Consider the following 57,671-nt stretch of genomic DNA (forward strand, 5'->3'; position numbering starts at 1 on the left):
GCCGGGCCGCCTCCAATTTTAATTCCAAGGAGTACCGTTGGTAAGTTTGTCCTTTTTTAGCCATGAAAAAATCCCCTTCGTTAGGCAAGATTAAGTCCATCTTAACAGATGTCTTTTTTCTCTTGTCTACTAAAAGGGGATAATACCATAATCGCGGCTTTTTTTTATGGAGGATCGCTATTTATTATCTAAATGGATAGAAAATATTCGAAAGCGGGAGCTTGGAATGGTAAACAAACAGAACTTCGTTGAATTTGGTTGCAATAACCAACTAAATTCAATTAAAATGTATATAGTTGGTTAATAATACTATTGGGGTTGAATATGATGATAAGGATTGAATTCCAGAACGAATCGTACGGAAAAGAAATAACCGCAATCAATCGACATTTGCATATGCTGCTTACTCCGCGTCTAGCCCCGCTTCGCTTGGGATTTGGGCAACACATGTTTTTGCTAATGCTTTCAATGAAAGAGGAGGTGAATCAGAAAACACTAAGCGAGCAATTGATGGTCGACAAGACAACGACGGCAAAGGCGATCCGAAAGCTTGAATCTGAGGGTTATATTCGCAAAGAAATTGACCCCATCGATCTACGGAACCAAAAGATATATCTAACCGATTCCGGAAGGGCTGTCGTTCCGAAGATTGAGGAAGCGCTAGCAGAAGTAATGGAGATTGGAACAGAAGGGATCTCAGCAGAAGAGTACCTGGAATTAATGAGGTTGTTAAAAATCATATTAAACAATTTGAACAAACATGTACAAACTTCAACTCGTCAGTGATTCTAATGAGCAGGGGAGATGGATATGAGAATAACCGTCATAGGTTCAACGAGTCCGACAGGACTGGAGGTTCTAAAGTACGGTAAGACGCGTGGGCACGAGCTTATTGCGTTTACAAGACGCCCGCAGTTGTTAAGTATGGATCAGAGCTTTGACAAGATCGTAACTGGAGATGGACTTCATAAATCTGACGTTCTTCAAGCGATTGACGGAAGTGATGCTGTAATTGCGATTATCGGCGGCAAAACCGATATAGCCGGCGTTACGGAAACAATTATTAGATCGATGCAGGAAAGAAAAACCCGGCGTCTCATTTTTGTCAGCTCTTATTTACTCGAAGCCAAACGCCCCAGAATCTTCGCTTCATTCGCAAGATGGATCTTTCGTCACGAATTGACGGAACTTGATAAAGCCGAGAAAATCATCCAGGAGTGTGACCTTGATTGGAGTATCTACCGACCAGCTCAATTAAATAATAACCCTTCAACCGGAAAGATAAGAGTTCAGGAACAACGTCATGGTTTCGCTTCCGGTCCATATCAAATTTCTAGAGCAGACTTGGCCAAGGTATTAGTTGATGCGCTTGATAACAATGCGAACTTCAGGAAAATATATTGTGTTACTTGGAGCAAGGAATAGAGAGGGGATGAGGAGATGTATTACCTGTATACTTCACTGTTAGTGTTCCATATTCTATCCGCAATTTTTGGAGTTGGACCGGTGTTTCTGTTCAATATGATTTTGAAGCGGGCGAAGTCGGCGGAACAGTTGAAATATGCTCATCATATCGTTGAAAAATTGAACCGAAATGCCAATGTTTCCTTTGGTGTCATCCTCATCTCAGGATTACTGATGGGCTGGATGAACCCTTACTTGTTTCAAGCGGAATGGTACATTGCTTCGCTAGTTTTGTTTTTTATCTCAGGCATGTATGCGATCTTTGCGGTTGAACCCATCCTGAAACAAATGCAAGGGATCGCGTCCAATTCGTCAGGGCCTAACGAGATTTCCTCAGAATATAAGACGTTATTTCAAAGAAAGCAATCCCGAGATACGGTGGCAAACCTAATAGCAGTCATGATTATTCTCCTTATGGTAATTAAGCCCGCATTTTAAGGTATGAGTATAATACCTGGGAGAGCCTGCCGATCCAATAGGCATACTAAGTCACAGAAATCGCGCCAATATAAATAAGCGGTACATTATGAAATAAGGATTGATCTAGAGTTAACTCTAGGTGATAGACTTAAATGTGAGGAGGGATTTTCATGGAATATGTGAAACTAGGGAATACCGGGCTCGACGTATCCCGCATCTGTCTTGGATGCATGGGATTTGGCGCAGCAGAGCGGTGGGTGCATCAATGGGTGCTTAATGAGGAGAACAGTCGTCCTATTATTAAAAAGTCATTGGAGCTCGGCATCAACTTCTTCGATACGGCGAATGTGTACTCAGACGGTACAAGTGAGGAGATTGTGGGCCGCGCATTGAAGGATTATGCCAATCGGGATGAAATCGTCCTCGCGACCAAAGTTCATTTCCGTATGCACGAAGGTCCTAACGGTATGGGTCTGTCCCGGAAAGCGATCATGAGTGAAATCGATAAAAGCCTCAAGCGCTTGGGTACCGATTATGTCGATCTGTACCAGATCCATCGTTGGGATTATAATACGCCTATCGAAGAAACGATGGAGGCTCTGCATGATGTAGTGAAAGCCGGAAAGGCCCGCTATATCGGAGCTTCAGCCATGTATGCATGGCAGTTTCTAAAAGCGCAGCATGTTGCCGAGATGAATGGCTGGACTCGGTTCGTCTCGATGCAGAACCATTATAACCTCATTTACCGCGAAGAAGAGCGCGAAATGATGCCGCTGTGCAAATCCGAAAAAATCGGCGTTATCCCCTATAGCCCATTAGCATCGGGACGTTTGACACGCGATTGGTCGGAAACGACGCACCGTTCCGAAACAGACATAGTTCAAAAATCCAAGTATGATGCTACTGCCGATGCCGATCGGGTAATTGTGGAGCGGGTTGCAGAGATTGCGGCAGAGCGAGCCATTCCCCGTGTACAGGTTGCTCTTGCCTGGTTGCTGCATAAACAACCGGTTACAGCACCTATCATTGGTGCGACCAAAATTTCGCATCTCGAAGACGCAACAGGTGCTCTTTCAATCAATCTCACACCGGAGGAGATTGCCTCCCTTGAAGAGCCGTATGTACCTCACCGGGTTGTGGGCGCGTTATAACCTGTCACGACCAAACCATCATAAAGAAAAACACGTAAACGCCAGCGGACTAACATTGGAAAAACCGGGTTGCGGGACCTCTTCCTACAACGCGGTTTTTTGATTTTACGGGAAAATAAAAAAAGCTTGGCAGATGCGCCAAGGAGTACAAAAAACAATTGAACACAAAAAAGCGCTATGCTATAATCAGTAGCGCAATTGAAAATCATGATAAAACCGATATTATAATTTCTTATCCTAATCTAATTGTACATCGGTGACCCTGATTTGTCAATGCACTTTTTTCGGACCAGATTGAGAAGGAGTGTGTTCAGAAAAACATGGAAGCGAAGGAATGGCAGTTAGAACAAGAACGGCTGGATCAGGTAAGGGGAAAGATGAAGGCGAGGATCGACCAGTTGGAACCAATCGTTACCGGAATGCGCGATCAAGCTGCCGAGATTCGCAGGCGATTCTGGGAAGAGGTTACGGTCAACACGAGCTCGGATGAAGAGTTTGAAGAAACATTTTATACGATTAAACAACAGGCTGCGGTGTTATCCGAAAGGGAGCGTCGTCACCGGCTTCTGACGCAGCAATGGAGGAGCTTACATCGATTGCTGCCGTCTCCTTATTTTGGGCGTGTTGATTTTCTAGAGGACGGCATGAACGTGAGCGAGCAGATTTATATCGGCGTATCCTCCTTTGTCGATGAAGATGAATTGAGCTTCCTGGTATATGATTGGCGCAGTCCCATCGCGAGTCTTTACTACGACCATTCCCCCGGTGCGGCCTCTTACGTTACGCCGGTCGGGCAGATCACGGGTATGATGGAGTTGAAACGGCAGTATCAGATTCACGATGGACAAATCCGTCATATGTTTGATGCGAACGTAACAATCGGCGACGAGCTGCTCCAGCAAATGCTGGCCAAAGGCGCGGACTCCCAAATGAAGAGTATCGTATCAACCATCCAGAAGGAACAAAACGCCATCATCCGAAACGATCATAGCCGGCTGCTTATCGTGCAGGGGGCGGCTGGCAGTGGGAAGACCTCCGCAGCCTTGCAACGTGTGGCGTATTTGCTATACAAAAACCGCGATTCGCTTAAGGCAGACCAGATCGTCCTTTTCTCGCCAAATCAAATGTTCAACAGCTATGTATCCACTGTCCTTCCCGAGCTCGGCGAGGAGAACATGCAGCAGACGACTTTTCAGGAATATCTCGAATATTGGCTGGGTTCATCCTTCCATGTCGAGGATCCCTTCAATCAGATCGAATATGTGCTGACCGCACAATCAACTCCGAATTACGAGGCTCGTCTCCAAGGGATGAAGTACAAGGCATCCGAAGCTTTCATGAGGGCCCTGCATAACTATGCGAAGTGGTTGGGGCGGGAAGGCATGCTGTTCAAAGGCATTCGGTTTCGGGATCGTGTTCTGATAACGTCTGAGCAAATGAGAACCCAATTTTACAGCTACGACCCTTCCTTGAGCTTAGCCAATCGTGTTGATCTCTTACAAAAGTGGCTTCTGAAGGAACTTTCATTATTAGAGCGCAAAGAGCGGAGGGCGTCCTGGGTTGAGGAAGAGCTTCAATACCTCGACAACGAGCAATATGCGGAAGTATTCAGCGAGCTGCATAAGGATAGGGAAGTGTTTGATATCGCCGAGCGATATGCCGTTGTTTACGAGAAAATAAGCAATAAGCGCAGAGAAGATGAAGGTGACTTTGACTTCGCAGAGCGGGAGGAAGACATACTCAGCCAAAGGATTGTGAAGATGAGCTTCAAACCGCTAAGGCAAGGCGTGAGAAGATTTTCGTTTATCGATGTCCAAAACTTATACGTCCAATTGTTTGATGATGAAGCTGCTTATCGAGAGAAGACAAATGAGACCGAGATCCCTGTTCTATGGCCTGAAATTTGTAGGCAAACCAAAGAAAAGCTGGACCGGCTCGAATTATTCTATGAGGATGCGACTCCGTATTTGTATTTAAAAGAACTGATCGAAGGCGTTCGAACGAACACGGAGATTCGGCATGTGTTCGTCGATGAGGGGCAGGATTATTCGGCGTTTCAATATGAGTATCTCAAAAAACTATTTCCGCGTGCCCGCATGACGGTACTCGGTGATTTTGGGCAGGCGATCTTTACGCAGTCTACCAAGCTGCATGAGTCCGATTCGTCGCTTACTCGACTTTATGGTGAAGCTGAAACCTGTTTGATCCGCCTTGTGCGCAGCTATCGTTCAACACGGGAGATTGTGGAATTTACGAAAACGCTGCTCTCTGCTGAGTTGGAAATCGTCCCCTTTGACAGGAGCGGACATAAGCCGCTTCTTGTGAAGTTAGATGACGAAGAAATGCGAGATGCACGAATACTGAAAGACATCGCAGCACTTAGAGCCGAGGGCTTAGACTCTATTGCCATCATTACGAAGACTGCGGCTGAAAGCCGCGCAGCCTTTGAATCTTTAAGGGAGCAAGGAAGCGAAGGATTGCAGCTCATTACGAGGGAGACGGTCACCTTTGAAAAAGGAGTAATGGTTATTCCCGTATATCTCGCCAAGGGTGTTGAGTTTGATGCCGTTCTGATTTATGAGGCATCACCTCAAGCTTACAGCCGGGATAACGATCGCAAACTTCTGTATACAGCATGCACACGGGCCATGCACCGACTTCATGTATACACAACGGACGATTGGTCACCGTTCGTGCAGGCATTGCCTGCTGATTTATATGAGTAAGCAGCATACTGAAGGATCGCTGATGAGGCCCTCCGCCATAAGCTGCTGCTCATGATTCAGCCAATCTTCGAGAACAGATCAGTTTGTCCTCGAGGTGATTTTTATCCATTCACAGCTCGAGGAGAAAAAAAGCAGGGATCATGTCAGCTCCTATGCAAACAAAGGCGCTGATTCGCTCGTATGAAAACATGCAAACAGCCTTAGCCGTTAGTTGGCCAAGGCTGTTTTTTTGCGCTTATAAATCTGAACCGTACGTCATTCATTACAAGGGTAGGGAACTTTGCCTTGCCGGCTCAGAATTGTGGAGCTTGTCGATAGACATGACCTTTTATCGTCCTAGCCGAAGTTAAACGCTGACTGTAGGTTCAACCGTAGTTATTCTATTATTGACGGAATCGAGTTGCACTGTTGCGCCAATTGGCAAGGCGGCTTTATACATCCCATGTCCTGTAGCAAGATTCGTTATAAGCGGCTTACCGAGAGGTACAACAAATTCGTTGATTAAATCTTCATAGGATATGCCATAAGCTGCCTGGCAGCCTGAGCATTCTCCCATAATAATGCCGATGCAGTCATTAAATTTACCGGCAAGCTTTAAATCGTTCAAGTATCTGTAGACGGTATTGGTGGGTTCATGCGTTTCTTCAAGAACGAGAATTTTACCCCGTGTATCGATTTCGAATGGCGTGCCCAGCGTATCGACAAACGATGTGAGATTACCGCCCACAAGTTGCCCCGTCACGTTGCCCGGAATACGGCTTATCAACGGCATCCCCGGCGGATTCAAGATTGGCCGGGTTAATGAATACACGGATGTCGCGGAAAAAAACTGATCGAAATTATAAGCGGGCGTTTCGGGTTTGAAGTCAATAAGCATCAGACTATGGAATGTTATTAAATCTACATATTGATGCAGAACATTTAATAGTACCGTGATGTCGCTGTACCCCGTGACGATTTTTGGGTTACTTCGTATCTCATCGTAATCCAGGTATGGAAGAATTCCGGCCACGCCTGTACCGCCTCTGGTAGGCAGTATCATTTTTACCTGCTCATCTCGAAACATCCTCATTAAATCGGAGGCTCGCTGCTCGTCTGTGCCGGCAAGAAACCCGTTTTGCGCATATACATATTGACCCAATACAACATTAAGCTCCATTGCTCTCAAATATTCGATTCGTGCATTAATGATGCCTGCAGCGAGCGGGCTGCCCAAGGTAACGATTCCAACGGTATCGCCCCTCTGCAAGATTGGCGGAGGTATCGGCATATCCTTTTTTCCCTTCCTGAGAATAGAAGAAGCCATCGTGATCATGTCTTTAGAATATATTGGCTAGATTCGCAATGCAGTACTAAAAAAGATTTTGAAATATGCGTATTCTCAGTTGAGATAGTGGAAGGGAGAAGGCTTGACCCGGTTTGTTACTGGTGGTGCTACCTTCTACGAAGACTTCGATTGACGGATAGCTGTGTCGATGTAGGCTCTCAAGGTCTTGATAAACGTGCGCATGGCGTATCCGACATACCTGTCGCTGCGGTAGATCAGACAAATGTCCTGAGAAGGCGTAGGGTTCCTGAGGTGCACGACCTTGATGTCCGGATTGTGAAGATTCTCCAATAGAAGTCGCGGCAGAACACAAGCGCCGACTCCGCTCTGTACCATCTGAAGGAGGGAAGATAACGTTGTCGTCACCAAATTCGACTGAAGTGTAAACCCGTTGTCCATGCAAAAGCGGTCAATCAGCTTGCGGCATTGGTGGTCTCCTGGGAACATGACCATCTTTAAGCCTTGCAGCCTGTTCAAGGGGATGAAATTCTCCGTGGCAAGGGGATCATTCCTACTTACAGCCAATGAGAACTCCTCATGAAACAGGGGAATTGTCGTGAGACGTTCATCGATAACAGGTCCAATGGTTACGCCCACATCGATGCTTCGGTCCAGGACTTGTTCGGTTACTTTCGTGGTTTCCAAAAGGGACAGTGAGAGGGTGGGGTAGGTCTGATGGAAGTTTAATAGCATGGCATTGAACATGAGATCCGCGTCACCGGGCAAGACCCCGATGGAAAGGGACCCGCCTTGCATTTGCTTCAGATCTGCAATGGCGTCGCCCGCTTGCTGCAGATGCCTGAAAACGGCAGCACCGTGTTCGCGAAGAATGGCTCCAGCGTCTGTAAGGACAATGGTTTTTCCCACACGATCGAACAGCAGAACTCCGAGTTCTTCTTCCAATCTTCTTATCTGCTGGCTAATGTTGGGTGCGCTGACTCCCATTTTTTCGGCAGCTCTCGTGAAATGAAGCTCTTCACAAATGGCCATGAAATATTGCAGTTGTTTTAACTCCAATGCTCGCACCTGCTTTCTAATGCATCGTGTATCATGCTCAATCCTTATTGTTGCTCCGACTTCTTCTTCTGTCAACGAATAATCGTTAACTGATACTTAACGTTCCGGTAACGCCCACTGCATTGATGGTTAGTTCCGTAAGACATAAAATGGGAACATATCAAGCGGTTCTCACGATAAAGGAGGAATTAGCATGTCTGAAATGATTATCAATACGGCAACAACCGCACGTCAAGTGCTGCAGCAGCAGGTGCAGGCGATCCCGGAGGAACTGTTCGATATCCAACCGGCTGGTTTCAACAATACGGTCCGTTGGAATGTCGGCCATATGATTTATTGGATGGATAAGTATTCTCCCTTGATCTTCGACTCCACGCCTATCGTACCGGGCTCATATGAAACGCTGTTTAACTCTGGCACAAAGCCCTTGGATTGGACGGTTGCTCCACCATCGAAGGAAGCGATGGTCGAGATGTTAACGGCGCAGCTTTCCCGTATCACTGAGTTGAAGCCTGAAATGCTGGGCGAGGAGCTTTCGGCTCCGTTTGACTTGGGACCGTTCCATTTCAACACCTCTGGTGAGCTGTTAAACTTTATCCTGATTCATGAAGCTTTTCACCTTGGAACGATTTCGAGCCAGTTAAAGGTTCTTTCGTCGAGTTAACCAATGTTAAGCAAGATTCCTATTTCAAGACGTCTCACCATTCAAAACGACTCAATGAAAACTCAATTATATTTGAAGCAAACAATAAACCGTAATGAGGAGGAATTTTCTATGGAGAAATCTCTAGACTCAGTCCAATCCCGAACATGCGAAGGGTTTGATGCCTTTAGGCATGCGTTGGAAACGGGGGATACAGCTGATTTTCTTAATAAGGTTACGGAAGACTTTCATTTCTCTGTTCCGCTCCCGCTAGAGGGGTGGAATCATGAACAGCAAGGCAAAGAGCGGTTTGAGGAATTGATCAGGTTCGAGCGCTCCGTATTTCAGATGCAGCTGACTCCGCTCATCGTTCTTGAGAATGAGGACAACGGGATGGTGGTATTTCGCTCGGAAGGCTTGTTGAATGGGCGGCCTTTTCGTAATGAGCTTGCAATCGTCTTTGAATTTGAGGCAGGGCGGATCCGCTCCTTCCGCGAATATGTAGGTATGCCGTTAAAAAACTACGAGAACCCATAATAGATATAAAAGCTGCAGTGTATATTGGAAGCCAGACTCCATTCGGATCAGGCTTCCAATACATGTTCCAGACGTACACGCTCAATTTAACGCTTTCGGCCTTGTTCAGTATGCTTTACGAGCTGCAATTCTACTTATCCTTCAGATTAATTCTAAAAACATCCCCCGCATTACCACCAAAAACCATCATGCCGCTTCAGGCAGTACTGCCGAGTAATTGTGGCTTGCCTTTGAAAAGCTCATAACATTTCCCTTTCCGTCATAAACGGTAAATTCTCCACTTAACGGAGCCTCAACAATCATGTCGACAGCCTTATAGCTTGATTCTCATCCACAATTTTAGTGCCGTTATCGTATCCATGATCCATATCAACGGATATATACTTAGTTTAAGATTAGTTTAAATATCGATGAAAAATGATCGAGGCATGGCCGATCCCACACCCTCTCCAAGGAGCTCGTTGTCTCATTCATAACCGAAGTGTATCTATGCGTGTTAAGAATATATTATATTTATGGGCCGTCTTCGAATACAATGTACGTATAGCCAAGCACGAGATCAAGCCTGAAGCAGCGATCCGTCCCCAATGCCTTAGAGCGCGACTAGGGGCCGGTGTTCATGCGTGAATCAAACCAAATACGAGTTTATCGGAGGGGATTCGATTGGGAAAACAGTTTCCGGCCATGCTCCCCGAGCATATGGCCTTCATCCGAAAGCAGCAGCTGTTCTTTGTCGGAACGGCGCCCATGTCGAGGGATGGGCATGTCAATCTGTCGCCGAATGAGACCAGCTCCCATCTCGAAGAGAATGGTCGTATCACGATGATGTTCTGCGCATTCCAGGGGCCGCCGAACATCCTGCGCCTATATGGAACCGGAACGGTGATTCTCCCGGAGGACAATGAGTGGGAGCAGCTGTACGGAATGTTCGAGTCGCTGCCTGGAGTCCGCCAGATCATAATGGTCGATATACACAAAGTCCAGACGTCCTGCGGCTATGCGGTTCCATTCATGTCGTACGAGAAAGAGCGAGAGACGCTCCAGCGGTGGGCGGAGCAAAAAGGCGAAGAAGGCTTGCACAGTTACTGGCGGGAAAAGAATTTGAGCAGCCTCGACGGATTGCCGACGTCTCTTGGGAAACGTATAAGGACATAGCGGTTGGTATCTCGCGGCTGGACGATGGGATAAGAGTGACTTTGAGGAGGTTGAAGATGGAACATGGAACATTCCCAAATCGTACATACAATCCTTGCAAAATTAGGAAATGAACGTTTGATTACGGAACTGACAACAAAATTGTCGCAATCGGAGATGACTACGCTTCTTCTCGCGCTTTCACAAGAAATGACGGCTCAAAGTTCTCCCGTCGACTTGTTAAACAAATATGCCACGAATCGTTTTGTGAAGCCTTCCGAGCTCAGTCCAATTAAGCTGAAGAAAATAGAGCTTGATATGCTCGAATTGGCTGAAAATAGTGGATTTACCTCATTGGAGCTTTCTCCAGCTAGTCCGTTGGGAAGCTGTTCAGTGATTGCAAAGGTTGATCAAAACAAGGTGATATCAGCAACAAGAGGCGTTGAATTGATGTCGGACAGCACCAATATGCTTGCGATTTATCTGGCGAATGGCATAAAGAACAAATCAATAAACAACAGCATCAACGCTGTGCATGTTTGCGCAGCCAGCAGAGTCACTCGAGGGCAATGGTATAAACAGGCCAACGTCCTGCCTCATTTCGGTTTATTCACCTTGGTTAGTTCAGGAAAAGATACCGGTTCATATCGCTTCGAGAAAGATACACTGACCCGGCACATCGCATTCTATCTCAATTATTATGGTGGGAAGCTAGGTCAGGAGACAAAGGTATTTCTTCATATGCGCAAGGGCTATACCGATTCAGAAGGTTTCCTGGACAGAATGGTCGATCATTTGAATGTAGAGTTCCCCTCCTGCTTATTTATCGAAGACAGGGTAGAGAGCAGCAACCAGTATTATAAAGGCCTGAACTTCGAAGTGAATGTGAATGGAGTGAATATAGTAGATGGCGGTTTCGTGGATTGGACCCAGCAATTGCTCGGGAACAAGAAGGAACGATTGTTGATTAGCGGGACGGGCATGGATTTACAGTTGATCACAGGAATGATTCAATGAACGAGTCAGTTTCAATCAAAACAGTTTCAATTCGATTGAACTGCTGCTAAACTGAACTGAATCTGCGATCGGCAGCAAAAACTTCATCTACGCATACGCGGGTCGTGGAATCCGTTGACATGACACCAAACAGTGTCCTATACTTAATTGCAACCGCTCTGGAGCTCGAGAATGGATTGGAATTGCTGCATAAAAAACTTGAGGGGGGACCTCGATGGTAAACGGTGAAAGGAATTCAAAGATTGATCCCTATTTTAACAAACTTAAGAAGTGGAAGGAAGAATTTAAGCTGCTGAGAGAAATCGCTCTTGACTGCGGGCTGACCGAGGATTTTAAGTGGATGCATCCATGTTACACGCTTGACGATAAAAACATCGTTTTGATTCATGGCTTTAAGGATTACTGTGCGCTTCTGTTTCACAAAGGTGCGTTGTTAAAAGATCCCCATGGGATTCTAATCCAACAAACCGCGAATGTTCAGGCGGCGCGTCAGATTCGGTTCACCAATGTTCAAGAGATCGATGAAATGCAACTTATCTTGAAAACATATATTGATGAAGCCATCGAAGTTGAGAAAGCCGGTTTGCAAGTGAACTATAAAAAGAATACTGAATACACCATACCGGAAGAATTAGAAAGCAAATTTGTGGACATGCCCGATTTAAAAGCGGCTTTTGAAGCATTGACACCGGGACGACAAAGAGCATATATTCTACATTTTTCTACACCCAAGCAATCCAAAACCCGAGAGTCCAGAGTTGAAAAATATATCGCGCATATCCTGGATGGGAAGGGATTAAATGATTAACATATGTTATCTTTGTGGGAGGAAGAGAACATACATAGATTAAACTCCGCGCTAAACGCGGAGTTTTTTGTTTGCAATTCCAAACAAATTTCAACAAAAAAATAAATTTCGGTTGCACCTAACGTAACGTCATCTTTTATACTTAAACTACCGGTACATAGTTAGCGCTAACTAAAGGAGCTCTTATGAAACGAAATTGGAAGGTAGGGGAGCTTGCCAAACAAACGGGGCTCACCGTGCGGACTTTGCGGTTTTACGATCAAATCGGTTTGTTCTCTCCATCGGGCAAGACGGAGTCCGGTCATAGGCTGTACGACGAATCCGACCTGTCACGCCTGCAGCAGATTATATCGCTTAAAGAATTAGGCTTATCTTTGGAGGATGTAAAGCTCATCCTGAAGGACGAGCAGATCAGCCCACTAGAGATCGTCAAGCTGCAAATAGCCCGAATCAAGGAACAAATCAAGGTGCAGCAGCAGCTCCTTGAACAGCTTCATCATTTATCCAAGTCGATGCAGGGGATGGCGCCATTAGCGGTTGAAGACTTCACTGACCTCATGCAAGCGATTAAAAAAAGCCATGAGAAGTTAGTCTTCGAGCGGAAAACGAGCTGGGAGCACCATCTGGATGTATTGGGTAATTTTATTGCCGAGGAAGAGAAAAAATCGAAATCTAGGGAGGATTAATGATGAACGAACGATTTGTTAAACATGCTACCTTCGTCGTCGAGCGGACTTATGCAGCTTCGCCTGCGAAGGTCTATCAAGCTTGGGCCGATCCGGCTGCCAAAGCAAAGTGGTTCTCAAAACCCGATATTTTCGATTTTCATGTCGGGGGACGCGAATATAGCAGCGGTGGCCCGCCAGAGGGGCCCGTCTTTACGTTTGACGCATGCTACCAAGAGATTGTGCCGGAAGAGCGCATCGTCTACAGCTATACCCTGGATTCGGATGACAAACGTATCTCCGTTTCACTCACAACGGTCGAACTCATCCCGACCGAGGATGGCACAAAGCTGGTCTTCACGGAGCAGGGGGCATTCTTCGACGGATATGATACGCCTGAAGTGCGTGAGCATGGGACGAATGAGATGCTTCATGCACTTGGAAAGACACTCGAATAGCGGCTTCCAGCATGTTAAACCCCACTGATCGAACGATGAATCAGTGGGGTTTAATCATCAAACTGGAAAATAGTCGCGTGAGTGAGAAAGGTTCACAGGTATCTATTACTCTTTTTGACTTATAAACTCATTCGGAACATCTTCACCTTCCGGGTTATTATTTTTAATTTGGCTAAGACGTCCATTGCGATACTCACCACCATGAACTTTGTTCTGCCGCTGACCATTATTATCCGTACGGTCATGCTTATTATGATTATAGTTCTTGTTATTTGCCATTTCGCATTCACCCTTTGTTCTAAGATGTACAACATAGAATGTGTATTGAGATCAGTTTTATGCAGATTGGCGGCTGCGAGGACTTTAATTTAGTTGCCTGGTTGGTTCCGCCGTGAAGTAAATCTCGTTATATACCATGCACTTTGTAAACTTCTTAAGTACCTCACATCGGTATTGCCCGTTTTGGAACAAATTTAGGTAGCTATTTTCGCTGCGGATATACTTTCCATCATCGTACCAGTTCATAAATCGATTGTTAAATCTTCTTTTCATACAAAAATACGGATCCATGACGATAACCTTACCATCTGGTTTCAAAATGCGTTCAAACTCGACCAAATATGAACGAATCTGCTCATCTGATATATGGTGAAGAACAGCAACGACAAAGATATAATCAATGGAGTTGTTTTCTATAGGGATCTGGCGTTCATCAAATATTTCAAATGTATGGTTGGGGTACAGTCTTTTGGCCAGACGAACCCGATCCATATTGGGTTCAATACCAAGATACCGATCTGAATGACAAATAGAGCAGTTGGCTCCAGTACCCGACAATCAAGGATGAATTTATTCTCCAATTGGAAGTGCTTCTGAATATAGTCATGGATATATTTTTTGGTAATCCATTGGGGACGGACAAACCAGTGATACAGACGCGGAGATAGAGGCATTTCTAACAAGTCACCACCCTTTTTATATAGCACAAAGGTTAATCTGACTCATCGCCCCATTCCTTATACGTAGAAAAATTAACCCATTCCCATCGATAAGGACAAATAAATTATTTTTATAAATAAGCAGCCGGAGTTTGTCATCCGACTGCTTTATTAAGTTCACTCTTCAGGGAAAATTATCGAATAGACCTGAGCATACGACTCCATGCATTTCCATTGAGCCTGCGTCTATATGCCATTCCAATCAGTGTAGCACCCATCCCAACAGCCAATAAAGATATGACGGTTTTCTGATTATTGATTTTGAAAGGGATCATCCGCTGCATTTCATTCACTCCTTTATCTGAAATATTTGTTCGAGCTCCGAACCATCGTATTATGGGTACGTTATGAACTCTTCATTCAGAAAAAGGATGGGTATCATGATGCTCTGCAATTTGTTTCCTTGTATGATTAAACGTTCCCCTTACATTCGTTTACGAAACATGCGATTTCGTTTGATATCCGCTTGACCTTTATGCTTTAGGATTTTAGAGGATAAAAGCATAAAGGAGGAGCATATGAAGCGAAAATGGATCGCCGGTTTATTATCCGGCATACTGATCGGCAGCAGCTTATTAGAGCTTGCACTTGCAAGCACCCCGGCCCACGCTGCGCCATCGGGAGTGATGCCCGTATTTATCTCGGAAGTTTATCCCGATGACCGGTCGAATCAGCAAACAATCGAGGGCGCGGGTGGGGCCGATCTGTTCGAATATGTTGAGCTTTACAATCATTCGGGAGCACCGATCTCGTTTAATGACGAGTTCAACATTCGTTACGACTATAATACGGGTGTGAAGACGTTGACAGTGACGGACACGGTCTACGGCAATCCGGATGGGGTGGTCATCCCGTCAGACAGCCCGGCTGTGCTCTGGGTGGAACGGACAAGCTCCTCCATAACCGGGGCGGCCGCCGCATTGACCGAATCCGATTTTCGTCAGTATCACTCGGTTCCCGGCCATGTGCCGGTATTCAAGCTTCGGGGACAGGACGGCCTTAACAACACGGACCGCGGCTTATACATAACCCGAAAAGGCGATGACGCTGCCGTGATCAGCGGCTTCTATTATACCGCCGAGGATGTCGGCGACGGCAAGAGCGTGCATCTTCAGCTGCCTGCCGGCGGTACAGGAATGATTCCTTACGCCCGGGAAGCTGCGCCTTCCGCCGGAATTATCGATCCGGGGCAGCTATCGTCGCCTGACAATCGCGTGCCTGATATCAGTCACACGCCGGTTGCTTCGGCCGATCGGACGCAGCCGCTGACCGTAAGCGCAAGTGTCTATGACGCAGATGGAGATGCGCTAAAGGTAAAGCTGTATTACAAAACGGCCGTCAGCAGCCCCTACAGCATGATCGACATGGTCGGTCGCGGCAGTGATCAATTTGATGCGGTCATTCCGGCCGATCAGTTGATCGGGGAGAAGCTGCAGTATTATATCGAGGCAGCGGATGGAATTCAGCAGGCGAGATCTGTCGATTATGAAACGGCTTTAACCGGAGGAGCTGCCGGCGGGACCGTTCCGCGCATCCTGATTACTGAACTTCTGCCGAATCCGGCCGGGGATTACCGGTGGGGAAGCGGCAACCAGTACGAATACGTTGAAATCTACAATAATTCGGATCAGGTATTGGACCTTAAGGATTACACGCTCTGGTATCTGTACCCGAGTCAGACGGCGCCTAAGAGTTGGATAATCCCGGATCATACCGAAATCGAGCCTTACAGCTCGGCCGTCATCTGGTTTGCGAAGGAAGCCGTGGCCAACGGCAAAGGATACACAACGACGGCCGACTTCAACCTGCACTTTAACAGCACGCTGAACGATAACGACGTTATTTTCTACGATAATTCGAAAGCTTCGGATTTCAATCTTCCGAATTCCCTGCATCGCGGGCTTGCTCTGTCCGCGCCGGGACAAGCCCATTCGTACATCGTGAAGGTCTGGTATGATCCCAGCACGCCGGACAGCCCGGACAGACTGGTCAACGACGTACGTAATGCGGTCGTTCGATATGCCTATCCGGATGCAGGGACGACGATGAGAAGATTGGATAACCGGATGTACGCCAATCCTGGCAGCATTGATCCGGGGCAGGTGCCGCCGGTAACAGGCGTCGACATGATAGCCCCGACGCTCGAGCATGAGCAGACCGCCTATAATTTGGGCAAGGGTCAGGCATATGCAGTTACCGTCACTAGCGACGAGCCACTTGCTTCCGCCGAGGTGTTGATTGGAGCAGCCTCCGAGGAGCCAACTGCTTTTACGGATAAACACGCGCTGACGCTTGCGTCCCAGGAAAATGGACGTTATGTGTACCAAGGCTCGATCACGCTGAGTGAAATCGGAGCCTATCGTTATATCATCGATGCAGTTGACGGAAACGGCAACCGCACGCGGGTCCCATATAACTCCAGAGGCGGGCTTTTGACAGTTAACGAAGAAAGCACGGGGACGGAGCTGCCGGATCCGGGGTTATCCTTAGCCAAAGGCAGCATGCTGAACGGGAAGGCATCTTTCTACGCTTACGGCTCCCGTGCCGAGGACGATATCGAAGTTCGCTTCGACGGCAACCCGCTGCCGCTTCGCAAGGCGCTGCCGGGCAAGGTAAACCTGGGCATGCAGACCCGGGGGATAGATCAGATTTATCAAGCGTCGGCAAGCGCACTCAATGCAAGCGGAGAGTTGGAATTTTTCGGACGCATACTGCCCAAATATATCGACGGCGCATGGTCGATGTTCGATATGGCTCCCGACCTCTTCGTGACCGGAACGACTGTTTCCGTCCATACCGGAAATGAGAATGCGCCGTATCAACTCAAAGATCACGACAAGGTATTCGGCAAGAACAATCATGACGATTTCGAAGTGATGAATCTCCATCTCGTGCTCCCGGACGGTTCGGTAGTCAAACCGGATAAGGTGCTGAACTACCTGGGCAATCTCGGACAGTCGACCGTGAATTACCGGGAGGATACGTATTACGGTTTCGGAGACGCGGATTACGGCAGCAACCCGAACAAGCCGATGATCAGCGATTTCCATTTTCCGATTCCGCAGGACAAGTTCACGGCAAGATATGCAGAGCTCGACACCGCTTCCGTAAAGGATGGGGTGTATCCTCTAAGCATGTCAATGAACGGACAAGTCTTTCAGTCCATCGACGTGACTGTGGACAATACCGCTCCCGAGATTGAAGGAATATCGTATGGGGAAGGGCAGTTGTTGACCGACGCCATGCAGCTCAAAGGGGCGTTCACGCTGGATGTGGTCGCATCGGACCATCTAAGCGGCGTGACCGACATTACGGCGGAGCTTGATGGCGAGCCAATCTCACTTCCTTACGAAACGTCTTCCGCGCTGCTTGCACCGGGCGAGCATATTCTAAAAGTGACCGTACTCGACGGAGCAGGCAATTCGGCGGACCTCTCCCGTACCTTCATAATTGAAGACGAGATACCTCTTCTTCCTGGCGAAGTTTCTCCAGCCGATTTCGCGGAGCACACAGGATTGAATCCGAGCCTGAGAGCTCGACTCAGTGATCCGAGCGGGGACTCGATGGACGTTCGCTTCTTGGAAGGGGATAAATACGATTTTGCCCGTGAAGACGGGATCAAAGGCCATATCAACGTTGCAGACCGGGAGCCGCCGCTTGTGCTGGCGCCGGACGGCGAAAAGGGATTCGGCAAGGAGGAGGCCGACAAAGTTGCTTACCCTGACGGGGAGTATCTTGTTACGGATACGGATTCCGGCTTCCCTTATCATCGATTCGAAGTCCAGCTGGACGAAGCATGGTCGGAACAGGATACGGTAGAGCTGCACTGGCAAGGCCGTACGCTTCCTGGACGCATCGTGACGCTGTATGCATGGGATTATGAGACAAGCAAGTGGACCGCGCTGAAGTCGGCCACCGGTGACGAAGCCGAAACCGACATCGCCCTGACTGCGGAAGTGGATCCTAAGCGTTACGTACGAAATGGCAAAATTCAGGTCATGGTGCAGGATGAAGTGAAAAGCGCGAACGCGCCGTTCAACATTTTGTGGTTTACGGACACGCAGTATTACGCGGAATCGTACCCGGACATTTTCGATAAATTGGGCGATTGGATCGCGGAAGAATATAAGAAGGGCTTGTTCAGTTACGTGATCCATACCGGCGACATTGTGAACGTGGCTGACGACGAGAAGCAGTGGGTGGTAGCCGACCGCAACTTGAAGAAGCTGGATGAAGCGGGCGTACCGTATGGTGTACTCGCGGGCAATCACGACGTCATCATTGACGGTGTGGACTACTCCTACTACGGTAAGTATGTCGGGGCTGACCGGTATAAGAACAATCCTTGGTATGGCGGGGAAATGGATAACAACCGCAACCATTACGACCTCGTGTCGTTTGGAGGCCATGACTTTATTTTCCTGTATATCGGCTTTGGATTAGAGGACACGCCAGAGACGATCGCTTGGGCCAACGAGGCGCTGAAGAAGCATGCGGACCGCATTGCGATCGTCGGCATGCACGCTTATCTGGAGAGCAACGGCACCTTGTCCAATATGGCGCAGAGCGTTTATGACCAGGTCATCGCGCCGAACAAAAACGTACAGCTGGTGCTAAGCGGACATTATCATGCTGCGAACCGGGTCGTGAAGACGGTGACGCATCCGGATGGATCGACAAGGCAGGTCATCGAAATGCTGGCGGACTATCAGGGAGGACCGAACGGAGGCAACGGGTATCTGCGCCTGCTGAAATTCGATCCATCCTCCGGTACGCTGGACGTGGATACGTATTCCCCTTACTTAGACGATTACAATTTCTTTGACGACGCCATCGAGGATTTTACCGAGCCGTTTGCGTTCAGAGACATTCAAAAACGGGTGGCAACCGATTATTTTGCGGTTAACGTGTACAAAGATACACTGATTGGCGAGCAAAAAGACGTGAAGTCCGGAGAAATCGCCTCTACCGTATGGAATGGACGAGAAGCCGGTAAGACGTATTACTGGTATATGGATATTACCGATGAATTCGGCGCCAAGCAGCTTAGCCCAATCTATCGATTTACGACCTCGAAGAAAACGTCTCCTCCGGGCGGCGGGAATGACGGAGGCGGAAACAATGGGGGCGGCGGCAACAACGGAAATAACGGCAACAATGGCAACAACGGAAGCAACGGCAATAACGGAGGCGGCAGTAATCATCCGGGTCAAAGCAAGCCAGGAGGAACGCCGCCGACCACCGGACCTTCCAGACCGGGAACGATTACGGCGGAGGTCGCCATAAACGGTCAGAGGGCTCAGGCAGTCATCGGCGAATCGGAGCTCAGTGGTGCCTTCGAAAGCGTCGCTGCAAACGCGCGCGGAATCAAGTCCGTGACAATTCAACTGGATGATAGCGCCCGGTCGTTCAACGGCGAAATCGTCATTCAGGTTCCGTCAGCTTACTTGAACCGCAATCACGCGCGGGAACGGATCGAGATCGTAACTCCGCAGGCAACCGTGAAGCTGCAATCCAATATACTGAACCGTCTGCCGGAAGCAGGGCAGTTGACGAGCCTCGTAATTCGGCCGGGTAATCGAAGCGGGCTTTCCGCGGAGCGACGTGCCGGGATTGGGAACAGACCGGTCGTCGAGTTGCTGCTGCAAATCGATGGCAAGACGGTGGAATGGCCGGGAAGCGGCACCCCTGTAACGGTATCGCTCCATYATGAAGCCAAGGCTGACGAACGAGCGGATCAGCTGCTCGCGTGGGAAGTCGATGCCATGGGATCCGCATCTGCTGTGCTGAATGGATATTACAATGCCGAGCTTCGCACCTTGACTTTCGAGACGGACAAGCTTGGCACGTATGCAGTCGCATATAAGCAAGTATCCTATCGGGATGTAGACCCTGGCAGCTGGTATGCAGATGCTATACATTTCCTCTCTGCCCGGGACATTGTTAAGGGCACAGGGGGAGGTCAGTATCTCCCGCAGAAGGAGATCAGCCGGGCGGATTTTCTGGTCATGGCCATGAACGCCTTCGGCATCAAACCGGAGAATACGGATGATGACAGTAATTTTGCCGACGCGGGCAGCCGGTACTATACGCCGTATTTATCCGCAGCGAAGAAGCTGGGACTGGTCCATGGAACGGGAGATAACCGGTTCAGACCGGAGGACTCGATCACGCGTCAGGATATGGTCGTCATGCTCCATGCGATCATGGAATCGGCCGGTAGCGAGTTGCCGGGCGGCGATGATAACATCGAACGCTATACCGATGCGAAAGACGTATCCGGTTATGCGAAGGAAGCGATGGACTTCATGCTGGATGCCGAATTGATTCAAGGCACAGGTGGAGGCAAGCTGTCACCGAAGTCCGTTACCGATCGGGCAATGGCAGCAGAGCTGATGTACAACTACCTGGTCAAAAGCCGGGAAGCTTCTTAAGAATTAGATTAAAGACGAGTTAGTATCATGTTCATGGATTATCGTAGTTAGAGCGGGAGGAGCCTCCCGCTCTTTTTGTTGCCGTTCGGTTGCGGCTGTGATTTCAGGCTGTTGTTTAATTAACCGTCAATTAGTTCAATTAAGGTACTATACGTTAGGCACATCAACCATAAGATTTGGTATAAAGTATAATGAGTCGAGGGGGGCGAAATGATGAAAAGGGTCAAAGTTGCTTTTGTATTTGTACTGTTGTTTGCTGGATGTAGTCCAAGTGACTCAAGTGAAATTATCTCCGATTCCATAACCACGCCAGCGATTCATACAGTAACCAATAATGAGTTGAATTCCCGGCACATCATTTATAATCACAACTATGACAATATGGATCGTGGAAATCATGATTTAGAAGGAGAGGTTGTGATTGATTTGCAGTATTATAATGAGCATGCGATTAGCCGAGGTGATATCGTATATTTCAAAAATCCTGAAACTAAAAAGAATCTTGGTGAATACAGTATTTCTAGAGTAATCGGGTTACCTGGCGAGAAAGTAAAGATTGAAAAGGGACAAATCTTTATTAACGGAAAATTGCTTGATACTTTTTACGGAAGAGCACATCGACTGGGTTCTGATCTCGAAAGTTTGAAAAAGGCTTTAGAGCGTAATGACTTAGACGAGAACATCCGAAAAAACATTGAAAATAATGTGGATTATTTTCAACAATATAGTATGAAGGAAATCGAGATCCCCGATAGCAGTGTTTATCTTGTAGGTGATGATTGGTTCCGCAGTAATGATAGCCGATTGTTCGGTCCATTACCCACAGATAACATTGAGGGGAAACTGGTGAGTGTGCTTGGTGATTGAGGCATGTAGCCTTGCGCGCTTATAATCCGAATATCTCGATGTAATTTGAGCGGCAAATAAGGTTGAGTTCCCTTTAAAAAAATATCTTCCTTGACACGTTCTGGTTATATTTTGTAATCTGTTTTTGGAGATGAAGGAAAGGGGACTCGTATTCCAATGTGGACTTCCTTGTAATGGTTTGATTGTAGGTGATCGCGTGATTCGACCTTGGCTAATTGCCATAGGTTTGGTGAATCATGCCATCCTCAACCATTTCAAGGGATGCGAGAGACTGTTTATTTCACCCGCTGCGCGAATACTTGATGTATCCGCTTTTTTTGGTTAAGGCAGCGGAAGCAATTCATCTCCCATGATGAACGATTCTCTTGTCTTCTCTTAACCGTAGGAGGTATTTCTAATCATGAAGAGACTGCAAGGGAAAATTACTATCGTCACTGGCGTAAGCCGTCCGGGGGGAATCGGAGCCGCGATATGCCGGACATTGGCTCGTGAAGGTGCCGATCTATTCTACACTCATCTATATGATTATGATAAAACAATATATCCGAATGACGCAGACAAGAGTTGGCCAAATTTATTTGCCGACGAACTTCGCCAGTTGGGCGTTCAAGCCGCACATATGAATTTGGACTTAGCCGATTCCGGTTCGGCTGTCAAACTGCTGCAAGAAGTCCGAACTACGATCGGGCTTCCGACAATCCTTGTCAATAATGCTACGTATAGCGTCGATGCCGATTTTCGTCAATTAAATGAAGCTCTAATCGATGCCCATTGTGCTGTAAACATTAGAGGGACTTTCATGCTATGTGCCGAATTCGCTCGTATGCTTGAGTCAGAGCAACGTGCACATAACAACGGGTTACCCGGCGGAAGAATCATTAATCTTACCTCCGGACAAGGAAAAGGCCCAATGCCCGGTAATCTCATCTATGCTGCAACGAAAGGAGCCATCTCCGTTTTTACCGAATCATTGGCTGCAGAGCTGGCTCCGCTTCATATCACTGTGAACGCTATCGATCCCGGTCCTACCGATTCGGGCTGGATGTCCGAAGAGGTGAAAAAAGCCCTGCTTCCGAGATTTCCGATGGGGAGGATTGGTCTTCCCGAAGATGCGTCCCGTCTGATCGCTTTTCTAGCAAGTGAAGATTCACAATGGATTACCGGACAAATTATTCATTCCAGAGGCGGTTTCTAAAGTGGATTTCTTTTACCGTCTAGCATTGTAACGTACGAGTTACGAGTTCTCATTGTATTATGGGAGAACGATAGTTTAATCAGACAGAAGAAGGCAGCCGATCATTATCATCGGCTGTCTTTTTTAAGCTAACGGGCAGATAAAATACATTTATGATATAAGACATAAGATGACATAATTATAATTTACAATGAGTGATATACCCCGAAAGGAGCTACAAATCGTGAATCGTAAAATTATTTTAGATTTAGCCGTTACGTTGGATGGTTTTATTGAAGGGAAGAATGGGGAAGTAGATTGGTGCATTATGGACCCTGAGATGGGGTTTGCGGATTTTTTAAATCAAATCGATACGATTATGTATGGAAGAAAAAGTTATGATTTATGGGGGCGGTTCACGCCAGATATGGATCTGTCGGATGCTGAGCAAGAATTATGGTCAAACGTTCACAGTAAAGAAAAATATGTGTTCTCCAGGACGCAAACAGGGAGCGATCATAAAGCGACATACATCAATGATCATATCCTTGAAGAAGTACATGCATTAAAGATTAAGCCGGGTAAAGACATCTGGTTATATGGGGGAGCAAGCCTAATTACAACCTTTATTCAGTTAGGGCTGGTTGATGAATTTAGATTATCGGTTCACCCTGTCATCTTGGGAGAAGGAAAACCGTTGTTTATGGATATCAAGCAAAGGTTGAATTTAAAGATGGTGAATACAAAAACGTTCTCCTCCGGGGTGGTGCAGCTCATTTATCATTTGGATAGGAATGCAGTTAACCATGTTAACTTCGAGAAGACGCCTTAGTTAAAACATAGCTCTGTTTGATCATTTCACGGATTTCTTCTTCAGGTACGGTGCCGTCAAGAATAATCGAATTCCAATGGTCTTTATTAAGATGAAAGGCCGGGACTACTGCAGTGTATGCCTGCCGTAAGAACTCCAGCATGCCGGATTCACACTTTACATTGATCCAAATATGGTCCTCTTTTTCAAAAATCCACGCAAAAACTTTATTTGTATCTTTATGTCGAATCACGGTCCAATTTTTATCACGAAATGGTCGATCCTCATACGAATGGTCCAAGCTCAAGCAGTAATCGATGGCTTCCTGTCTACTTCTCATCCCTAACTCTCCCAACCTATAACATATAAAAATGCCGTGAGTTTAACGGCATTTTTGTGTTCTCCTAATCAACATCAAGCGTAGGACTACGTATACCATAACAAATAGGATTGTCGGAGGACAAGCCATAACTGAGGTGAAATTCATGGGCATCAAACAAATTCAACGCCCACAAGACTTAGCAACAAACATTAAAGTACTAGCTAAGCTATTATAAATTGAAATGGGAAGGATCAAGGGTGTGCCGACTTTAACTTAGCACTTGCATCCAAGTTGTACAATCCAACTAGATACGTAAAGGAGGAGGTCTTTTTGGGAATGGATCATCTTGCTTCCACGCCGTCCCGAAGCGCAAAGCCTGGCGGCTTCATTACCTTCGGTACTTACCCGCAGTCTACTGACGGTGCAGACAGATCCCCGATCCTGTGGAGGGTTCTGCAAAATTCAGGAAGAGAGCTGCGAACACAAGGGAACAAGCCTTCGCGTGCGTTTTTTGTCGGTCCAAGCTGCAGTATTCGCAGCTATGCGAATGTCAGTCTCTCCCGTGACGGCGTGCGTCCCGCTTTAAAACTTACTCTGAAATAGAACGGGGCTTTCCCAGATTGGGGAGGCTCTAACCCGGATCTTAAAGAACCGCGACGGAACGTATGGTTGTATAAAACTAACAGAAGGACTTGCCCAACAACCTGAACCAGTGATCATTTAAGAACAACGCCCCGCAAGGTTTCTCGTCTACAAGATTATCCAATCTAATTGGCCACTTTACGTTCCCGATCTCTTAACCATCTAATATTGTTGCAATTACAACATTATTACATTATAATAATGTTTGTTTTTATTGCATTTACAACATAAATGAAAACGAGGGAGTCAATGTATGAAAGGAATTCTTCGTGAAATTGGAATGATCGCAAGGGCATTAGATTCGATTAGCAATATAGAATTTAAAGAATATGACCTGACGAAAGGACAGTATCTGTACCTTGTGCGAGTATGTGAAAACCCAGGAATCATACAAGAGAAGTTAGCTGAAATGATAAAAGTAGATCGAACAACTGCAGCCCGTGCTATCAAAAAGCTTGAACTTCATGGCTTTATTGTGAAGAAAGAAGATCAACATAATAGAAAAATCAAAAAACTCTTTCCAACGGAGAAAGGGAAACATGTGTATCCTTTTATACAAAGAGAACATGATTACTCCAATACGGTTGCATTAGGGGGATTTTCCGAAAGTGAAGCAGAAGCCATGTTTGATCTGCTACAAAGAGTCAGAAAGAACGTTGAGAAAGACTGGGAGTTTGTAAAAAAGGGCAACAAGAGATTGTATTGAATGACTAAATGGAGGAGAAACCCATTGAATTTAAAAATAAGAAAATGCACGTTAGAGGACCTAGGCTTACTTCAAGACATCAGTGTTGAGACGTTTAATGAGACATTTAAAGATCAAAATTCACCTGAAAATATGAAAGCCTATTTAGAAAGAGCATTTAACTTAAGCCAATTAGAGAAAGAGATATGCAAAAGCTCTTCGGAGTTCTATTTTATTTATTTTAATGGGGAAATCGCCGGGTATTTAAAGGTCAACACCCATGATGCTCAAACTGAATTGCTGGGCAATGATTCGCTTGAAATCGAGAGGATATATATAAAGGGCATATATCAAAAACATGGGCTTGGCAAGTTTCTGCTGAATAAAGCCGTGGAGATCGCGATGGAACGAAATAAAAAGAGCGTCTGGCTAGGCGTGTGGGAACGGAATGAAAATGCTATTGCTTTTTATAAGAAAAGCGGATTTGTTCAAATAGGAGCCCATTCTTTCTATATGGGGGATGAAGAACAGAAGGACTTTATCATGACCAAAACATGCATAGAGCACTGAAAAGAATTTTAGCTAAAAACGGGTATTGGGTTCGTGATATCGGATGTGGGTTCAAGGCGAACCTAAAGGCAGCTAATCTGTGGATTAGCTGCCTTTGTTTTTGTTCAAGCAACGTTCTTGGATGTGCATATGGCGATATAGAGAGGATTAACCTTAATCCACGAAACCATCGTGCAATCTGCGGAGGCGATAAGCGTTCATGGCGGATTCGCGCAGCTCCTCGAGAATGGTGTAATTGGCCCACGCGCCCGCGACAGCGCCGATCCCAGGAACCATCTGCAGCATCTTCCGAAAGTCCATGGCGTCGCGATACTCGATCTGAAATGTCTCCCAGTCCATATTTTGAGCGTAATCGGCGTCAGAGAGCCATTGTTCCTTTTCCATATGCCAATGTTTGATGGAATGGAGCAACCTCGCACGGTTTTCCTGCCCTGAAAAGGTCATTTGAAATACCTTGAGAATGAACACCCGTTCGGAGAAGTGTTTGGTGTCGTAACCGTAAACATGGGACAGCTCGAACAAAAATTTCATTTTGATCGCAATTAAAGCTGGAAAATCCACCATGCTAAACATAATGCCGCCAGCACCTGTTCCTGCGCCTTCGGCAACCGCAATTTTCTGGTACAGGGCAAATAACTCTTTCGCTTCTTGATCGGCAGTCTCCAGTTCCAGCGTATGCTGAACCGGACGGCTAGGCGTATATTCCGCACCGAACAACGCTGTGCGCACGATCGATCGTATGGTGGTCGTAATAATGCTGTGCACCTTCGGGGGAATCAAATGATTGATTCGATTGCCGATGGTTTTCGATGTCTTTTCCAGCCATCCCGGCGGTTTGAACATTTTATTTTCCCAGTCGGCAATTTCCCTCTGTACTTTATGTTCGTAATTCATGATCAATCGCTCCTCAAAAATACTTAGCTATATTGTAACGTTTAACTCTGTGATTCGGAACAGACTGCGGAAGGGAGGGGACCTCGACTAAAGTCCAGTTTCACATTGATTTTATGATTTATCAAGAGTTATTCCTGATGATTTCGGTATCCAGCAGCTTGTTAGAAGACAACTTTTTTCTAATTGGCAGTAAATAGAAATCTATGATAAAATATGAATACGTATTATTGATTTAAGTAACTCAATTCAATGGGGTGACTTGGCAGTGGAGGATGAACAATTCAAGATCGGTCTTTCTAAAAAAGACGGTCAGCTCGGCTTCGTCTTTGATCGTGGAGGGCCTCGCCAGGGGGCGGGAAGAAAGGGAATCGGCATAACAAAGAAGATATCCTTGACTCTGACAAAAGATATTTGGGAAGAAATTGATCGTGAGTGTGAAGAACGAGCGATCTCTCGGTCTTCATTCTTTAGAAATATTATGGAGTCCTATTACGCCGCCGCTAATAAGAAAGACAGGTGAATAAGTTGTTAGTGCACATATCAAGGGATTTACTTGCTAAGGCTGTTCAACATGTCTATAAAGCTGTATCGAGTAATAGTCCGGTATCTAGATTGTCCGGGCTATACATCCATGCCGGAAGAGAAGGGGTATTGTTTAGCGGCAGTAATACAAGTCTTACGGTTCAATATAAGGTTTGTACAACGGATAGTAAAGTTCGTATTCTTAATAAGGGAAGTATCGTCTGCCCAGGCAAGTATCTATTTGAGATCATTCGTAAATTAGAGGATGGGAATGTGACCTTGGAGGTCAATGAGCACCTTGTGCTAAGCATTAGTTCTGAGAACACACGAGCTTGCCTGAGTGGAATGTCTCCTATTGAATACCCTTTCATCCGGCCACCATATTATCATCAATCAGCTAATTACATAAATGTATCGTGCAGCTTATTCAAATCTGTGATTAACCAGGTAGCAGGAGCAGCCTCAACATCTGAGGCAAAGCCGATACTGACAGGAGTATCGATGGAGATTCAAGGGAACCAGCTTAATTTGATTGCTACAGACGGGGTTATACGAATGGCTGCTCTATCAATCTGTATCGAGAACGAAGGAGGGGTCTCTGGAAGCGTTGTAATACCTGGTGAAAATTTAATGGAGATAGCCAAAATGCTGGCTGATGATGGTCTAACAAAGGTAACTATAGAGCTTAATCATCATGAGATCAAATTTATGACGCAGAATCTGCTTATTACATCGGTGTTAATCGAAGGTATGTACCCTTCAACCAGAAATCTTGTTCCTACTTCTCATATTTCCGAGATTGTTCTTAACATTAAATCATTAAGACAAATGGTTGAGCGCGTATCTGTATTCGCTGACTATCACTTAGTTACGATGCATGTAACAGAAAACAAATTGGAGCTTACATCCAGTACGCCCGAAATTGGTGACGTAAGTGATGTGCTGCTTTTGGAAGATAAGATCGGAGACAATTTTAGCATTACGATTAATGTGAAATATCTCATAAGTACGTTGCGGTGCATCGAGTCAGATAGTATCCGAGTACGGTTTGCTGGTCGAAAAAGTCCCATTGTATTGCTTCCAGCCTTGGAAGATAGAGCATGTCTGTTCTTGTTAAGTCCTGTCATGACAAGATAAACGATATAGTTAGGGGATGACTGGGGCAGTCAATCCGATTGGCGGTACATTACGATGCGAAGTCTAAAAAAGGAGATACAAATGGAAAATAATCCAACTATTCGTTTGGCCATTGAAGATTCTATTCAGTTTCTTGAATTTGCACCGCATTTTACGATGGCTCACGGCGAGTACACTCGTCGAAAATGGGATGGAGCTTGGTGGCATATGGCTGCTCTTTATGAAATGGGAGAAGTGAAACGAATCCCCCAGTCCGCTATTGAAAGAGCGATACACCTTCTCAAAACCCAGGTCTGGCCAACCTTTATTATATGCGCCGATGATCATCCAACAAGTGAAAGTGATAAGATGAAGTTGGATTGCTGCCATTGTGAACTTGCCGTATTCTATATGATTCTAATGGGGTATGGCTGTGATTTGGACAAGGAACTGCCTTGGATTCGTGAATGGCTCTTAAAGCATCAGCTTCCTGATGGCGGACTGAATTGCGATCCTGATGCTTATACTCATTCTAAAAAAAGCTCTATTGTCTCAACATTGCCTCCGCTTGAAGCTATCTTATGGCATACTGACCGGGAATTCACTGAACAGGAAGCTGTTTTCTTAGACGAAGGTGCACGTTATTTAATTGAGCATCGACTTGTATGTTCTAAACAAAATGGGAATGTCATCGATACCGATTGGCTGAAACCTTGCTTTCCAAGGTTTTTTGAATATGATATATTGCGCGGCATGTCCTTCTTAGCAGAATGGTCTCGGCGTAGGAACAAACTGCTTCCGGTTGGGTTAATTCATGAAGGATTGGAACGCTTGAATACATCAATGGCAGCAGAGGGTTTGCGTATCGGTAGACAAGTCTTTGATCCACAAGGCCCGTGGGGTGGGCAAACTTTTTCCTTATTAGAAGCAACGGCAGGCATTGGTGTCGTTTCGCCTTATCTAACCAGACAATTGGATCGAGTAATCGAACAGCTGGGACCGGAATATACCTTACGATCAAAGACAATGGGAAGAGTACCTTAGTAGTGGATGTTTCCAAAGGCATAACCTACGGACAGTAGTGGCTTAATCGTTCTTTTAAACCTGAAACGACTTCATCCGGTATCTCCCTGATCTTAATATCTCGACCTAGGAAAAGCAGCCAATTGATCATTTCGTTTAATTCTTCTGCATGAAGAACATTGATATAAGTCTTTAAAGTTGCGGTGGTTTGGTACGGATTCGTATAAGAAATCGAAACTTTTAAAGGATGGTATTTTTTGAACTGAGAAATCGCCTTTGGGCCAAGATCAAGAACAAGATTGATGACTTCTTCCTGTTTACTTAGTTGCTCTAGAATCTTTTTCTTGCTTATTCTTTTTTTCTCAGGGTATGGGTGTACATCGGTGAGATTGTCGACAGGAACAATCCGCCTCTTTCCTTCCTCCAAGTCAAAACCTTCGATTTGCCATAGGCTTTTTTCACGATAAAGATGCAAGAGATAAAGGGGATAAGACTTTATGATCTTCTCTTCCTTAATGGAAACCAATAAATACCTGTCCATCAGAAGGATCTGGATGAGTTTTTCTAACATCGGGTGGGGCAGGTCAGACAGATCAAGCAGGTCTGGATTATGAGGGTTAGTCCCTTCAAAAAGCAAAATTTGATTTAACAGAACAAGGTCATCTTGCTGGTTTTCCGAGATGAGACCTAGCAATTTTTCTGCTAAAGATTGACGACTCTTCAGATAAGGGAGTTGTTGATTTCTTGTGGCCATAAAGGCTATAAACAGAGCTTTAATTTCATTATCGGTAAAGCGGACTGTGGGCAGGACAGAGTTGTTCATGACAAAATAACCCCCATCCCTCCCAACTTCAGCGACAAGCGGCATCCCCATGGCTTCAATTTCTCTAATATCTCGAATCGCTGTCGAACGAGAAATGTTAAATTCCTGCATGATTTCAGAAATGGTAAAGTGGGCACGGTTGTTGATATACCGCATAATGATATTGATCCGTTCAACTTTTTTCATCGGTTCTCCTTTATACAGTATCATTTTTTGACATGATTTAAGGTTATTATAAACCCATCAAGTGAAAAGACAAATCATTTGATAAAAATAAAAAAAGAGGTAGGGATTGAATATGACAAATTATACGCTTGAGGAAAAAGACAGCTTTATCGTTTTGGGAATTGGGACTGAGCTTCAGAGCGATTACACAGACTATGCTGGCATAAACAAGGAGAAGGCAGACTTTTGGGAAGCAGTGAAACAAGATGGAAGCCTTGAAACGTTAAAGGCTGTTGCCGCAAATGACTACATTTTTGCCGTAAACGAAGCGGTGAATAACAAGATGATGTATTATGCTGGCGTCATGACAGAGACATCTCTACCCGAGGCAACTAGGGTTATTCAGTTTCCTAAAGGGGAATACCTCGTAGTAAAAGGGGAAGGGAACACGGCAGATGAGTTGAGTAATAAACTTACTGGCATTGCCTTCGGACAAGTCTTGCCGGAAGCTCAGAATTTTGCCTATGTAGGCGGGCCAAATGCAACGGTAGAGATGGGGCAGCGAGACGGGTTGGTATTTGGTGAGTTGTGGATCCCTGTTGTCAGGAAATGAGTGAATGTTTCGATGTAATCTTTGCTCGAAGTAGGTCCATGAACTAACGCTCACCAAACTTTTAGGAGGGATGAACATGTCCAATATCGTTGATTTTAAAACGGTGTCTACGGTGGGTTTAGAATCTTCACCCGTAGTAGAAGCCCTTGCTGGTTTACGAGCGAATGAAGCCCGTTACTTTATGAACAAATATAAGCATGAATTCACCGTCGTACCAGCCGACGAAAGCCAGGAAACCCTCGACTATGTGAACCGGATTTTGAAAGAAGAACGTGATATCGAGTTTGCGGCCAACCCATTAGAAACATCTCGTTTCCAAGTGGAAAATATCAAATGGGCTTTCGTATTTTATGAGGATGGTCTTGCGGTCAATGTCATGTATACGATTGATGATCCGAAGAAACGTGCTGTCGGCTTTAAGCTTACTGAGGGGATGGAGGTACCGCAGGAGTTAGAAGGGAAGTTTAAATTTGCCAGGCAGAAGTCTAAACTAGCTGGAACCATTCGGGGTTCGTTCTTTGTGATAAAAGGAGAATACTAAAGTAGCAAAAGCGCATGTGGAGGATTCCAGCCAATTATAATACATAAAAAGAGCAGCGATAATTCGCAGCTCTTTTTATTTGCCTGAAACGTGCGACGAAAATGGGTGGCGCTAAGATTGCAAGCTGCAGCTAATGCATCGATTAGAATCAACCTCAGTAGTGCTGTGAGATGTACTCCACGTGCCGAGAAGCGCTTTTAGATCTAAGTAGCAAACATGCCAGCGGCTTACCTGACCTTTTAAACTTTGGGCAAGATGTAGCTGGGTCGGAAGAAGCGAGACATCTTAGCCTGATGACAAGAACAATAGTAGTGAAACTAAAAAAAGAACCTGGCAGTTTCATCAGATTCTTTTTTATTGCATATAAACAGACGCGATGATATAATCAGATCACGACTGATATTTGATGTATAGGCATAGTTATCTTATCTTACAATCTAAGTGTATCATGCTGAAAAACCCTTGTCAAATGTTTTTTCTCAAATTAATGGTTAGGAGAGATGTTGAATGCGTTCGTTGGTTCTCGATTTTCAGGAAATGGACAAAAAGCAGCTTGGGCTCGTTGGCGGAAAAGGGCTCCACTTAGGGGAATTATCAAAAATTGAAGGAATACGAGTTCCCGAAGGATTTTGCGTGACAACCATAGGATATCAACGAGCCATCGAACAAAACGAAACGTATCAATCTATGCTCAATCGACTAACCATGCTATCAGCAGAGGATCGAGATCAAATTGTTGAAATCAGCAGGAAGATCAGACAAACCATCATGGAGTTAGAAATTCCATCCGATGTAGTGACAGCAGTAACTCGCTATCTCTCCCGGTTTGGCGAGGAACAGGCATATGCCGTTCGATCCAGTGCAACTGCTGAAGATTTACCGCATGCCTCTTTTGCGGGTCAACAAGACACCTATCTAAACATCATCGGCGTCGATGCCATCATGCAGCATATCAGCAAATGCTGGGCTTCCTTGTTTACAGATCGCGCGGTGATCTATCGTATGCAAAACGGATTTGACCATCGTCAAGTTTATTTATCCGTAGTCGTTCAAAGGATGGTTTTCCCAGAGGCTTCAGGGATATTATTCACCGCAGATCCGATGACTTCTAACCGAAATCTGCTATCCATCGATGCCGGTTTCGGACTTGGAGAAGCGCTGGTCTCTGGCTTGGTATCTGCCGATGGTTACAAAGTACGGGAAGGAGAAATCATCGAGAAGCGGATAGCCGCTATAACATTGGCAATCTACGGACGAAAAGAAGGCGGAACAGAAACAAAGCAAATCGATCCCGATCAGCAAAAGTCACAAACTCTTACGGATGAGCAAATTTTACAACTGGCACGCATCGGAAGACAGATTGAGGCTCATTTTGGCCAGCCCCAAGATATCGAATGGTGTTTGGCCCAGGATACCTTTTATATCGTTCAGAGTCGGCCAATCACGACTTTATATCCGATTCCTGAAGCGAGCGATCAAGAAAACCACGTCTATATCTCTGTTGGTCATCAACAAATGATGACGGATCCCATGAAACCACTGGGATTGTCTTTTTTCCTGCTAACGACTCCTGCACCCATGCGTACAGCCGGCGGAAGGTTGTTTGTTGATGTCACACATCATCTGGCATCACCTGAGAGCAGAGAATCTTTACTGAATGGCATGGGACAACACGATCCGCTCTTAAAAGACGCACTTATGACCATAATAGATCGAGATTTCATAAAACCATTACCAAACGATAAAAAAGAAACGAGTCCCAGTAAGAGCAATAAAGTTATGCCGCCTGCCGGTGCTCAACCACAATTCGAAAACGATCCGACAATCGTTTCTGATTTAATGAAACGCACTCAATCATCGATCGAAGTGTTGAAACAAACCATCCAAACGAAATCCGGATCCGATTTATTTGATTTTATATTGGAAGATATCCAGGAACTGAAGAAGATCTTATTTGACCCCCAAAGTTCGTCTGTGTTTATGGCTGCCATGAATGCTTCATCATGGATCAATGAAAAAATGAACGAGTGGTTAGGTGAAAAAAACGCTGCCGACACGCTTTCTCAATCTGTGCCCCATAATATTACTTCGGAAATGGGTTTAGCGCTGCTCGATGTCGCAGATGCAGTCCGTCCTCATCCGAAAGTCATTGATTACTTACAGCATGTCAAAGATGACAACTTTTTGGATGAACTGGTTAAGTTGGATGGTGGACAGGAATCCCTTTACGCGATCCTTGATTTTCTCGACAAATATGGCATGCGATGTGCGGGAGAAATCGATATCACCAGAACTCGTTGGAGTGAAAAACCAAGTACGCTTATCCCTTTGATCCTGGGCAACATCAAAAACTTTGAACCGAATGAAAGTGTTCGGAAGTTTGAGAATGGGCAACAGGAAGCTTTGAAAAAAGAAGAAGAACTATTAGAGCGATTGAAACAATTGCCGGATGGTGAACAAAAAGCCAAAGAAACCAAACGAAAGATCGACCTCATCCGGAATTTCATCGGCTACCGCGAATATCCCAAATACGGCATGGTGAGTCGGTACTTCGTTTATAAGCAGGCTTTGCTGAAAGAAGCTGAACGGCTCGTGCAAGCGGGCGTTATTCATGATAAGGAAGATATATATTATCTCACTTTTGAAGAGCTTTACGAGGTCGTACGCACAAATAAACTGGATAATCCGGGTTCCATGGTCGAGCAGCAAGCGAAGCTTGCGACCAGACAGATGATCAGCAAACGAAAAGACGAGTACAAAGTATATGAAAAATTAACGACGCCGCGTCTCATCACATCGGAGGGTGAAATCATCACAGGGGCTTACAACCGAGAAAATCTTCCTGTCGGAGCAATTGCAGGTCTAGCCGTTTCCTCCGGCGTTATCGAGGGACGCGCACGCGTCATCTTAAACATGGAAGACGCCGATCTGGATGAGGGGGATATTTTAGTCACCTCCTTTACAGACCCTAGCTGGACGCCATTGTTTGTATCCATCAAAGGACTGGTCACCGAAGTGGGCGGACTGATGACCCATGGAGCCGTTATCGCGCGTGAATATGGCTTACCGGCCGTTGTCGGCGTGGAGAATGCTACCAAACGGATAAAGGACGGGCAGCGCATTCGCGTACATGGGTCCGAAGGCTATATTGAAATATTGTCATAGCTCAATACGACAAGTGGAGGCATTTGTCACAAGACCACAATCAACAATATGCAAAAGAAGTCGCGGAATCCGCGGCTTTTTCTCATTTTACGCTGGAAGCTGTAAACGTCCCAGCATTTTTTATATTTATGACAATAACTGTCACTATTATCAATCATAATAGGTTCAAAGCCTAAATGCGCTTAGGCATGTTAGATGAAGCTACAAGAGGAAGTAAGTAGAATCCAAAAAATGAAGCTAAAGGAGCTGTTTAGAAATGAAGTTACAATTCATTCCCTACATTATGCTGAACGGAAACGCCAATGAAGCGATTGCATTTTACGAAAAAGCATTGGATGCTAAAGTCTTGTCAAAGCAAACATTTGGACAGGCACCTGAGAGTATCCAGAACGCCATGCCGTCAGATGTAAAGGATAGAGTAGCTCACTCCGTCTTAAGGATCGGGGAAATTGAAATGTTTGTAGCCGATACGGAACCTGGTCAGCAAACGCAGCCGGGAGATCGGTTGAGCATTTGTATTACGACAAACGATATTGAAAAATCAGAACACTTTTATGAGGCTTTACAACAAGGAGGTCAAGTGATTACGCCACTGCAAGAAATGTATTTTAGCCCAGCTTACGCAATGGTTACGGATAAGTTCGGAATTACCTTTCAGATTTTCACTACAAGGTAACACAAATAAAGAGCTGGCCTGCTTTCAATCTTCCGGTACATGTCGGGGCGTAACATGGAGTAAGCGGCTATATAGAATTCTTAGAAGAGCCTGGTTCACCAGGCTTTTTTTTTAATGCAGATTTCGATAGAGCAGGATGTAGAACAGTATTTAAAAGCCTTATCAGCTCCAGCCCATACGGGACATTGAGCTTCCTCATACGTTATATGGTACCTGCCTAATTTGTTGAAGCAAAGAATGCTCACTAATGATTAAGGAGTTGGATAGCTCGGTGAAATCAGACATTATGCTTACAGGGCGAGTGATTTTTAGGGGGGATCCAGGTTATGAGTCGGCTCGCAAGAATTGGGATCCTCATACGGACAGATTTCCCAAAGTTTTTGTGTTCGCTCAAAGAACGCAGGATGTAGCAAACGCCATAAGATGGGCCCGGAAAAATAATGTCCCTATTCGCCCGCGAAGCGGAAGGCATGCCCTAGAGACCAACCTTTCACAGGTCAATGGAGGCATAGTCATCGACGTAAGCGAGATGAAGAAAATCAAGCTGAATAAAAAAAGCGGCACCGTTGTCGTCGAAACAGGGAATCGGGTAGGTAGGATCGTTGATACGCTGGCGCGCCAAGGCTATATTGCACCATTTGGTGACAGTCCGACGGTTGGCATCGGCGGAATTACGCTTGGCGGGGGAATTGGCCCGCTGCAAAGGACGATTGGCCTCATCAGCGATAATTTACTCGAGCTTGAGATGGTTGACGCTAAGGGAAGAATCATTCGGGCAAACAAAAAACGAAACTCCGATCTCCTATGGGCTTCCCGCGGCGGCGGTGGCGGCAACTTCGGTGTATACACCAAATATAAATTCAAAGTACGGCGAGCTCCAGCCAAAGCTACCGTATTCAGTATCACCTGGCCCTGGGCACAATTCGAAAAAGTCGTAAAAAAATGGCAAGTATGGGCTCCTAATGCCAGCACCAAGTTGGGCAGCGAATTAAACGTCGGTCCCAAAAAAGGCGGAAACGTCAGTATGTTGGGACTGTACCTTGGAACAAAAAGCGAAGCCCTTCGCCAATTGGAACCTATTCTTAGCGTGGGGACACCTACTCAAAAAACCATCCGATTCCTACCATACACGGAAGCTACGAAATTTCTGCTGGCTCCCGATCCAGTGCTTACTCAAAGATACAGCAACCAGTTCTCCAGCGCCTTCGGCAAACGCCCATTCCCGGACAAAGCCTTTAAAATCATGCGCGATTTCCTAGAAAAAGCAGAAGGAGGAACTCCAGCCGGATTTTTCTTCCTCAACTGGGGTGGCGCCATAAGCCGTATCGCTCCTAAATCCACCGCATTCTACTGGCGAAAAGCGAAGTTTTATGTCGAATGGAACAGCTCATGGGTGAAGCCATCCCATGCGGCTAGAAATATTGCCTTAGCCCGGAACACCAGGAAGAAGCTGCAGCCTTATATCGTGGGGTCCTACATTAACGTTCCAGATCAGGGCATAAAATGTTCAGGGCCGGTTTATTATGGAAAGAACTATGCCAGATTGAGGAAGGTAAAGGCGAAATACGATCCGAATAATGTATTTAACAACCCGCAAAGCATTCCGCCAGCTTAATCAAAACAAAGTAGTCGACATTTGTGCTATTGCAGTCGCATTTTGAAGTAGTTAACCATGGTTTATACCAAATAAATGATCCCAAACCCCAAAAGCAAGCCGGAAAATCACTCGGCTTGCTTTTGGGGTTTCCCTTATCTATTCACCTAATCCGGATTTTCGTATATATCCTTCTCGTTACGGGTAATTAAATTACTAACAGCACACCAATCGTGTGACTATGAAGCGGGAAAGGGGATCGAAACGAATGAAACGCAAATTGTTAATAACGGGAGCGGCAGGCACCATAGGAAATGTCATTTACAACGGGCTCCTCAAAGACAACCGGTATGAGGTTGTTGGTGCGGATATACAGGCGGACGAGAAGCTGGGCATTGTACAAATGGACATCGGAGACGAAACGAGGCTGACGGAGCTGACGCAAGGAGTTGATACGGTGCTTCATTTTGCATGGATCAAGGACAAGGGGGATTTTCTTGGCAAAGTGCTTGCGGGAAATGTGAGCGGTGCCTACAAGTTATTTGAGACGGCGGTGCACAATGGCGTGCGCCGTATCATATTCGCCAGCTCGAATCATGCAACCGGGTATTACAAGACAAATGAGATGGTAGGGCCCCAAGATCCATATCGTCCAGATAGCTTTTACGGACTCAGCAAATGTTATATCGAGCTGCTGGGCCGACTGTATTCGGACCAAGGCAAGATCTCATCGTTCAATATTCGTATTGGCAACTTTCCCGGGGACAATCGTCCTCATTCAGAACGTGCGGGGCATATCTGGATATCCGAACGCGATATGCTCCAATTGATCGTTTGTTGCATTGAGGCAGATGACGAACTGAAATTTTTGAATTTGTACGGCACCTCTGCTAACAGTGATAACTACTACAATATCGATTATCTGGAGGAACTGATCGGATACAAACCTCAGGATGATGCGACAAAGCTGCTTGAGCTGGCCAAGGCAGCGGGACGCAAAGTGCGTCAGGATGAAACGATCTATCAGGGGGGACAGGAACAGTAGCAATTGAACAATGTGACAATGTTGTCACTTGGAATGAAATAATGTTATATGAATCGATGGGAATATATAGTTGTCCCCCTTATACTGGAAATGTTAGATTTCCAAAGGGGGATATCCACTAATGACTGATGTAATTAAAGCAATCATACTCGGCATAATAGAAGGCTTAACCGAATTTTTACCGGTATCGTCTACTGGACATTTAATTTTAGCGGGCCATTTGCTAAGCTTTGAGGGAGACGCCGCCATAACTTTTAAAATTGTTATACAGTTGGGTGCAGTAATGGCCGTTCTCATTCTGTACTGGAAAAGGTATTTGGCGATTGGGACTAATCTGATTCGAATGGACTTTTCCCGTAGTCGAGGATTAAATGTTATACATATGATTTTGGCTATGTTACCGGCATTAATTGTATATCTTCTGCTCAAGTACACAATAAAAAGCCAATTATTCGGCCCAACCCCAGTCTTAATCGGGCTAGTGGCCGGTGGCGTGTTAATGATCATTGCAGCACGGAGTAGGAGAACCGAAACCGCTGATACAATGGATCGGATTAATTATAAACAAGCCTTCGGGATTGGCCTGTTTCAGTGTTTGGCTTTATGGCCGGGATTCTCGAGATCGGGTTCGACGATTTCAGGCGGACTTTTACTTGGCACCAGCCAAAAAGCCGCCGCGGATTTTACGTTCCTAATCTCCGTGCCTGTTATGTTTGGTGCAAGCTTGCTAGATTTCTGATGATTTCGTCCTAATGTTTATTGGCTTTGCAACATCCTTTTTTGTCGCCATGATTGCCGTCGTGACGTTTATCAAACTGATTAAGCGACTTCGGTTGGAATGGTTTGCTCTATATCGTTTTGTCTTAGCGGCTCTCTTCTATTTGATCATTTTGCGGTAACATAGCAAGATGAAGCGCAGCCGGGATGCTGCGTTTTCCCATATATACCGATAGTCATTACTACCAAGAAATCAGCTGAACAAGACGGTGAGGCGATCATTTATCGGTTAGGAAGCGACTCGCCTGCTATGACAAAAGAGCAACTGATGAAAGCCGCAAAAGGTTTCTATAGTGATAAGCCATTACATTAATACTGAAGCTGAACAAAATGGCGATAATCCAGATTTACAGGCTGCTATGGCAGCCTGTTTTTCGTTTACCAACCACTTTTTTTTCAGAGGAACAAATATATTAAAGCATCTGTTTTATCTTACCTATCCCCGTCATATTAATTCTAAAAGGTAGGTGTTATAGGGAGGTTGTTCATGTTGAGGAAGAGTACAAATTCAGGTAGTAGGTCTGCAGTAATTACTGGGGTGTTATTAATATTCGGATTGGTTACAGGTATATTTAGTGTGGTTCCTGTTATAGATGGGGTAGATTATCTTGTCAAAGCTTCTACAAATGAAAATGAGCTACTAACTGGAGCGTTTTTCCAATTGTTGATGGTTGTTGCATATGTTGGTGTCCCTATAATAATGTATCCGATTTTAAGTAAGCATAATAAAGGTTTTGCTCTTGGATCTGTCGCTTTCGGCACTATTGCGGGTGTGTTTATTATTATTGGTGTAATCATACTTCTGTTGCTATTGACGTTAAGCCATGAATTTGCAAAAGTTGGAACGCTGGATGCATCGTATTTTCAGACCCTGGGTGGGTTGTTAAGGGAAGGACGAGATTTGGTGAACCATGTGGCAACGACACTGGCGTTCGTTTTGGCTATGCTCTTGTTTAACTGCATATTTTACCAAACGAAATTAGTTCCACGCTGGTTGTCTGTTTGGGCTCTTATTGGCTCTACATTGTCCATATTGGCAAGCTTATTATTTATGGTCCACTTCATCGGTTTGGATGCAAACTATATGATGTTGAACATTCCAATAGCCGTTCATCAATTGGTTTTGGCTATATGGCTAATGTTTAAAGGATTCAACCATAATACTATCGGATAAAATTACGGATTAATCACGATTTAAAGTATTGAGCTATACGGTAATCCCATGTATAGGATGAGATGGTTAACAAATAATAAGTAAATTCATGATTTCCTTCATCATAGAATCGGTAATAGCAATTAGCATACAAGAGGGGGATTAGTTTGTTTCGTTGGATGATTCGCAAGATGACGAACGGTGTAATGGACGAGATTGTGGACCATTATATGAAGCGTATGATACAAGATCCATATACGGAACATGCGTTTTCCACGTATACAACCATGCAGAAGCTGACGCCGCGAGCAATCATTGAAGCCGGGATGCGGGCGGAAAGCGGAAAAGCAATCGAACGCACTTTGGGGAGTCCGATGGTATTGTCCGACTGGCATAAAATTTTGCTTAACCCCGTACATATGTTCCGCCTGCCCACAGAAGACAGCGTGCAAATCCAAACAGGCGTCACGATTGGTCCTCAAGCGAAAAAGCCACTAAATCTAGAAATTCCTATTCTCATTAGCGGTATGTCATATGGTGGAGCATTAAGTTTGAAGGTAAAGGTCGCTTTGGCTCGTGGTGCAAGTATGGCAGGTACGGCAACCAATTCAGGAGAAGCGCCTTTAGTCGATGAGGAACGAAGGGAAGCCAAGTTGTTCATCGGCCAGTTTCATCGCGGCGGGTGGATGAACGACGATGAATCTCTCCGGCAATTGGATGCTATAGAAATCCAGCTCGGTCAAGGGGCCCTCGCAGCCGCTCCGATGTCGATGGCGTCGGAGCAGATTGAGGAGGATTTGCGGATTGCCAAAAAACTGAAACCCGGCGAAAATGCCTCGATTCATTCCCGTATCTCGGGAGTAAACAAAACGGAGGACATGATTACTCTGGTGCAGGACTTGAAAAATAAATACGGAGTGCCGGTTGGGATTAAAATCTGTGCGACTCATTTTATGGAACGGGAGTTGGAGGTCGCCATTCAAGCGGGAGTGGATTATTTTGTCGTGGACGGTGCGGAAGCAGGAACGCAGGGAGGTCCGCCGACACTTCTGGATGACGTCGGGCTCCCAACGTTATTTGCGCTCGCAAGAACGGTTCAGTATTTGGAAGAACGCAGGGTTAAACAAAGCATTTCCGTCATCGCTAGTGGGGGGTTAACGACGCCGGGGCATTTCCTAAAGGCAATGGCGTTAGGGGCGGACGCGGTCTATATCGGTTCAATCGCCTTGATCGCCCTTCAGACGCAAGCGGCTAAGACGCTGGCGACCGAACAACCGCAGCAAGTTCCTATCGATTGGCGTAAGTTCAAAGAAGGTTTGGATGTTGATAGGGGCGCCGAACATTTGGCTAAATTCCTCAAATCGTCTGTCGAGGAAATGAAATTAGTCGCGTATACCCTTGGAAAAACGGATTTGGCACAAATCAACAAAAGGGATCTGGTTACAGTGGACCGGGATTTAGCCCAAGTACTGCGGATCGATTATGCCGGTTTCCCTCCAGGAAAGCCAAAACCATCCACAGCATCTAACGTTATTCCGGACGTAATGGAAATGAACGATCCGGATGAACCTCTGTCTCTACAGTAAACTCCCTTATTCATTGGGGGCGCCCACCATAGTTGATTAAACTAAACCCGATTAGCATCTGGTTCTATCCCAAGTCAAAGAAAAATGAGCTAGGCCTTCATTGCCTGAGCTCATTTTCTTTTTGGTGTATTTTTCGAACATGAATATATGTGTAGTGGCTTATATGTTTGTTTTCGATAAAGCAAGCTGATCTTCAGGCAGCGCCTTCGATGAACCATCGTTATGAAGAACACTACGCCATGAATACCGCGGTTCATATCCAAGTATATCTCTTGCCTTATCAATTGCCATCAGCGTCTCATGTCCCTGTACCTCTCTCTTTAAGGACACATTGGGAAAAAATCGTTTGACCAAATCCTGGCTAAGATCCGGCATGATGGTGTCCGGGGCTGTGATATGGAATACCTGATTACCTAAATTATCCTTCTCAATTGCAAGAAGACAGGCTTTGGCAGCATCTCTAACATCGCAATAGGCCCAGGCGTTTTTCTTTTGAATATCCTTTTGTTCATCATTCCAATGCATGATAGGGATTTTTTCATACTCATCCGGTTCATACATATTCGCGAAGCGAAGCGAGACGAGCTGTTGATTCGTAAGTTTATGATACATGCCTGTTAGGTGTTCCGTCAGCAGTTTCGCCATGGCATAGGATGACTTCGCGGTAGTTGGATGCTCTTCATCAACAGGGAGGTAATCCAGTTGCTCCGGTACAAACGGATAACCCAAAACCGTTTCACTTGAAGCCCATACCAGCTTGGGAATTTTAAAATCTTTACATGCTTCTAGAATGTTAAAATTAACGAGCATATTATTCTCGAATATCGCTTGGGGTGTATTCCTTACATCAGTTGGGATATTCCCAAGATGGACAACGGCATCACTTCCCATTAAAAGCTGACAGACTTGACCATAATCACGCAGCTCTGCTTGTATAAAATTTTTTGATGCTGATTCTTCCCGTAATAATCGATCTGTGGCTATAACATCATGGCCAGCTTCCAATATGGTTCTTACTGTCCAGCGGCCGATTTTTCCGGCTGCTCCTGTCACCACTACTTTCATCATTTCCCACTCCTTATTCATATTTCCGGCACAGCAAGTTGACCTTAGATCGCTGTTAGACTTCCCGTTACTTTATGGTTTTATTACTCTGCAGTTTCACGACATGCGATCAAGTTCGTCGTCTGTGGTGAGTGGAAATCGTTTGCAATATTAAGCTTAAACCAATATCGCGATTTTATTTATTCGTTGCACACTTGTTATAATGACAAATGAGTAAATTTGAACCGATCCATTTTACATGTGGTAGAGAAAACAATGATAAAGTTACTGCTTATAATTGGAATTGTCTTAAAATACAAGGAGGTATTTGTATGAGTAATGTTTTTGTAAAAAGTGAGTTTGCTCCTTTGAAAAGAGTTGTGATGGCTCAATCTGAGTTTGCATTTCCATCGAAGGAAGATTCAGGTGATGAGGAGTTTTTAACAGAAGAAAGTAAAGATTTATATAAAGGGAAGGACATATTGGGTAAAAATTATAGAGAAGTTTTTCCAGAAAGACAGAAGGCATGGGAAGATGAAAGAGATAATTTAAAGAAGGTTTTAGAAAAATACAATGTAGAAGTATTAATGCCCAGACTTCTAACGGACTACGAAAAGGAGATGGGAAAAGAGGATGGTTATAGTAATTTCTTTATAAGAGATCCCTTTTTCACAATAGGACATCTGTTAATAGAAGGTTCTCTTAGATTTCCACATAGAAGAAATGAGATACTACCCGTTAGAAATATATTAGCAATGGAGTCAGACAATAATAAATGCTTATACTTATCTATTCCTAAGCCAGATATATCAAAAGGGCATTACTCAGAAGAGGGGCCGTTTTTGGAAGGAGGAGATGTTTTAGTCCTGGATAAAACTTTATTTGTAGGCAGGTCCGGGCTTGCATCCAATGGAAATGGTATCAGATGGCTGAGAAATTTAATGAGTAATTTTGGATATAAGGTAGTCGAGGTACCACTTCACCATACCATCCTTCATCTTGACTGTGCGATTAGCCTGGTTAGAGAAGGGCTAATGATAGTATGCGAAGAAGCATTGTTAGATGGAATACCTGAACAATTTAAAGATTGGGATAAAATACATGTAACATTAGAAGACGCTTCCAGACTTGCAACAATTGGTCTTCCTGTGAATGAAAATGTATATATTACAGATCATGAATTTAAATTTATTGGAGATGAGTTAGAAAAAAGAGGAGTTAAAGTAGAGTATGTAGATTTTAAAATATCAAGAAGTTTCGGGGGATCTTTCCGATGCAGCACTCAACCGCTGTTGAGAAGTGATTTTGAATAATCGTCCCGATAATAAAATAGCCTCCGTATGTAATGTCTGAGACCAAGAGGGTTTGAAAGCTGCATAGAAATTGGCGGCGTGATTCCTCGGTAAAACACACAATCGGTTGATTCCATATGGGGAATATGGTAAATTTATCTTATTCAGTAATGAAAGGGTGACCAAAAGCCGATGATCTACTAATCCTATCCACCAAAGAAAACGATATTTCCAGGTTTTCAGGATAGGATTCGTGCGGGCTTTTTATATATTAACATAAAGTGCGACTGTTTTTTTGTATAGCAGTGCGTCTTTTTGTTTGTATGTGTGCCTCCTATCCGATGACCGGAAAGGAGGTTTTTTTGTGTGGCCGATAGTTGTGTGAACGAAGTTATCGTCTCAGCCAGATAAAATGCGAAGAGAGGGATGATGTAACAATGACAGGACCGAATCCAAATGAGAGATATCCTATACCCGGAGATAACAATCTTCAGTTTATCAAGAACACGATTACAAAACCTAATATTATCGCAGGGGATTATTCATACTATTATGCCTTAAACGGAGAATCATTTGAGGATCAAGTATTGTATCATTATGAATTCATTGGAACTAAATTAATGATCGGCAAGTTTTGTTCCATTGCTTCCGAGGTCAGATTTATGATGGATGGAGGGAACCATCGGATGGACGGTTCAACCTTTCCATTTAATATCTTTGGAAACGGCTGGGAGAAATTCACTCCATCTTTGGATCAATTGCCGATCAAGGGAGATACGATCATTGGAAATGACGTGTGGATCGGAAGGCGTGCAACGATCATGTCCGGTGTAAGGATTGGCGACGGGGCTATCATTGCCGCTGAAGCTGTCGTTGTAAAGGATGTGGAGCCTTATACAATCGTTGGTGGCAACCCTGCGAAGGAAATCCGCAAGCGATATTCTACCGAAGTCATTCAAGAGTTATTGGATATTAAATGGTGGGATTGCGATATCGAAGTCATCCATCAATATATTGGCGCAATTGTAAGCGGAGATATGGACTTGCTTAGAAAAATGAGACAAAATTAGAGTCCTTTTTATTGAAAAATGGCCATCTGATATGATGAACGTCATGGGCGAAAAAAGGGTTCTTAAACGAATGTAGAGACTTATGTTGTCATAGGGGTTTAGAGGTAAATGACCGGTCGAACCGCCGGTCATTTTTTTCGTTTGGGATGAGATAAGGACAACGGCATTACAGAACGTGAATGGCAGAAAGTTCAAACATCGGGGAAAAAGCCACGAACAGGTTTGTGTTCTCGCAGCCCCTTAAAAGGGTTCTTTTTATGGTTGTTTAACTAGGAATGTTAACTCAAAATAACAACTCATGTTACCGATGATTGGTAGATAATCCGAATGAGAATAGTATAATGCGAAGTAGGTTACTGGCTTTTGGTGATGAGGTTCAGGGAATAGCCTTGTTAAAAATAAATTTATGAAACATACAGAGGACAGGTAATCCAAGCTGAAGTATTCTCGGAGGAGGAGTAGAGGGAGTGATACATAGTGAAGGAGTAATTTTACTGGTACTTGCAATCATTGGTGTAATTGTCGCAATTACCCTAGTCATTTATGCTTATCTAAATATGAATTATGATAAAAAACCGTTAAAGCAAACATATCGTGCCGGCTATATAGAAAAACAGGTGACTCTTGATGATGGAACGATATTAAATTACGCTGAAGGACCAGCTCATGGACCGGCTCTTCTGTTAATACACGGGCAGTCCATGCAGTGGGAAGATTATGCTAGAGTACTTCCGGAGCTCGCTCAATATTATCATGTATTTGCAGTTGATTGTCACGGGCATGGAGAGTCTAGTCATGATGCTTCAAAATATACTGCTGTTGCTATGGGAAAGGATTTTGTTTGGTTTATTGAAAATGTCATTGGTGAACGGGCTGTGCTATCAGGCCATTCTTCCGGGGGCATCTTAGCCGCATGGATTGCAGCTAATGCACCGGAGGTTGTGCAAGGCATTGTTTTGGAGGACCCGCCGTTTTTTAGTGTGGAGCCCCATGAAATGAAGGATACATTTGTCTGGCTTGATAGCTTTGAACTCATACATAACTTTAACAATCAATCCGTCGAAGATGATTATGTCGTGTACTATATGGAAAACAGTTATTTATGGGGAAAATTTGGTGATTTAAGAAAGCTTACTGCCAAGAGTACGAAGCAGTACCGGGAATCACATCCTGGAGAGCCGTTGAAATTGTGGTACGTCCCCTATAAATGGATACATGGAACCCTTTATTTAGATGATTTTGACCTCGATTTTGCCGAAACTTTTTATACAGGTGATTGGTTTAAAGGATTTAATCAGGAGGAAACCTTGTCCAAAATAAACGCTCATTCTGTATATATTAAGGCAGCCACACAATTTGGCGAAGATGGAGTGCTTTATGCGGCAAACCGTGATGAGGATGCTGAAAAGGTACACAGCCTTTTAGGAAATGAGATGATCACGATTAAATCCGGGCATGATATTCATTTTGAGAAGCCGGATGAATTTATTAGAATCATGGTTGATTTTTTGAAGAAAATAAAAAAACATGGTTACAATGAAAGCCGGTACCCAGGATAATCCTGAGTAACCGGCTTTTTATTTTTTTGATAACCCGTTCAGGGAAATTTTTTAAAAATAATCGCACGTAAACTTTGAAAACTCAGCCATAGAGCCTTCTCCAAAGGCATATAAACCGATGAGTACGCCTGTAAATCCTCCCGCTACCTCAGAGGAAAGGTATCTGGTTTGTGCCGTGCCCAGGAGTATGTCCTTGCCGTTAGCGTGAATGAAGAAGCTGTAGCGCTCATGACTTGCCCGTATCTTTAAGGTCGCATGATTGACATTCCCCAGTTCTACTTCAGATTCAATGGATTTAATGTCACCGATATTCAGGCGCTCAATCACTTTATAACCGGTCTCCTCTTTACGTACGGCTAAATCATAATGATGATGTTCATCCATATAAAGCGTGATGCCGGCTTCCCCGCTCGTAAGCTGTACATCGCATGAGATTTCCGCGTTGAAGTCTCTTTGACGAATGCCGATAAATGTTGGGGACTCCGGCATATCCAAGCTCACCCCGGTCCCTTTAAGCTGTGCCTTATCGATTTCTAACCGATAGTTCTCTGCAGCAGGATGGCGAAGGAAGCACCATTCCGGATTCCAGTCCGTGTTCTCGAACGTAAAGGTTTTTTTCTCCTGCTGGACGACATGATTTGAGATCCGATCGGTCTCAAAACTCGTAAGGACGGTGCCGTTATGTCCTGCCGTAAACCAGCCATCCTCGCTAAAAGTTACCGGTGTAAGGAAAACTTCGCGACCAAGATGATGGTAGGTAAGCCATTGGCCAATTTGACGGAAACCCAGATGGAGCATCCACCAATTGCCGCCGTTATCTTGGATCAGATCGCCATGGCCAACGCCCTGCAGCTCATAACCGCCCAGATTGCGATTGGTCAATACGGGATTGTTCGGATAGGCTTCGAACGGGCCGGAGATCGAATCCCCCCGTGCATAAGTGACCATATGTCCATATTCCGTACCGCCTTCAGCCGCCATAAGGTAGTACCGGCCATTGATTTTATACATATGAGGGCTTTCCAAATATCGTCCGCCCGTTCCTTGCCATATGGAACGACTTGGCGACAGCTTGTCGCCCGTTTCAATGTCAATTTCACACTGAACAATGCCGCCAATCCCGTTATCGTCTTTTCCGTTGCTCATAAAGAAGACTTTTCCGTCTTCAAAATACAAATCGGGATCGATCCCCCCTTGATCCACATCAATCGGTTCGGACCATTCACCGTAAATATCGTCCGTCCATACATAGAAATTTTGACGCGTGGTGTCGTTGGTCGTGGTCATGTAGAATCTCCCGTTGTGGTGCCGTATCGTGGGGGCGAAAACCCCGCCGGAACTGCTTACCTTTCCGAGCTGAATCTGACTCACTCTGGTTAGGCAATGACCGATTTGCTTCCAGTTAATCAGATCTTTGCTCTCAAAAATCGGAACACCAGGGAAGTACTGAAAGGAACTGCATACTAAATAATAAGTATCTTCTACTTTGCATACACTGGGGTCAGGATAAAATCCTTTAATGACCGGGTTATGGTATATCATCGGTCCACCTCTTTCATAAATTCACATGTATATAAATCTAAAGTGATTAGCAGCAGCTAAGGAAATTAAACACCACGGGTTAAAGTCTTGCAATGGATTTGGTTTGAAGATTCATGTTAATTCTATTAAATTAATATATATGTGATTTCAACAGATACGAGGAGATTATGATGATCATCAAAGCAAACGGGGAACCGAAATTCATGCCGTTATACGAAGCGTTAGCCAGCGAGGTCAGATGGAACATCATGCGTCTCGTTGCCGATCAGGAAATGAATGTGAAGGATATTGCCAATCGATTGGAGCTCAGTCCATCGATCGTCACGATGCACATCCGGAAACTCGAACAAGCCGGACTCATCGGAAGTCGCAGGGTTCGGCAGGGCGGGGGAACGCACAAAATGTGTTTCCTCAAACCAAAAACCGTCGAGATTGAGCTGCCTTTTGCCAGCCAACCCGCGAAGATTAGGGAGCAGCGTATTTCAGTCGGTCATTACACCGCTTTTGAGGTCCATCCGACTTGCGGGCTTGGTACGCGCGAGAAAGAAATCGGAGTGTGGGACGACCCGCGGTACTTTCTCGACCCCGAACGGGTACACGCCGCCATTCTGTGGTTTGGGTGGGGCTATGTTGAGTACAAAATGCCTAACTTTTTGCTAGCCGATCAATCCGCCGAATACATTGAAATCTCCATGGAAATTGCTTCGGAAGCTCCAGGTTTAAGAGACCATTGGCCATCGGATATTGATTTTACATTCAACGGGATCCCTCTTGGGACATGGACAAGTCCGGCTGATTTCGGAAGAGCGGCGCGAGGGAGATTAACACCTGATTGGTGGCATCGAAACGTGAATCAATACGGGTTGTTGAAGACGATCCGGATTGATGCATCGGGTACGTACATGGATAATGAACGAATGTCGGAGGTGACCCTCGGGGATATCAAGCTGTGGGAACCGTTCTGGACGCTTCGTTTCGCGGTTGATGAGCATGCGGTTAACGCAGGGGGATTGACGCTTTATGGAGCCGGATTCGGCAATCACGACCAAGACATTGTCATCCGCGCATACCTTAACGACGAGCAATAATTAGGCATCAGAAGGATAAAGATGGGAGTTATTGCTGGGTAATCTCGTGGAGACTTAATGAAAATGAGATCCGCCTCATTGCAGACAGATCTGTAACTTTACATGGAGCAGTCACGTTATCTAAGAAAAGGGGGAGAGCCGACAATTTGAATGCATTGCTCGATATTCTGGACTTAAACCGATTGCAAATATCGTGAAATCAGTGGCTGTGTGATCATCCATTGCAGACATGAAGCGTATGAACGAAATACAGAAAGGGTGAACTAATGTGAATCCAAGACTCTCTGCATTCATAAAAATTTCGATGTTCGTCATGGTTCTATCGCTCACGGCATGTTCAGGAACGGCTGAGCCATCCGCCAGTCCTGAAATATCGACACCGGCCAATGAAGAGGTCACGGTTCCTGAAACTGATAACGAGCAAGCACCCAAAGTGGTGCGTCCCCAGAACGAGAACTTTGATTTGATGACGGGTGAGGGCAACCAGTCACTTCCAGCCACCTTGCATCAAGGCAAAGGCTTTTCCTTATACGTATTCGAAACGTTTGCTTTCGACGCTGACAAAGGACGTCTGTTTCTTAGCGGCAATCCGGAATACGAGGTCACCATTGAAGCGCTGCCTGCAAATTATGACTTAACGCAGCTTAAAACTGAAGGAAACAAGGAATTGGATGAGCGTGGCGAAGTATCCGATTTTAGCGGAGAGCTTGTTGAGCATCCGCTGGGTTCCGCAGAACTTTATCTTCAAACATCGAGTAGTAAAGGGATAAACGATTATATGGTGTGGAAGTCTGAAACAGGCGACGCTTTCCTGTTCCGTCTTCACAATCCAAAAGGCGAGGAAGCTTCGGAATTTGCCGGTCCGGTCCTCGTTTCGTTATCTACGGTTCAAAGCGATTCCTAATGAATTTAGGTCCGATTGACAGTAAGGATGTTCGAATTATTCCGGGGAACATGTTGAAGGGAATACCGGCGAAGCGAACCTCGGTTACCGAGGCGATGTATGAATATCACTCCATATAAGCTACAAGAAAGAGGCTGTCTCAAGACCAGCCTCTTTCTTCTGACGAATGTATGGTTTTTTCTGTTTAGAGTCAGATGGCATCCCAGCAACCATGTTTGGCGTTGCAGATATTAATAAAGAGTATAAACGATTATTGGAACAAGGCGTAAAGTTTACTATGGAGCCGACAAAAATGGGCGAGCTTACAATAGCAGTCTTCGACGGATACCTGCGGTAACTTAATTCAGATTGTGGAGAAGTGACTTTCACGACAAATTCTCAAGTAATGTGAAGGGAGGGCAGTAATCTGCCTTCCCGAGAAAGGTCTCTCTACGTATCTGATAATAAATTTCTGAATTTCGCTTGAATTTCTTTTAAAAACAAATCGGCAGCTGACGAAAAGACCTGATGTTTTTTCCAAACCATATTTAAGCCAGATTCAAGCCTTGGCTCTAGCGGTCTAAAGCAAAGGCTGCTATCACTAGACGTATTCACTATTTTATCAAGCGTTATTGCATAACCAATGCCTTCTTCAACCATAATGGCAGCATTATATGCAAGGTTATATGTAGTTACGACGTTTAATTTATCAAAACCGTCACCAAACCAAGCCGCAAATTCATTTTTAGAAAATGTCTGTTTCATAGCCTGTCTTGAACAGATTAGCGGAACATGTAATAAATCTGCTGGCTGAATGGTATCTTTGAAAGCAAGAGGACTGTCTTTCCTCATAACAACGCCCCAAACATCCTTGGCGGGAATATTGATATAATTGTATTTTGATAAATCAGCTGGTTGAATTAAAATACCAAATTCAAGCAGTCCCTTGTCAAGCCGTTCAGTTACATCATCTTCGTTTCCGCTGTAGAGGTGATACCGTATATTTGGATAGCTTGACTGCAAGTCTCTTACTACCCGTGCAATCTGCTTCATGGCGTCTGTTTCCCCACCGCCTATATAAACATCACCACTTATTGTTTCTTCCATGGATCTAAATTCTGCCGCTAATCTATCGACCATATCAACGATTTCCTCTGCTCTCTTTCTTAACAGCATTCCTTCATCTGTGAGCATGATATTGTGACTACTACGAATAAATAGTTTTTTTCCTAACTCTTGTTCGAGATCTTTTAATTGCCTTGACAAGGTTGGCTGTGTAAGATGCAAAAAGTTAGCGGCACCCGTAATACTTCCTTCACTTGCAACCGTTAGAAAATAACGCAAAACTCTAACATCCATTCATACTCCTCCTTAAGTCTTAACAATAAACGCTTCAGAAATGCTTATCAAGCATATCTAGATATAAGATATGAGTATTTGCTATGCGTATAAAGAACGTTAAAATAAATAAACAAGGTAACCGGAGGCTGTTGGCAATCTTTGTTTGTTACTTCCCATGCTGCATGGTTGATTCCTGCAACAGTGTAAAAACTGATATCTGTCATATTGGAGGGGAGCAGCATCGGAGAAAGGTAGCATAAAAAGAGAGAGATTGATTACAAGGGAGGAAGAAAATATGTCTACTAGTAAAGTTTGGGTTATCACTGGTGCAGGGCGCGGAATGGGTGTGGATTTCGTCAGAGCGGCCTTGGCTGCTGGACACAAGGTTGTTGCGACCGGTCGTAATAAAGAAGCGGTGGCAAAGGCTATTGGTGACGCTGAAAACCTGCTTGTTGCCAAACTGGATGTTACGAACCCTTTAGATGCTGAGAGAGCAGTTAAGGAGGCGGTGGAGCGCTTCGGAACGATCGACGTGCTCATCAATAATGCAGCAAACTTTTATGGGGGCTTCTTTGAGGAGCTGACCCTTGACCAAATCGAGTCGCAACTAAGGACGGTCCTGATCGGCCCAATGATCGTTACCCGTGCTGTATTGCCGGTGATGCGCAAGCAGCGTTCCGGTCACATCATCTCGATCTCTTCAGGTGCCGGTATTTCCGGATTCGAGTTTAATTCCGCTTACGCCGCGTCTAAATTCGGTCTCGAGGGATGGATGGAGTCGCTGCAGCCCGAGGTCTCGCCGTTCGGCATCCATACCACGATTGTTAACCCGGGGATGTTCCGCACCGAATTCCTTACGAAGGAGTCGGCAACCTACGCAAATCCTTCGATTGAAGACTACTCCGACCGCAGAGCAAGAAACCAAGATGCTTATAATGCCCAGAATGGCAAACAGGCCGGAGACCCGGTCAAGCTCGCCGAGGCACTAATCAAAATCTCAGAAAATGTACAGCCTCCACGTCGCTTTATCGCCGGCTCTGATGCCGTTAGCATCGCAGAGCACAAGATTGCCGACCTCCAAGATCAAGTAAACCACTACAGAGACATCTCGACGTCTATGTCGTACGAGGAAGTATAGTTTCCGTAACGATAGGCTGATCGAATTAGAGAACTTGGCTATACAAGGTCAGTCGTAGCAATGCTCCGTAAAACCGGGTCGGGGAAGTATTCCTTAACCCGGTTTTTGGACAAATGAAGATAGGAGACAAATATGAAATCCGTACGAACAAATTTGCTTATATTCATTTTGACTTTTGGGGTTTTCGGTATTCTAAATACCGAAATGGGCGTTATTGGGATCATGCCGTTAATTGCGGATGACTTTAATGTCAGTATAACCAAAGCGGGGTTGATCGTAAGTCTCTTTGCACTTGCTGTTGCAATATCTGGTCCAACCTTGCCTTTATTGTTTTCTGGCATGAATCGTAAGAAGGTCATGCTGCTTGTACTCGGTATTTTTTTTCTGGGTAACGTTGTCTCCGCAATCACATCAAACTTTACAATATTATTAATTGCTCGTGTGGTTCCAGCATTCTTTCATCCTGTTTATGTTTCATTGGCTTTTACAGTTGCTGCTGCATCGGTTAGCAAGGAAGATGCGCCAAAAGCTGTATCCAAGGTATTTATTGGAGTATCCGCAGGAATGGTACTTGGAGTTCCTATAACTAGCGTAATAGCGAACGCTACCTCGTTAGGAATGGCGATGTTATTCTTTGCGATAGTAAATGCGGTGGTTTTTATTGCAACACTCCTCTTTGTACCATCTATGCCTGTTGGTGAAAAACTTTCTTACGGAGCACAATTAAGTGTACTAAAAAGATCAATTACATGGCACTCCATTGCCGCCGTCATTTTCATGAATGGAGCCGTATTCGGTGTTTACAGTTACCTTTCGGAGTATCTTGAAAATATTACGATGATGAGTTGGAACACGATTAGCCTAATGTTACTGATATACGGAGGGGCTAATATTGTAGGAAACATTCTAGCTGGGAAGCTGCTTACTAAAAATGCCATTAAATCTGTGGTCATTTTTCCTTTTGCGTTAGGAGCAATATATCTCATCTTGTTCTTCTTGGGACGCTTTAGTGTACCAATGTACCTAATCATTTTACTCTGGGGAATTTTGGCCGGAATAGGAGCTAACATCAATCAATACTGGATTACGTCCACAGCTCCCGAGGCTCCCGAGTTTGCTAATGGTATATTCTTGACATCCACAAATTTAGGAACAACCATTGGAGCCACAGTGTGTGGACTATTTATATCAAGATTAGGAACCCAATACGTTGTCTTTGGGGGAATTCTATTTTTGATTCTAAGTTCTGTATCCATATTTCTGAGGAACTCCGTGTATCATCCTACAAAACATTCCTAGTAATCGATTTTTATTCACTTTTTAAACATACATGTTTCAAAAGTTTTGGAAATAAGATATTCTATATGCAAGGAATTCGCATGATATTGAAAATGGAGGCGTTTTCATGAATGGTTGGATTCAGGCGGGTACAGTGGATGATCTTCGAGAAGGACCGAAGCTGATTAAGGGGGGCATCGTAGTATTTTATCACGAGGATGAAGTGCACGCGCTTGACAACCGGTGCCCTCACCTCGGTTTTCCGCTCCACATGGGAAGTTTATGCAACGGAATTTTGACATGCCATTGGCATCATGCCCGGTTTGATGTATGCAGCGGCGGAACGCTGGATCCTTGGGCGGACGATGTACCGGTACACGATATAACCGTTCAAGACAGTTTGATATGGGTCAACCCAAAATCCAGGAACAGCAATCAAGTACAGCTGTATAAAGACCGACTTCTGAGCGGCCTTGAGCAAAATATCGGACTTGTCATAGCCAAGGCCATAGTCGGATTAATGGAGGCGGGCGTTCCAGATACGGAAATTGCCGCGATTGGGATCGAATTTGGGGTCAAACAGCGCAGGCAAGGGTGGGGCTCTGGATTAACGATTTTGACAGCGATGGCCAACGTCCTGCCAAAGCTCGATAAACAAGGCCGGATCCTTGCGTTGTTTCAAGGACTCCTGCACACGGCGCGCGAATCAGCCGGTGGCGGAACGCGATTCTTACTCGATCCACTTCCGGATGCAGGCGTATCCGAAGAACGGTTGACGGGATGGTATCGCGATTGCATTGAGGTTCGGGATACGCGCGGTGCGGAACGGGTACTGCTGACTGCCGTGCAAGCGGGAACCGATAAGAAGCGATTATTCTCTATGATGAGCATGGCGGCGACGGATCATTTTTATATTAATGGAGGCCATACGCTAGACTTCCATAATAAGGCATTTGAGAGCTTGAAGTACGTTGGGCACGAGCAGCACCAATATGTACTCGCTTCACTCGTTCCGATGTTCGGGAACGCATCGCGGAGCGAAGAGCTTCATAGCTGGCAGTCCCCGGTCAATTTGGTTCAGCCGATAAAGGAAGCGTTTGAGGAGCTGTCCCAAAAAGGCGTTTCAACGGGAAGCGGGGGCTCTGGCATCGATGACGAGGCGCTGTTTCAAGCGCTGCTTGGCGATGATCCGCTTCGGACAGTACACATGTTGAAGGATGCTTTACTCGGGGGGCGCCTCTGCAGTGCGTATCTCGCAAATTGCCGCATTGGCTGCTTCAGAACGGATCGTCCGTTTCCATACGCATAACGATTTCGGGGACTGGATCTCGGTGCTGCACACCTTTACGCATGCTCACGCCGTTCACGAAGGTTTGATCCGCTCCGCTGATTTATGGCTGGTTCGCGGTATTTTCCATACTGCGGCTACGATTTACCTCGACCGGTTTTTGAACGTCCCTGCTGCACCGAGACCAGATGCAATGGGTGCAACAGAGGAAGTACCGCAGCCCGCCGAGCTGCTTGAGATTCTCAACAAGCAGCAGCAAGTGGCGCCGGCGGCGGCATGGGTGATCCGTTATCTGCGCAGCGGCGGAAAGCCAGAACCTTTATTCAACGTATTGGGTCATGCGCTCCTTCGAGAGGATGCAGAATTCCACACCTTCCAGATGTACGAGGCGGCCGTGGCGGAATATGACCACTGGGCTTCCGAGTCTGGACCGTTCGCAGAGAGGGCCCGCGAAACGCTGATCCTTGCGGTTACCCGTTATTTGGCGTCGCATGCTCCGACTTCCCGTGAGACGCCGCATACGGCTAAAATTGCATGGCGGCTCCATCGTGGCGAGAAGTTGTTTGAAGAATAATTAAGTGAGAAACCCGCTACAACAATTGCAGAGTAGAGGTGTTAGCTGAATCATCCTTAATCAACATTCTTAGCATTAACCTAAAAAAGGCTCTCTTTGAGGGTCTTTTTATTATGAACATAAAACAAGGCTGCCGAGGTTATCTCGACAGCCTGATCTTTTAGTAGCTGAATAGCTCTTTGCTTTATCTTATGAGTGTTACCAAGGTTGCTTTGTTGGTCCAATTGTAAATTCATTAACGTTTGTATCTTCTGGCTGATCAATCGCGAATGCGACAACATTGGCTACTCGATCAGGTGAAATGCCATATTGTTCGTATAACGCAGTCATACCTTCAGAAATATTTTTATCCGTAATTGTATCCAGCAATTCCGTGTGGATCGCCGCGGGATATATCGTTGCTGTGCGGATGTTCGTACCTTCTTGGGCTGATTCCATGCGCAACACTTCCATCAAATCCCGAACAGCCCACTTTGTTGCACCATAAACCGCACCGCCTGGGTAAGCTTTGAGCCCGGCCACGGATGAAGTAGTGATGATATGTCCAGACTTTTGCGATGTGAATGTTGGCAATACTGCGGCGATACCATTCAATACACCTTTAATATTAACGTCAACCATCTGGTGCCACTCGTTTGTTTTTAATTCGGAAAGGGGGGAATTAGGCATTAGTCCAGCGTTCAAGAAGATTACATCGACACCGCCAAAAGTGTCTTTAGCTAGCTGAACAAGTTTATGACTATCATCTGGATTGACAACATCTGTTACACGATAAGCAGCATGTCCACCAGCTTTTTGAATTTCCTCAGCCAAGGCTTTTAATTTGTCTTCGCGGCGTGCGCCCATAACAATTCTGGCACCCTTGCTTGCCAATAATTTTGCAGTAGCTTCTCCAATTCCGGAAGAAGCTCCAGTGATTATAACTACTTTGTTTTCAATCGTCATCTCGATTCCTCCTTTGAGTATAAATTGAGTGTAAACCATAGAGTTAACTCTAAAGCAAGAGAGGATTTTAACAATTTAGAGATCGGCTAACGTATAAGAAACAAAAGAAAGAGCCACCCGTATTTATCATCTAAATTACAGGAGGCTCATCTTTAGTTAGAAATAGGAATTTCTATTTTATTGTTTATATGAATATCTTCAGTTCCGGCTTCTAATGCCGTTTTGTAGTATAAGCATTTATGCTCGACTAGTTCCATTGTTTGTTTTAGTTCTTCCATCTGTTTTTCCACTATAGCTTTTCGTTCCATAAACATGTCAAATCTTTGCTGCAATGTGGCATCTCCATCCATCACCCAATCTATGAAGGTCTTTATTTCCTTGATTTGCATACCTGTGGATTTTAAACATTCAATTACCTTTAAAGCGGCAAGATCGGATTCTTTAAACAAACGTTGGCCGCTTGCCGTGCGTTCAACAAAAGGCATAAGTCCTTCCTTGTCATAGTAACGCAGCGTATAAGCAGTGACATTTAATTCCTTTGCTGCTTCACTGATCGAATATGTCTTCATCATATCTCTCCTTATAACTACTATAGACTTCGAGTTAACTCTATGAATAGGAAGGATAGTATCATAAGGTTTGTATGGATGTCAATTTGCTGATCCCGAAAAAATGCAGCAGACCCATAGGTTCGATGCATTCTTTTTATAACGAGTTATACTTCGATGACGAGGGGATAACTCCTCTTCTCTGGACCATCCCTCACCAAATAAGACGTCATCATTGAGTTGAGCGAATTTGGGCGCAAACTCACCGAGTAAATTACGTCCAGCCGTTTGTTTTTCTGCCATATCATTTATTCCTCCAATCATTTCATGGTGAGGAATAAGTATAAACCTTAAAGTTAACTCTAACGCAAGCAATTCAGTTCGGGAGCTAAGGTGTATAATATCTTCTATTACTGGTTGTCCGAGGTACGCCCGGCACCAAACTTAGATCTTCATATCTTCTCAATGCGGTGGTGCTAACGAGAAGTCCTTTGGAAATTGGTTTCGGTATAAAGGTA

Annotated in this window: 52 protein-coding genes and 2 pseudogenes; 41 read left to right on the forward strand and 13 right to left on the reverse strand. The window is 45.1% G+C overall.

The window, feature by feature from the left end; translation table 11 throughout:
- Positions 1-396: 396 nt before the first annotated feature.
- From ACPV3A_RS33035 to helD, 5 genes are all read left to right on the forward strand, one after another.
- A complete protein-coding gene (locus ACPV3A_RS33035; protein WP_426204103.1) occupies positions 397-786 on the forward strand; it encodes a MarR family winged helix-turn-helix transcriptional regulator in 390 nt (129 codons plus the stop codon).
- 24 nt (positions 787-810) lie between these two features.
- Positions 811-1,425 (forward strand): NAD(P)-dependent oxidoreductase, encoded by a 615-nt coding sequence (locus ACPV3A_RS33040; protein ID WP_260067848.1) that lies wholly within the window; start codon positions 811-813, stop codon positions 1,423-1,425.
- A gap of 15 nt (positions 1,426-1,440) precedes the next feature.
- Positions 1,441-1,902 (forward strand): DUF2269 family protein, encoded by a 462-nt coding sequence (locus tag ACPV3A_RS33045; RefSeq protein ID WP_426204005.1) that lies wholly within the window; start codon positions 1,441-1,443, stop codon positions 1,900-1,902.
- 152 nt (positions 1,903-2,054) lie between these two features.
- Positions 2,055-3,035, forward strand: a complete 981-nt coding sequence (locus ACPV3A_RS33050) for an aldo/keto reductase (RefSeq protein ID WP_426204007.1) — start codon at positions 2,055-2,057, stop codon at positions 3,033-3,035.
- A gap of 320 nt (positions 3,036-3,355) precedes the next feature.
- Positions 3,356-5,761: an RNA polymerase recycling motor HelD gene (gene helD, locus ACPV3A_RS33055; protein WP_426204009.1), complete on the forward strand. Its 2,406-nt coding sequence runs from the start codon at positions 3,356-3,358 to the stop codon at positions 5,759-5,761.
- Positions 5,762-6,107: 346 nt separating this feature from the next.
- Here the strand turns inward: helD and ACPV3A_RS33060 are convergent, their stop codons facing one another.
- Both ACPV3A_RS33060 and ACPV3A_RS33065 read right to left on the reverse strand, forming a co-directional pair.
- The gene (locus tag ACPV3A_RS33060) at positions 6,108-7,031 is read right to left on the reverse strand and encodes a S66 peptidase family protein (RefSeq protein WP_426204011.1); all 924 of its coding nucleotides are present in this window, start codon (positions 7,029-7,031) and stop codon (positions 6,108-6,110) included.
- 171 nt (positions 7,032-7,202) lie between these two features.
- Positions 7,203-8,105, reverse strand: a complete 903-nt coding sequence (locus ACPV3A_RS33065; RefSeq protein WP_426204013.1) for a LysR family transcriptional regulator — start codon at positions 8,103-8,105, stop codon at positions 7,203-7,205.
- Between the two features lie 193 nt (positions 8,106-8,298).
- On the opposite strand from ACPV3A_RS33065, the gene ACPV3A_RS33070 reads away from it, so the two are divergent.
- The 7 genes from ACPV3A_RS33070 (at position 8,299) to ACPV3A_RS33100 (ending at position 13,367) form a co-directional block, all read left to right on the forward strand.
- A complete protein-coding gene (locus ACPV3A_RS33070) occupies positions 8,299-8,769 on the forward strand; it encodes a DinB family protein (RefSeq protein ID WP_194543022.1) in 471 nt (156 codons plus the stop codon).
- A 111-nt stretch (positions 8,770-8,880) separates the two neighbouring features.
- Entirely contained in the window at positions 8,881-9,285 is a 405-nt protein-coding gene (locus ACPV3A_RS33075) for a nuclear transport factor 2 family protein (protein ID WP_194543021.1), read from the forward strand.
- 663 nt (positions 9,286-9,948) lie between these two features.
- Positions 9,949-10,440, forward strand: coding sequence for a pyridoxamine 5'-phosphate oxidase family protein (locus tag ACPV3A_RS33080; RefSeq protein ID WP_426204015.1), 492 nt, complete (start codon positions 9,949-9,951; stop codon positions 10,438-10,440).
- A gap of 63 nt (positions 10,441-10,503) precedes the next feature.
- Positions 10,504-11,436, forward strand: a complete 933-nt coding sequence (locus ACPV3A_RS33085; protein WP_426204017.1) for a hypothetical protein — start codon at positions 10,504-10,506, stop codon at positions 11,434-11,436.
- Between the two features lie 214 nt (positions 11,437-11,650).
- The gene (locus ACPV3A_RS33090; protein WP_426204019.1) at positions 11,651-12,244 is read left to right on the forward strand and encodes a YdeI/OmpD-associated family protein; all 594 of its coding nucleotides are present in this window, start codon (positions 11,651-11,653) and stop codon (positions 12,242-12,244) included.
- A gap of 185 nt (positions 12,245-12,429) precedes the next feature.
- On the forward strand, positions 12,430-12,930 hold the full coding sequence (locus ACPV3A_RS33095; RefSeq protein ID WP_426204021.1) for a MerR family transcriptional regulator: 501 nt from the start codon (positions 12,430-12,432) through the stop codon (positions 12,928-12,930).
- Between the two features lie 2 nt (positions 12,931-12,932).
- Positions 12,933-13,367 (forward strand): SRPBCC family protein, encoded by a 435-nt coding sequence (locus ACPV3A_RS33100; RefSeq protein ID WP_426204023.1) that lies wholly within the window; start codon positions 12,933-12,935, stop codon positions 13,365-13,367.
- Positions 13,368-13,472: 105 nt separating this feature from the next.
- Here the strand turns inward: ACPV3A_RS33100 and ACPV3A_RS33105 are convergent, their stop codons facing one another.
- A complete protein-coding gene (locus ACPV3A_RS33105; protein WP_426204025.1) occupies positions 13,473-13,646 on the reverse strand; it encodes a hypothetical protein in 174 nt (57 codons plus the stop codon).
- Positions 13,647-13,730: 84 nt separating this feature from the next.
- Positions 13,731-14,204 (reverse strand): class I SAM-dependent methyltransferase, encoded by a 474-nt coding sequence (locus tag ACPV3A_RS33110; protein WP_426204027.1) that lies wholly within the window; start codon positions 14,202-14,204, stop codon positions 13,731-13,733.
- 679 nt (positions 14,205-14,883) lie between these two features.
- Between ACPV3A_RS33110 and ACPV3A_RS33115 the strand changes: the two genes are divergently transcribed.
- The 4 genes from ACPV3A_RS33115 (at position 14,884) to ACPV3A_RS33130 (ending at position 23,672) form a co-directional block, all read left to right on the forward strand.
- Positions 14,884-20,799 (forward strand): S-layer homology domain-containing protein, encoded by a 5,916-nt coding sequence (locus ACPV3A_RS33115; RefSeq protein ID WP_426204029.1) that lies wholly within the window; start codon positions 14,884-14,886, stop codon positions 20,797-20,799.
- Between the two features lie 213 nt (positions 20,800-21,012).
- Positions 21,013-21,666, forward strand: coding sequence for a signal peptidase I (lepB, locus tag ACPV3A_RS33120; protein WP_426204031.1), 654 nt, complete (start codon positions 21,013-21,015; stop codon positions 21,664-21,666).
- Between the two features lie 400 nt (positions 21,667-22,066).
- A complete protein-coding gene (locus tag ACPV3A_RS33125) occupies positions 22,067-22,861 on the forward strand; it encodes an SDR family oxidoreductase (protein WP_426204033.1) in 795 nt (264 codons plus the stop codon).
- Positions 22,862-23,084: 223 nt separating this feature from the next.
- A complete protein-coding gene (locus ACPV3A_RS33130; protein ID WP_426204035.1) occupies positions 23,085-23,672 on the forward strand; it encodes a dihydrofolate reductase family protein in 588 nt (195 codons plus the stop codon).
- Here ACPV3A_RS33130 and ACPV3A_RS33135 read toward each other — a convergent pair.
- Positions 23,650-23,991: an MmcQ/YjbR family DNA-binding protein gene (locus ACPV3A_RS33135; RefSeq protein ID WP_426204037.1), complete on the reverse strand. Its 342-nt coding sequence runs from the start codon at positions 23,989-23,991 to the stop codon at positions 23,650-23,652. The two genes, ACPV3A_RS33130 and ACPV3A_RS33135, sit on opposite strands and share 23 nt — an antisense overlap.
- Positions 23,992-24,309: 318 nt before the next feature.
- Between ACPV3A_RS33135 and ACPV3A_RS33140 the strand changes: the two genes are divergently transcribed.
- The 3 genes from ACPV3A_RS33140 to ACPV3A_RS33150 all read left to right on the forward strand — a co-directional run bounded on the left by ACPV3A_RS33140 (position 24,310) and on the right by ACPV3A_RS33150 (position 25,870).
- Positions 24,310-24,576: a hypothetical protein gene (locus ACPV3A_RS33140; protein WP_426204105.1), complete on the forward strand. Its 267-nt coding sequence runs from the start codon at positions 24,310-24,312 to the stop codon at positions 24,574-24,576.
- A 292-nt stretch (positions 24,577-24,868) separates the two neighbouring features.
- The gene (locus ACPV3A_RS33145) at positions 24,869-25,321 is read left to right on the forward strand and encodes a MarR family winged helix-turn-helix transcriptional regulator (protein WP_426204038.1); all 453 of its coding nucleotides are present in this window, start codon (positions 24,869-24,871) and stop codon (positions 25,319-25,321) included.
- A 24-nt stretch (positions 25,322-25,345) separates the two neighbouring features.
- Positions 25,346-25,870 carry a GNAT family N-acetyltransferase gene (locus tag ACPV3A_RS33150; protein ID WP_426204040.1) on the forward strand — a complete coding sequence of 175 codons (525 nt, stop codon included), beginning with the start codon at positions 25,346-25,348 and terminating at the stop codon, positions 25,868-25,870.
- A gap of 153 nt (positions 25,871-26,023) precedes the next feature.
- Here ACPV3A_RS33150 and ACPV3A_RS33155 read toward each other — a convergent pair whose 3' ends face one another.
- Positions 26,024-26,764, reverse strand: coding sequence for an EcsC family protein (locus ACPV3A_RS33155; RefSeq protein WP_426204042.1), 741 nt, complete (start codon positions 26,762-26,764; stop codon positions 26,024-26,026).
- Positions 26,765-27,029: 265 nt separating this feature from the next.
- Here ACPV3A_RS33155 and ACPV3A_RS33160 point away from each other — a divergent pair, with 265 nt between their 5' ends.
- The 3 genes from ACPV3A_RS33160 to ACPV3A_RS33170 all read left to right on the forward strand — a co-directional run bounded on the left by ACPV3A_RS33160 (position 27,030) and on the right by ACPV3A_RS33170 (position 29,446).
- Positions 27,030-27,284 (forward strand): hypothetical protein, encoded by a 255-nt coding sequence (locus ACPV3A_RS33160; protein WP_426204044.1) that lies wholly within the window; start codon positions 27,030-27,032, stop codon positions 27,282-27,284.
- Positions 27,281-28,423 carry a DNA polymerase III subunit beta gene (gene dnaN / locus ACPV3A_RS33165; protein ID WP_426204046.1) on the forward strand — a complete coding sequence of 381 codons (1,143 nt, stop codon included), beginning with the start codon at positions 27,281-27,283 and terminating at the stop codon, positions 28,421-28,423. Before ACPV3A_RS33160 ends, dnaN begins: the two co-directional genes overlap by 4 nt.
- A gap of 81 nt (positions 28,424-28,504) precedes the next feature.
- Complete coding sequence (locus tag ACPV3A_RS33170; RefSeq protein WP_426204048.1) at positions 28,505-29,446, forward strand: hypothetical protein; 942 nt, start codon at positions 28,505-28,507, stop codon at positions 29,444-29,446.
- Positions 29,447-29,471: 25 nt separating this feature from the next.
- Here the strand turns inward: ACPV3A_RS33170 and ACPV3A_RS33175 are convergent, their stop codons facing one another.
- Positions 29,472-30,434 (reverse strand): helix-turn-helix transcriptional regulator, encoded by a 963-nt coding sequence (locus ACPV3A_RS33175; RefSeq protein WP_426204049.1) that lies wholly within the window; start codon positions 30,432-30,434, stop codon positions 29,472-29,474.
- A gap of 112 nt (positions 30,435-30,546) precedes the next feature.
- Here ACPV3A_RS33175 and ACPV3A_RS33180 point away from each other — a divergent pair, with 112 nt between their 5' ends.
- The 9 genes and pseudogenes from ACPV3A_RS33180 to ACPV3A_RS33220 all read left to right on the forward strand — a co-directional run bounded on the left by ACPV3A_RS33180 (position 30,547) and on the right by ACPV3A_RS33220 (position 41,563).
- On the forward strand, positions 30,547-31,026 hold the full coding sequence (locus ACPV3A_RS33180) for a GyrI-like domain-containing protein (RefSeq protein ID WP_426204107.1): 480 nt from the start codon (positions 30,547-30,549) through the stop codon (positions 31,024-31,026).
- A gap of 76 nt (positions 31,027-31,102) precedes the next feature.
- Positions 31,103-31,567, forward strand: coding sequence for a phage tail protein (locus ACPV3A_RS33185; protein ID WP_426204051.1), 465 nt, complete (start codon positions 31,103-31,105; stop codon positions 31,565-31,567).
- 507 nt (positions 31,568-32,074) lie between these two features.
- Positions 32,075-34,732, forward strand: coding sequence for a phosphoenolpyruvate synthase (ppsA, locus tag ACPV3A_RS33190; RefSeq protein WP_426204053.1), 2,658 nt, complete (start codon positions 32,075-32,077; stop codon positions 34,730-34,732).
- A gap of 256 nt (positions 34,733-34,988) precedes the next feature.
- Positions 34,989-35,408 (forward strand): VOC family protein, encoded by a 420-nt coding sequence (locus ACPV3A_RS33195; RefSeq protein ID WP_220685024.1) that lies wholly within the window; start codon positions 34,989-34,991, stop codon positions 35,406-35,408.
- 286 nt (positions 35,409-35,694) lie between these two features.
- A complete protein-coding gene (locus ACPV3A_RS33200; RefSeq protein WP_426204109.1) occupies positions 35,695-37,023 on the forward strand; it encodes an FAD-binding oxidoreductase in 1,329 nt (442 codons plus the stop codon).
- 247 nt (positions 37,024-37,270) lie between these two features.
- Positions 37,271-38,047: an NAD-dependent epimerase/dehydratase family protein gene (locus ACPV3A_RS33205; RefSeq protein ID WP_194542999.1), complete on the forward strand. Its 777-nt coding sequence runs from the start codon at positions 37,271-37,273 to the stop codon at positions 38,045-38,047.
- 121 nt (positions 38,048-38,168) lie between these two features.
- A pseudogene (locus tag ACPV3A_RS33210) lies at positions 38,169-38,946 on the forward strand (undecaprenyl-diphosphate phosphatase).
- Positions 38,947-39,311: 365 nt separating this feature from the next.
- Positions 39,312-39,998 (forward strand): DUF4386 domain-containing protein, encoded by a 687-nt coding sequence (locus ACPV3A_RS33215; RefSeq protein ID WP_426204056.1) that lies wholly within the window; start codon positions 39,312-39,314, stop codon positions 39,996-39,998.
- A 146-nt stretch (positions 39,999-40,144) separates the two neighbouring features.
- On the forward strand, positions 40,145-41,563 hold the full coding sequence (locus ACPV3A_RS33220; RefSeq protein WP_426204058.1) for an FMN-binding glutamate synthase family protein: 1,419 nt from the start codon (positions 40,145-40,147) through the stop codon (positions 41,561-41,563).
- A 159-nt stretch (positions 41,564-41,722) separates the two neighbouring features.
- Here ACPV3A_RS33220 and ACPV3A_RS33225 read toward each other — a convergent pair whose 3' ends face one another.
- Positions 41,723-42,631 carry an NAD-dependent epimerase/dehydratase family protein gene (locus tag ACPV3A_RS33225; protein WP_233354965.1) on the reverse strand — a complete coding sequence of 303 codons (909 nt, stop codon included), beginning with the start codon at positions 42,629-42,631 and terminating at the stop codon, positions 41,723-41,725.
- A gap of 308 nt (positions 42,632-42,939) precedes the next feature.
- On the opposite strand from ACPV3A_RS33225, the gene ACPV3A_RS33230 reads away from it, so the two are divergent.
- From ACPV3A_RS33230 to ACPV3A_RS33240, 3 genes are all read left to right on the forward strand, one after another.
- Positions 42,940-43,920, forward strand: a complete 981-nt coding sequence (locus ACPV3A_RS33230; RefSeq protein ID WP_426204060.1) for a dimethylarginine dimethylaminohydrolase family protein — start codon at positions 42,940-42,942, stop codon at positions 43,918-43,920.
- Between the two features lie 416 nt (positions 43,921-44,336).
- Positions 44,337-44,969 (forward strand): streptogramin A O-acetyltransferase Vat(I), encoded by a 633-nt coding sequence (gene vat(I) / locus ACPV3A_RS33235; protein ID WP_426204062.1) that lies wholly within the window; start codon positions 44,337-44,339, stop codon positions 44,967-44,969.
- A gap of 467 nt (positions 44,970-45,436) precedes the next feature.
- Positions 45,437-46,528 (forward strand): alpha/beta fold hydrolase, encoded by a 1,092-nt coding sequence (locus ACPV3A_RS33240; RefSeq protein WP_426204064.1) that lies wholly within the window; start codon positions 45,437-45,439, stop codon positions 46,526-46,528.
- A gap of 51 nt (positions 46,529-46,579) precedes the next feature.
- Here the strand turns inward: ACPV3A_RS33240 and ACPV3A_RS33245 are convergent, their stop codons facing one another.
- Entirely contained in the window at positions 46,580-48,070 is a 1,491-nt protein-coding gene (locus tag ACPV3A_RS33245) for a glycoside hydrolase family 43 protein (RefSeq protein ID WP_426204066.1), read from the reverse strand.
- Between the two features lie 173 nt (positions 48,071-48,243).
- Here ACPV3A_RS33245 and ACPV3A_RS33250 point away from each other — a divergent pair, with 173 nt between their 5' ends.
- The 3 genes and pseudogenes from ACPV3A_RS33250 to ACPV3A_RS33260 form a co-directional block, all read left to right on the forward strand.
- Complete coding sequence (locus tag ACPV3A_RS33250) at positions 48,244-49,158, forward strand: ArsR/SmtB family transcription factor (RefSeq protein ID WP_426204111.1); 915 nt, start codon at positions 48,244-48,246, stop codon at positions 49,156-49,158.
- 268 nt (positions 49,159-49,426) lie between these two features.
- Positions 49,427-50,062: a hypothetical protein gene (locus tag ACPV3A_RS33255; RefSeq protein WP_426204068.1), complete on the forward strand. Its 636-nt coding sequence runs from the start codon at positions 49,427-49,429 to the stop codon at positions 50,060-50,062.
- Between the two features lie 190 nt (positions 50,063-50,252).
- A pseudogene (locus ACPV3A_RS33260) lies at positions 50,253-50,424 on the forward strand (VOC family protein); the annotation flags it as partial.
- 67 nt (positions 50,425-50,491) lie between these two features.
- On the opposite strand, the gene ACPV3A_RS33265 reads toward ACPV3A_RS33260, so the two are convergent.
- Positions 50,492-51,400 carry a LysR family transcriptional regulator gene (locus ACPV3A_RS33265; RefSeq protein ID WP_426204070.1) on the reverse strand — a complete coding sequence of 303 codons (909 nt, stop codon included), beginning with the start codon at positions 51,398-51,400 and terminating at the stop codon, positions 50,492-50,494.
- Positions 51,401-51,677: 277 nt separating this feature from the next.
- Here ACPV3A_RS33265 and ACPV3A_RS33270 point away from each other — a divergent pair, with 277 nt between their 5' ends.
- The 4 genes from ACPV3A_RS33270 (at position 51,678) to ACPV3A_RS33285 (ending at position 55,660) form a co-directional block, all read left to right on the forward strand.
- Positions 51,678-52,520 (forward strand): SDR family NAD(P)-dependent oxidoreductase, encoded by an 843-nt coding sequence (locus tag ACPV3A_RS33270; RefSeq protein ID WP_426204072.1) that lies wholly within the window; start codon positions 51,678-51,680, stop codon positions 52,518-52,520.
- 132 nt (positions 52,521-52,652) lie between these two features.
- Positions 52,653-53,819, forward strand: coding sequence for an MFS transporter (locus tag ACPV3A_RS33275; protein WP_426204073.1), 1,167 nt, complete (start codon positions 52,653-52,655; stop codon positions 53,817-53,819).
- 106 nt (positions 53,820-53,925) lie between these two features.
- Positions 53,926-55,107 carry a Rieske (2Fe-2S) protein gene (locus tag ACPV3A_RS33280; protein ID WP_426204075.1) on the forward strand — a complete coding sequence of 394 codons (1,182 nt, stop codon included), beginning with the start codon at positions 53,926-53,928 and terminating at the stop codon, positions 55,105-55,107.
- Complete coding sequence (locus tag ACPV3A_RS33285) at positions 55,043-55,660, forward strand: hypothetical protein (protein WP_426204077.1); 618 nt, start codon at positions 55,043-55,045, stop codon at positions 55,658-55,660. The genes ACPV3A_RS33280 and ACPV3A_RS33285 overlap by 65 nt, the downstream gene beginning before the upstream one ends.
- Before the next feature lie 198 nt (positions 55,661-55,858).
- Here the strand turns inward: ACPV3A_RS33285 and ACPV3A_RS33290 are convergent, their stop codons facing one another.
- The 3 genes from ACPV3A_RS33290 to ACPV3A_RS33300 form a co-directional block, all read right to left on the reverse strand.
- Positions 55,859-56,605 (reverse strand): SDR family oxidoreductase, encoded by a 747-nt coding sequence (locus ACPV3A_RS33290; RefSeq protein WP_426204079.1) that lies wholly within the window; start codon positions 56,603-56,605, stop codon positions 55,859-55,861.
- Between the two features lie 152 nt (positions 56,606-56,757).
- Positions 56,758-57,174: a MerR family transcriptional regulator gene (locus ACPV3A_RS33295; protein WP_194544819.1), complete on the reverse strand. Its 417-nt coding sequence runs from the start codon at positions 57,172-57,174 to the stop codon at positions 56,758-56,760.
- A gap of 81 nt (positions 57,175-57,255) precedes the next feature.
- On the reverse strand, positions 57,256-57,456 hold the full coding sequence (locus ACPV3A_RS33300) for a hypothetical protein (protein WP_233354962.1): 201 nt from the start codon (positions 57,454-57,456) through the stop codon (positions 57,256-57,258).
- Positions 57,457-57,671: the final 215 nt, after the last annotated feature.

The sequence above is a fragment of the Paenibacillus sp. Dod16 genome (genome assembly GCF_049893405.1).
Lineage (GTDB): Bacteria > Bacillota > Bacilli > Paenibacillales > Paenibacillaceae > Paenibacillus_AQ.

Excerpts from the sequence above, each read along its gene's own strand:
- ACPV3A_RS33200 (WP_426204109.1), top strand. The coding sequence starts at position 35,695 with ATGCTTACAGGGCGAGTGATTTTTAGGGGGGATCCAGGTTATGAGTCG.
- ACPV3A_RS33225 (WP_233354965.1), bottom strand. The coding sequence starts at position 42,631 with ATGATGAAAGTAGTGGTGACAGGAGCAGCCGGAAAAATCGGCCGCTGG.
- ACPV3A_RS33195 (WP_220685024.1), top strand. The coding sequence starts at position 34,989 with ATGAAGTTACAATTCATTCCCTACATTATGCTGAACGGAAACGCCAAT.
- ACPV3A_RS33060 (WP_426204011.1), bottom strand. The coding sequence starts at position 7,031 with ATGCCGATACCTCCGCCAATCTTGCAGAGGGGCGATACCGTTGGAATC.
- ACPV3A_RS33295 (WP_194544819.1), bottom strand. The coding sequence starts at position 57,174 with ATGAAGACATATTCGATCAGTGAAGCAGCAAAGGAATTAAATGTCACT.
- lepB (WP_426204031.1), top strand. The coding sequence starts at position 21,013 with ATGAAAAGGGTCAAAGTTGCTTTTGTATTTGTACTGTTGTTTGCTGGA.
- ACPV3A_RS33070 (WP_194543022.1), top strand. The coding sequence starts at position 8,299 with ATGTCTGAAATGATTATCAATACGGCAACAACCGCACGTCAAGTGCTG.
- ACPV3A_RS33300 (WP_233354962.1), bottom strand. The coding sequence starts at position 57,456 with ATGGCAGAAAAACAAACGGCTGGACGTAATTTACTCGGTGAGTTTGCG.
- ACPV3A_RS33215 (WP_426204056.1), top strand. The coding sequence starts at position 39,312 with ATGTTGAGGAAGAGTACAAATTCAGGTAGTAGGTCTGCAGTAATTACT.
- ACPV3A_RS33275 (WP_426204073.1), top strand. The coding sequence starts at position 52,653 with ATGAAATCCGTACGAACAAATTTGCTTATATTCATTTTGACTTTTGGG.
- ACPV3A_RS33270 (WP_426204072.1), top strand. The coding sequence starts at position 51,678 with ATGTCTACTAGTAAAGTTTGGGTTATCACTGGTGCAGGGCGCGGAATG.
- ACPV3A_RS33075 (WP_194543021.1), top strand. The coding sequence starts at position 8,881 with ATGGAGAAATCTCTAGACTCAGTCCAATCCCGAACATGCGAAGGGTTT.
- ACPV3A_RS33290 (WP_426204079.1), bottom strand. The coding sequence starts at position 56,605 with ATGACGATTGAAAACAAAGTAGTTATAATCACTGGAGCTTCTTCCGGA.
- ACPV3A_RS33085 (WP_426204017.1), top strand. The coding sequence starts at position 10,504 with ATGGAACATTCCCAAATCGTACATACAATCCTTGCAAAATTAGGAAAT.
- ppsA (WP_426204053.1), top strand. The coding sequence starts at position 32,075 with ATGCGTTCGTTGGTTCTCGATTTTCAGGAAATGGACAAAAAGCAGCTT.
- ACPV3A_RS33140 (WP_426204105.1), top strand. The coding sequence starts at position 24,310 with ATGGATCATCTTGCTTCCACGCCGTCCCGAAGCGCAAAGCCTGGCGGC.
- ACPV3A_RS33100 (WP_426204023.1), top strand. The coding sequence starts at position 12,933 with ATGAACGAACGATTTGTTAAACATGCTACCTTCGTCGTCGAGCGGACT.
- ACPV3A_RS33125 (WP_426204033.1), top strand. The coding sequence starts at position 22,067 with ATGAAGAGACTGCAAGGGAAAATTACTATCGTCACTGGCGTAAGCCGT.
- ACPV3A_RS33180 (WP_426204107.1), top strand. The coding sequence starts at position 30,547 with ATGACAAATTATACGCTTGAGGAAAAAGACAGCTTTATCGTTTTGGGA.
- ACPV3A_RS33205 (WP_194542999.1), top strand. The coding sequence starts at position 37,271 with ATGAAACGCAAATTGTTAATAACGGGAGCGGCAGGCACCATAGGAAAT.
- ACPV3A_RS33175 (WP_426204049.1), bottom strand. The coding sequence starts at position 30,434 with ATGAAAAAAGTTGAACGGATCAATATCATTATGCGGTATATCAACAAC.
- ACPV3A_RS33155 (WP_426204042.1), bottom strand. The coding sequence starts at position 26,764 with ATGAATTACGAACATAAAGTACAGAGGGAAATTGCCGACTGGGAAAAT.
- ACPV3A_RS33265 (WP_426204070.1), bottom strand. The coding sequence starts at position 51,400 with ATGGATGTTAGAGTTTTGCGTTATTTTCTAACGGTTGCAAGTGAAGGA.
- ACPV3A_RS33090 (WP_426204019.1), top strand. The coding sequence starts at position 11,651 with ATGGTAAACGGTGAAAGGAATTCAAAGATTGATCCCTATTTTAACAAA.
- ACPV3A_RS33095 (WP_426204021.1), top strand. The coding sequence starts at position 12,430 with ATGAAACGAAATTGGAAGGTAGGGGAGCTTGCCAAACAAACGGGGCTC.
- ACPV3A_RS33245 (WP_426204066.1), bottom strand. The coding sequence starts at position 48,070 with ATGATATACCATAACCCGGTCATTAAAGGATTTTATCCTGACCCCAGT.
- ACPV3A_RS33170 (WP_426204048.1), top strand. The coding sequence starts at position 28,505 with ATGGAAAATAATCCAACTATTCGTTTGGCCATTGAAGATTCTATTCAG.
- ACPV3A_RS33040 (WP_260067848.1), top strand. The coding sequence starts at position 811 with ATGAGAATAACCGTCATAGGTTCAACGAGTCCGACAGGACTGGAGGTT.
- ACPV3A_RS33050 (WP_426204007.1), top strand. The coding sequence starts at position 2,055 with ATGGAATATGTGAAACTAGGGAATACCGGGCTCGACGTATCCCGCATC.
- ACPV3A_RS33145 (WP_426204038.1), top strand. The coding sequence starts at position 24,869 with ATGAAAGGAATTCTTCGTGAAATTGGAATGATCGCAAGGGCATTAGAT.
- ACPV3A_RS33035 (WP_426204103.1), top strand. The coding sequence starts at position 397 with ATGCTGCTTACTCCGCGTCTAGCCCCGCTTCGCTTGGGATTTGGGCAA.
- helD (WP_426204009.1), top strand. The coding sequence starts at position 3,356 with ATGGAAGCGAAGGAATGGCAGTTAGAACAAGAACGGCTGGATCAGGTA.
- ACPV3A_RS33045 (WP_426204005.1), top strand. The coding sequence starts at position 1,441 with ATGTATTACCTGTATACTTCACTGTTAGTGTTCCATATTCTATCCGCA.
- ACPV3A_RS33185 (WP_426204051.1), top strand. The coding sequence starts at position 31,103 with ATGTCCAATATCGTTGATTTTAAAACGGTGTCTACGGTGGGTTTAGAA.
- ACPV3A_RS33105 (WP_426204025.1), bottom strand. The coding sequence starts at position 13,646 with ATGGCAAATAACAAGAACTATAATCATAATAAGCATGACCGTACGGAT.
- ACPV3A_RS33280 (WP_426204075.1), top strand. The coding sequence starts at position 53,926 with ATGAATGGTTGGATTCAGGCGGGTACAGTGGATGATCTTCGAGAAGGA.
- ACPV3A_RS33230 (WP_426204060.1), top strand. The coding sequence starts at position 42,940 with ATGAGTAATGTTTTTGTAAAAAGTGAGTTTGCTCCTTTGAAAAGAGTT.
- ACPV3A_RS33135 (WP_426204037.1), bottom strand. The coding sequence starts at position 23,991 with ATGAGAAGTAGACAGGAAGCCATCGATTACTGCTTGAGCTTGGACCAT.